Source organism: Sphingomonas sp. 22R3R2A-7 (assembly GCF_036856055.1).
Taxonomy (GTDB): domain Bacteria; phylum Pseudomonadota; class Alphaproteobacteria; order Sphingomonadales; family Sphingomonadaceae; genus Sphingomonas.
On the sequence record NZ_JASPFR010000001.1, the window covers coordinates 2,430,753 to 2,486,884 of the forward strand.

Below are 56,132 nucleotides of genomic sequence, written 5' to 3' on the forward strand. Positions count from 1 at the left end.
AGGAAATGGGAGTCGCCAAGTGAAGACGCTCGTCTGGGTCGAACATGACGGTCAGGCCGTCAAGGATGCCACGCTGTCGGCGGTTACTGCCGCATCGCAGCTTGGCGAAGTCCATCTGCTGGTCGCAGGCCAGGGCGTCGACGGCGTCGCGGCCGAGGCTGCCAAGATCGCCGGTGTCGGCAAGGTCCACGTCGCCGACGACGCCGCGTTCGCGCATGCGCTCGCCGAGAACGTCGCGCCGCTGATCGTCGAGCTGATGGGGCATCACGATGCGTTCGTCGCGCCGTCGACCACGCACGGCAAGAACATCGCGCCGCGCGTCGCCGCGCTGCTCGACGTGATGCAGATCAGCGACATCCTGTCGGTCGAGAGCGAGGACACGTTCACGCGGCCGATCTACGCGGGGAACGCGATCGCTACCGTCCAGTCGTCGGACGCGAAGAAGGTCATCACGGTGCGCGGCACGGCGTTCGCCAAGGCCGCGACCGAGGGAGGTTCGGGCGAGATCGAAGCGGTTGCGTCGACCGGCGACAAGGGTCTGTCGACCTTTGCCGGCTCGGAGATCGCCAAGAACGAGCGTCCCGAGCTGACCAGCGCGAAGATCATCGTCTCGGGCGGCCGGGCGCTGGCCTCGAGCGACCAGTTCCACGCGCTGATCGATCCGCTCGCCGACAAGATGGGCGCTGGCGTCGGTGCCTCGCGCGCCGCGGTCGATGCGGGCTATGCCCCGAACGACTATCAGGTCGGCCAGACCGGCAAGATCGTCGCGCCGGAAGTCTATGTCGCGGTCGGCATCTCGGGCGCGATCCAGCATCTCGCGGGGATGAAGGACTCGAAGGTCATCATCGCGATCAACAAGGACGAGGACGCGCCGATCTTCCAGGTCGCGGACATCGGCCTGGTCGGCGATCTGTTCAAGATCGTCCCCGAACTGACTGAGAAGCTCTGACCCCGCTCCACCTCCCCCGCCAGGGGGAGGCGGCAGGCGCGGCCTGACGGAGGGGAGGACAGGCAGGCCCATGGCCGCGGTCCTCCTCCCCCATAGAACCCTGACAGCGATGACCACGGCAGGCCCGAGCTTGCCGCTCCCCGCGATCCTCCCCAGATATCAACCATGTACGGCGTCCAACCCCATCCCCGCGACCGGATCCTCTCCGCCGCGGGTGCCGCCGGCCTGTGCGCGGCGCTGGGCTATGCCCTGATCATGGGTCTTGGCGTCAGCCTCCCGTCGGCGATCCCCGACGCGCTCAAGACGTTCGCGGTCGGCCCGCCGCCACCGCCGCCGCCGCCCGAAAAGGTCCTGCCGCGCCCGACCAGGAGCCATCGCCCCGAAGGCGCGGCATCGCCCGCGAACCTGCGGTCAAAGGCAACCGAACTGGTCGCGCCCATTCCGATCGTCCCCCCGATCATCCCGCCTCCGGTCGTCGCCGCGCTCAAGCCGGGGGTCGGCAGCGAGGCGACCACCGGGGCTGCGCCGGTTCCGGGGCCGGGCACCGGCGCGGGGGTGAGGGCGATGGGACCGGCAGCGGCCGCTATGGCAACGGCGACGGCGATGGGGGGGACGAAAGCCCGCCCCGGCTGCTGAAAGGGCGCTTCCGGAACAAGGACTTCCCGAATGCGGAGGCGATCATCGGCGCGGGCGGGATCGTCGGCGTACGCTATACGGTCGAGACGAACGGGCGGGTCACCGGCTGTTCGGTGACGCGATCGAGCGGCAATGGCGTGCTCGACGCGACGACGTGCCGGCTGATCGAATTGCGCTTCCGCTACCGGCCATGGCTCGATGCGGCGGGCCGTCCGGTCCGGTCGACCGTCGTCCACAATCAGGAATGGGTCAACGAACTCGGGTCCCCCGAAGGCGACGACTGATCCCTTGCCGCCGTGCGATGCGGCGGGCACGATGGTGCGGCATGATCACCGCCCTGCTCCTGATCGCCGCGCAGGCAAGCGCGGCGCCGGTCGCCCCCGATCCCCGCATAGCCGCGCGCGTCGACCGGGTGCTCAGGCAAACGCCGGTGATCGACGGCCATAACGACCTCGCCTGGGAAATCCGCGACACGCACGGCGCAAAGGTCGAATCACTCGATCTCGCTGCGGACACGCGCCCGCTCCAGACCGACATTCCCCGCCTGCGCAAGGGCCGCGTCGGCGCGCAATTCTGGTCGGTGTGGATCCCCGCCGATACGACCGGGCCGCGCGCGGTCGAGATGACGCTCGAACAGATCGACATCGTCCGCCGCTTCGTCGCGGCCAATCCCGCAGCGCTCGAGCAGGCAACCAGCGCGGCCGATATCCGTCGGATCGAACGCGCCGGGCGAGATCGCGTCGCTGATCGGCGTCGAGGGCGGGCATCAGATCGACGGGCGCCTCTCCGTGCTGCGCCAATATCACGCGCTCGGCGTCGGCTACATGACGCTGACGCATAGCAAGAGCCTGAACTGGGCGGACAGCTCGACCGATGCGCCGCGCGCGAACGGGCTCACCGATTTCGGCCGCGCGGTCGTCGCGGAGATGAACCGCATCGGCATGATCGTCGACGTCAGCCACGTCTCCGATGCGACGATGCGCGCGGTCCTCGCGGTCGCAAGGGCGCCGGTGATGGCCTCGCACTCGAGCGCGCGGGCGCTGACCGATGCGCCACGCGACATCCCCGACGACCTGCTCGCCGCGATCAGTGCGCGCGGCGGGATCGTCATGGTCAATTTCTATCCCGCCTTCGTCTCGACCGCGTGGCGCGCCTGGGATGCGGACCGGACCGCCTTCGCCAGGACCGCAGGCGTGCCCGCCAACGTCTATGCTGCGCGTTCGCCTGCGCCGCTGGCCGCGTGGGACCGGGACCATCCCGAACCCAGCGTCACGGCGGCGACCGTTGCGGATCATGTCGAGCATATCGCGCGCGTCGCGGGCCGCGACCATGTCGGCCTCGGCGGCGATTATGACGGCATCAACGGCACTGGGCCGCAGGGGATGACGGGCGTCGACGGCTATCCTTTGCTGTTCGCCGAACTCGCGCGGCGCGGCTGGAGCGACGCGGACATGGCGAAGCTCGCCGGTGGCAACATGCTGCGCGTCATGGATGCCGCGGCGACGGTCGCGCGGTCGCTGTCCGCCCTGCCGCCCGGCGACGCGATCGACGTCGCGTCGCGCTGAGGGTCAGGGCACCGGCATCCGCGGTGCCGCCGGCGGCTCGACCATCAGCGGCGGGACCGCGCGCAGCATCAGACCGACCGCCAGCGCCGCACCGCCGATGACGAGGCAAAAGCCGGTAACGCCCGGCCAGCCGGCATGCGTCCACGCGAACCCGCCCGCGGAGCCCAGCACGCTCGACCCCATATAATAGAAGAACAGGTAGAACGCCGCCGCTTGGCCGCGCGCGCCACCGCCGGCGACGCCCTGCGCGCGTCGCCCGACCCACGCGCTCGCGATCGAATGCGCGCCGAAAAAGCCGATCGTCACCACCGCGATGCCGGCGATCACGAGCGCCAGCGGCTGCATCGCGGTCAGCGCGACGCCCGCGATCAGCACGACCACCGGCACCCAGAAGATCGTCCGCCGCCCCAGCCGGCCGGCAAGCGTCCCGAACTTGGCCGAGCTGATCGACCCGAGCACATAGAGCAGGAACACCGCGCCGACCGCGGACTGGCTGAGCCCGTAGGGCGGCCCCATCAGCCGGAAGCCGGCATAATTATAGATGGTGACGAACACCCCCATCAGCAGGAACGCCTCGAGATACAGCAGCGGCATCGCCCGGTCGGCGAACAGCGCGCGCGCATCGCGGACCAGCGCCGCCGGCCGCCCGGCGCTGGGGCGGAAGTTGCGTGACGGCGGGGCGAGCCGGCGAAACGCCTCCGCCATCGCCAGCCCCGCGACGCCGACCGCGGCGATCGCGAACCGCCACCCGCCGAAATCGGCGACGAGGCTCGCGACCAGCCGTCCGCCCATCCCGCCGATCGCGCTGCCCGCGATATACAGCCCCATCGCCCCCCCGACCGACGCCGAATCGACCTCCTCGGCGACATAGGCCATCGCCACCGCCGGCACCCCCGCCAGTGCCACCCCGGTGAGGAAGCGCAGCACGAGCAACCCGCTCCACCCGGCCACCAGCGCGGTCGCGAGCGTCAGCGCACCCGCCGCGAACATCGCCGCAATCATCAGCGGCCGCCGCCCGAGACGGTCGGACACCAGCCCTGCAAACACGATTCCGATCGCGAGCGGCCCCGTCGCCAGCGAGATCGCGAGCGACGCCGCCTCCGCGCTCAGCGCGAACTGCGCGGCGAACGACGGCAGCAACGGCTGCACCGAATAGAGCAGCGAGAAGGTCGAGAACCCCGCGAACAGCATCGCGAGCGTCAGCCCGCGATAGGCCGGCGTCCCCGCCGCGATACCCGTTTCTGAAATGTCAGAATCCCCGCAGGAAGCTGTCGACATTGTCGCCGAGCGCATCGACCGCATAGCCGCCTTCCATTACGATCGCAGTCGGCCAGCCGCGCGCGGCGATATCGGCCGCCAGCACCGCATAATCGGGCGTGGTCAGCGCGAAATGCGAGATCGGATCCCCCTCCCACGTATCCGCGCCGAAGCTGACGACGAGCAGCCCGGGATCGAACGCCGCGATCGCATCGAGCGCAGTCGTCTGCAGTGCGCGAAACGCGTCGATCGTCGTGCCGTGCGGCAAAGGCAGGTTGAGCGTGGTGCCGAGACCGTCGCCTGCGCCCGTTTCGTCCGCATGCCCCCAGAAGAAGGGATAGTCGGTCTTGGGATCGGCATGGACCGAGGCGTAGAACACATCGCCGCGGTCGTAGAAGATGTCCTGCGTGCCGTTGCCGTGATGATAGTCGATGTCGAGGATCGCGACGCGCGCGACACCCGCGTCGCGCGCAGCCTGTGCCGCGATCGCCGCGGTGTTGAGATGGCAATAGCCGCCGCAATAATCCGCGCCCGCGTGATGGCCGGGCGGCCGGCACAGCGCGAACGCCGCGCGGTCGCCGTCCAGTACCGCCTGCGTTGCCGCGAGCGCCGACTGCGCGCTGCCATAGGAGGCCGCCCAGCTGTCGGGCGTGATCGGCGTCGTCGCGTCGAAGCTGTGCGCCCCGATCAGCGCGTCGATCCGCGTCAGGTCGAGCGGTCGCCGCCCGCGGATCGGAAACGCATAGGGGATCGCATCGCCCGTCCGCCCGGCCTCGCGCCACAGCCGCGCCGCGTTCTTGAGAAACGCGACATAGGCGGGCGAATGCACCGCGAGGATCGCCGCCTCGCCGCGATCCGCCGGCGTCTCGACCGGACCTAGCGCGGCCAGGATCGCATCGACGCGCGCGGGCATCTCCGCATAGGTCGTGAAGCCGCCATTGTGCAGCTCCTGCGTCGGCGCATGCGCGCGCTGCCGGTCGTCGAAGAACATGCGCATCGGGGTATAACCTTGTGAGCGGTTTCAGGCAGCGGGGCGGGCGAGCGCCTCCGCGATCAGCTTGCGCGAATTGTCGATCCCGTACAGCGCGATGAAGCTGCCCATCCGCGGCCCCTGTTCGGACCCGAGCAACGTCTCGTACAGCGCCTTGAACCAGTCGCGCAGGTTTTCGAACCCGCCGGTCTTGCCGATCTCGTAGACGATGTTCTGGATGTCCTCCGCGCTCGCCTCGGTCGGCAGCGCGGCGAGTTCGGCGTCGAGCCGCTCCAGCGCCGCAACCTCATGCTCCACAGGTGCACGCCGCTTGAGCGTCGGCGCAACGAAATCGCGGCCGTACGCCAGCGCATGATCGATCAGCTTGTCGAGCTCGGGATAGCTCTCCGCCGACGCATCGGGGACATAGTTCGCGAGATACCCCCAGACCTGCGCCTTGCTCGCCTCGCCCATCACCCCGACGAGGTTGAGCAGCAGCCCGAACGTCACCGGCAGCTCGCCCTCGGGCAGCTTGCCGTCATGAATGTGATGCACGGGGTTGCCGAGCTTCTGCTTCAGGTCCTGGGCTGCATAATTGCCGCGGAACTGCCAATATTCGTCCACCGCGCGCGGGATCACGCCCATGTGCAGCGACTTCGCCTTCTTGGGCTCTCGATACGCGTAGAAGGCGAGCGATTCCTGCGGGCCATAGGTCAGCCACTGGTCGAGGCTGAGGCCATTGCCTTTGGACTTCGAGATCTTCTCGCCATTCTCGTCGAGGAACATCTCGTAGTTGAAGCCCTCGGGCGGGCGGCCGCCAAGCACGCGCGCGATCTTCGACGACTGCGTCACCGAATCGATCAGGTCCTTGCCCGCCATCTCGTAATCGACGCCGAGCGCGACCCAGCGCATCGCCCAGTCGACCTTCCACTGGAGTTTCGCCTTGCCGCCGAGCACCGACTGCTCGATCCGCTGCCCCTCATCCTCGAACGCGATCAGCCCGGCCTCGGCGTCGATCACCTCGATCGGCACCTGCAGGACGATGCCGCTGGTCGGCGAGATCGGCAGGACGGGCGAATAGGTCGCGCGGCGCTCGGCGCGCAGCGTCGGCAGCATCACGTCCTGGATGCCCTGGAAATGCCGCAGCACGCCCTTCAGCGCCTCGTCGAAACGCCCGCTCGTGTAATAGTCGGTCGACGACGCGAACTCGTAATCGAAGCCGTAGCGGTCGAGAAATTCGCGCAAAATGGCGTTGTTGTGCGCGGCAAAGCTCGAATGCGTCCCGAACGGATCGGGGATCTGCGTCAGCGGCTTGCCGAGATGTTCGCGCAGCATGTCGCCATTGGGGACGTTGTCCGGCACCTTGCGCAGACCGTCCATGTCGTCCGAGAACGCGATCAGCCGCGTCGGTGTATCGCTCAGCGCGTGGAAGGCGTTGCGCACCATCGTCGTGCGCAGCACCTCGTTGAACGTGCCGATATGCGGCAGCCCCGACGGGCCATAGCCGGTCTCGAACAGGATCGGCGCGCCCTGCTTGCCCTGCGGATAGCGCTTGAGGAGTTTGCGCGCCTCCTCATACGGCCAGGCTTTGGATTCCAGGGCGGCGGTGCGGAGCTCGTCGGTCATCGCCGCGCCCTAGCGCGAAGGCGCAGGTCTGCAAAGTCCGCGACGCGGTTGCGCCCTTACGGCCGCGTGCGGCCCGTCCCCGTATTGGCGCCACCGCCGCCGCCCGTCCCCGGTGCGCCGACCGAGCCGATATTGCCAAACAGATCCTGGAAGAAGCCGCGCTGGCGACCCAGCGTCGGCGTCGTCTTGCCATCGGGGTTGATCGAGGCGACCTGGTCGAGCCCGCCGCGACGGATCGCGGAGACGGTACCCTGCTGGTCGAAGCTGATCTGCAACGTGATCTGCGCGTTCGGGCGCGGGTTGCGGAAGGCGAGATTGCGGCTGTCGCGCGCCAGATAATACCAGTCGCCCTGGTCGAACTGGCCCGCAAGCGTCGGCTTGCCGAGCGTCTGGAGCACCGACTGGCGGTTGTCGACGCCGGGCTGGACCGAGTTGACGAGGTCGACGTCGACCACATAGCCCTGGTGCGAGCGAAGCTGGGTGCAACCCGCGCTCGTCAGGCCGGCGAGCGCGAGCGCCGCGACGCTGGCCGTGCGGCGTGTCAGGCGAAATGAAAGGACGCTCATATACTCTCCCGGGGCGGGGTCACACGTTACTGGCGGCAGCACGATTGCATCGGCCGCGGTTCGCCTCGATATGCGAGGTTGCGCGGGCAAACAAGCCGCAGTGCATTGGCGATGAGAAGGCGACACGGATTGGGGTGGTTCGGCAGACTATTGGGCGAGCGACAGGACGCGGCGTTGCCGTTGTACAACGCGGTCGTGCTCCGCGCGCGCGAGGAACACTGGTATGCCGAGGGGCAGGTCCCCGACACCGTCGATGGCCGCTTCGACATGATCGCCGCGGTGCTGTCGTTCGTCATGCTGCGGATGGAATCCGAGCCGTCGGGTGGTGACCCCGCCGCGCGGCTCGCGGAACGCTTCGTCGATGACATGGACGGGCAACTGCGCGAGCTCGGGATCGGCGACATCATCGTCGGCAAGCATATCGGCAAGATGATGAGCATGCTCGGCGGCCGGCTCGGCGCGTATCGCGAGGGGCTGGCGACGGGCGACCTCGGTCCTGCGCTCGTGCGAAACCTCTATCGCGGCGATCCGCCTGCGCCCGCGGCCTTGGCGCATGTCCGCGATTCGCTGAGCGCGCTGCATGGTGCGCTTGCCGGCGTACCCGTTTCGACCCTTCTGGCGGGAGAGCTGCCATGATCCCCGAATTCAGCCGCCCGGAACGTCTCGACACGATCGGCGAACGCGATCGCACGGTCGAGATCGCGGCGAGCGCGGAGGAGCGCGGCAAGCTTGCGGCCCGGTTCGACGTCGTCTCGGTCGAATCGCTCGAGGCGCGCTTCACGATACGGCGCGAGGCCGGCGGCTTCGTCGCGAAGGGGAACGTCACGGCCAGCGTGATCCAGGCCTGCTCGGTCACCGACGAGCCGCTCACCGCGACGCTCGACGAGCCCGTCGCGCTCCGCTTCGTCGCCGATTTCGGCGCCGCGGAGGGAGAAATCGAACTGTCGGACGATGCGCTCGATACCGTACCGATCGACGGCGGCGCGATCGATCTGGGCGAAGCCGCAGCGGAGACGCTCGCGCTCGCGCTCGATCCGTTTCCGCGCGGTCCCAACGCCGCCGCCGCGCTGCGCGCCGCCGGGGTGATCAGCGAAGACGAATATCAGCCGGTCAACGCGTTCTCGGGTCTGAAGGCCAAGCTGGAAGGCCGGGGCTGACATCTGCGGCGCGGCGTCCCAGTTCGCGTAGGGCCGGCCCGCATTGGGTCAGTCCGCGTCGGGCCCCAGCGTCGGATCCAGATCCCGCGGGCGTATGAAGCGCGTGAACCGGGCCGATCCGCTCACGAGATCTTCCCAGTCGTCGATCTCGATCGTCATCTCGGCAAGGCTCGCGGTCGGATATTTGGCCTCGACCGCATCGCGCAAGGGGTGGGTGACGTCGGGCACCATCATCAGCACCAGATCCTCGAGCCCCGGGTTGTGCCCGACGATCAGGACGCGGTCGATCTCGCGGGGCAGGTCGCGAACGACGTCGAGAATGGTGCCCGCCGACGCGAGGTACAGGCGCCGGTCCCATTCCGGGGCCAGAGTCTGGCCATAGCCCGTGACGATCTCGTCGAGCGTTTCGACCACGCGCACCGCAGGCGATGCGACGACATGGTCGAACGCAAGGCCAAGCGTGCGCATGTGCCGTCCGATCATCGCGGCGGCGCGCTTGCCCTTGGCATTGAGCGGGCGGTCGAAGTCGCGCGAAACCGGATCGTCCCATCCCGACTTGGCGTGGCGCAGCAGCGTCAGCGTCTTCATGGCTCGGGCGTCATGGCAGGGGTCCTCGGGCCGGTTCGCCCGCCTCATGCCTCAACGCAGGCCGCGAGGAAAGCCGTGCCGCGACTCGGGTCACCGCTTCGTCGAGCGTGACGCGTGTCACCGGAACGCCCGGCGGGAACGCGGTCAGCAGCCGCGACGGCATCGCCGCGGACAGCATCACGAACGCGCCCGAATCGTCTGCGCGCCGGATCAGTCGTCCGAACGCCTGCGCCAGCCGCGAACGGATCAGCCGGTCGTCATACACCGCGCCGCCCCCCGCCAGTCGTCGCGCGGCGTGCAGCACGGTCGGCTTCGGCCAGGGTACGCCCTCCATCACCACCAGCCGCAGCGACTCGCCCGGCACATCGACCCCGTCGCGCAGCGCATCGGTGCCGAGCAGCGACGCGCCCGGATCGTCGCGAAAGATATCGACCAGCGTGCCGGTGTCGATCGGATCGACATGCTGCGCAAGCAGCGGCAGCCCCTCGCGCGCCAGCCGGTCGGCGATCCGCCCATGCACGCCGCGCAACCGCCGGATCGCGGTGAACAGCCCGAGCGTCCCGCCACGCGAGGCGACGATCAACCGCGCATAGGCATTCGCCAGCGCGCCGACGTCGCCGCGCTTGACGTCGGTGACGATCAGCACCTCGGCCTGCGCCGCATAGTCGAACGGGCTGACCGCCTCGAACCGGGCCGCGGGGCGCAGCAGGTGCGGCGCGCCGCTCCGCGACTCGGCGACCTGCCACCCTTCCTCGGCCGTACCGCCGCCGGTAAGCGTCGCCGACGTCACCAGCGCGCCGTGGGCGGGTTTGAGCACGACCTCGGCAAATGGCCGCGTCGGGTCGAGCCAGCGGCGATGCAGCCCGATGTCGAACTCGCGGCCTTCGACGCGGTCGACCGCGAGCCAGTCGACGAAATCGGCATCCGCGGGCCCGCCGACGCGCGCGAGCAGCGAAAGCCACGCCGCGACCGTCTCGGCGCGCCAGCCGATCGATGCGATCGCGCCTTCGACGCGCGCGCGCGCCGGGCCGTCGAGCCAGTCGGGCGCTTCGCTCAGCACCGCCTCGAGACGGCGGCCGAGCGTGACCAGCGGGCGCACCAGCGCGTCGAGCGCGGCCGCAGCGGGTGCGGCGGCGTCGATGAGCGTCGGATCGGGCTCGGCCAGCTCGGTCTCCAGCCCATAGCCCGCATCGCCGGGCTGTTCGGCGCGCGCATAGGTCAGCCCGCGCACCGCGGCGAGCAGCGCCTCGATCGGCCCGAACGGCGCACCCTCGCCGATCCGCTGCAGCCAGCCCTCGCTCGCCAGCGCGCCGGCGGCGGCCACCGCCTCGCCGATCGCGCGATTGCCCGCCTCGTCATAGCTTGCCAGATCGGACAGCCGTGCCGCGAGTCCGCGCCGGCGTCCGCGGCTGTTCGCTTCGGGGCCGATGATCCACCGCCGGAGCTCGATCGTCTCGCCCCCCGTCAGCGCGGTCGCGAACATCGAATCGGCGGCGTCGAAGATGTGATGCCCCTCGTCGAAGACATAGCGCGTCGGTCGCGTCGCCAACTCGCGTCCACGCGCGGCGTTGACCATCACCAGCGCATGGTTGGCGATGACGATGTCGGCGTCGGTGGAGGCACGCGCGGCGCGCTCGATGAAGCATTTGCGGTAATGCGGACAGCCGGCATAGACGCACTCGCCGCGTCGGTCGGTGAGCGCGGTCGACCCGTTGCGGCGGAACAGCGTCGGCAGCCAGCCGGGCAGGTCGCCGCCGACCATGTCGCCATCCGCGCTATAGGCGGCCCAGCGTGCGACAAGCTGCGCGAGCACCGCGGCCCGCCCCGCGAACCCGCCCTGCAACGCATCCTCGAGGTTGAGCAGGCACAGATAATTCTCGCGTCCCTTGCGCGTGACCACCTTGGTCCGGCGGATCGCCGGATCGGGAAACAGCCGTTCGGTCTCGCGGCCAAGCTGACGTTGCAGCGCCTTGGTATAGGTCGAGATCCAGACCGCACCGCCCGCCTTTTCCGCCCAGATCGAGGCGGGCGCGAGATAGCCGAGCGTCTTGCCGATCCCGGTCCCCGCCTCCGCGAGCACCAGATTGGGCGAATCGCGCATCGCCCGCGGCGCGAACGCCGCCGTCGCTGCGGCAGCATAGGCGCGCTGTCCCGGCCGTTCCTCCGCGCCGTGCCCGGTCAGGTCCGCGAGCCGCTCCTCGGCGTCGCCCGGTTCGATCGCGACCGTCCGCGGTGCCGGGCGCGGCGCCTTTTCCTCCCACTCGGGCAGTTTCGAGAACAGCCAGCGCTCGTTCGTCGCGGGTTTGGCAAGCCGCTCGGACACCACCGGCGCCCACGGCCAGCGCAGGCGATAGAGCGATTGCGCGGCGGTCCACGCCCCCTCGCGCTCGGGCCATGTCGCACTGTCGGTCAGCGCGAGCATCGCCTCCGCCGCGCGCAACAGGAACGGTGCGACCGCGGCATCGTCGGTCGGCACGTCGAGCCCGGTGACGCGCGCGATCCCCTTGGGCGTCGGCACCGCGAACTGCGCCGGCCGGAGGAACGCGTAGAGCTCGAGCAGGTCGAGCCCCGACAAATCGGCATAGCCCAGCCGCTGCCCGATCAGCGCGGCATTGAGCATGATGACGGGCGTGTCGGCTGCAATCCGGATCGCTTCGCCGCGTCCGATCCCGCGCGTCTCGCCGCCTTGCGCGATCCAGATGCCGCCGTGGCTGGCGTGAAGGGCAGGGTAGGGAAGCACGCACCCGACCCTGCGCGAGACGGAACGAAATGGCAACCTCGCGCGCGCGAAAGCGCCCCAGTCGTGCGGCTATCCGGACCGTGCGGGGATTGATTCCGTCACGGGAGCCGGTCGCCCGCGCTGTACTTGAGTTCGAGATACCGGCCCTGTACCGCGATCTCGTCGAGCGGCGCACGGCCGAGCTGCTCGCCGGCCCGCGCGAGTTCGGTATCGAGCAGCCGGAGCCCGTTGACCAGATGGTCCTCGGGCGTCCGCCCATCCGCATGCGAGACGCGCCGCGCTGAGACGGGGATATTGCGCCAGCCGTCGACAAGGTCGGGAAGCTCGACCGCGATCAGTTTGCGGACCGACGCCGCGGCCGGGCTGCGCGGATCGAGCCGCGCGAGGTGCGGTGTCAGGGCGTCGAGCCGTTGGCCCATGCTCTCGGTGATCCGGAGCGCCGGCAAGGGCAAACCGCGACGTTGCGCCGCGACCCAGATCACGGCTTCCTCGCACAGGGTGGACAGCGGCGCCTCGACGAGCGCTTCGCGACCTGGCGCACGGGGCGGCGCGCGCCGGATGATCACGAGCGTCAGGAACAGCATCAACGCCGACACGACGGCAAGCGCGACGCCGGGCGCTGCGATCGCGGCGAGCGCGGCCCAGGCAAGTAGCGAAGCGATCGCCGCGATGGCCAGGCGGATCAGCACGCGTCGCTGTCGTCGCGCCTTCGCCTCGCGCTCGCGCCGCGCCTGCTCGCGGCCCTCGGGCGACAGGCGGCGAAGCAGCTCCTCGGCATGCGACAGACCGACGTCGGCGAACCCCGACGCGACCGTGCGCGCGCGGTGGATCATCGGTTTGGCCGGACCCGGGTCATCGTTCATGGCGATACGATGACGCGCTTCCTCGGTCGGGTCCAGCGCTGTTGGGAGAGTCCTGACCGGCCGACCCCGGACGCGGGATTGGCGGCTTCGTCGCGTGACCAGGCGTCAGTCTCTGACCGGGCGAATGTCGGCCCGATCTTGTGATTTTATGCGGATCACCAAGTAATATTCGTCCAATCATCCAATTCGGACCAACATAAATCCGAGCTGGCGGTAAATTGCGATAGGTACCGGCCGGGGGAATGCCATGGTCGAACACCTATGGATTGTCGATATCATCGCGCGGGAGGCGTTCCTGTTTGCGGGAGTCGGTCTTCTCATTGGTGGACTAGACGATCTGCTGGTCGATCTTGTCTTCATCGGTCGATCGATATGGTGTCGTCGGACCGTCCGTCCGTGTCTGCGCGATCTTCCCGCACCCTTGGTGCGCGCGCCGCTCGCGATATTCGTGCCCGCGTGGGACGAGGTGGCGGTCATCGGGGCGATGCTCGCGACCGCGGTCGCGCGATTCGAGCACGAAGATTACCGGATCTATGTCGGTGCCTATCCGAATGACCGCGCGACGATCGATGCGGCTGCTGCTGCGGCGGCGTGCGATCCGCGGATCACGGTGGTGATCGGTGACCATGACGGGCCGACGACCAAGGCGGATTGCCTCAACACGCTCTGGCACGCGTTGCGCCGCAGCGATGCCGAGGCGGGGCGGCGGACCAAGGCGATCGTGCTGCACGATGCAGAGGACGTCGTGCATCCGCTCGAACTGCGCGTGTTCGATTCGCTGATCGATCGGTACGCCGTCGTGCAACTGCCGATCCTGCCGCTCGTCAAACGGGGCGCGCGGCTCGTCTCGGGGCATTATGCGGACGAATTTGCAGAGGCGCACATGAAGCAGCTCGTCGTCCGCACCGCGGTCGGGGCGGCGATGCCGCTCGCGGGGACCGGGTGCGCGATCTCGACCGCGGTGCTCGAAACCGTGGCGCATGCGCGCGGCGGCGATCCGTTCGACGCCACCAGCCTGACCGAAGACTATGAACTCGGGCTGCGAGATCGCCGAGCTTGGCGGTCGCGGTCGTCTTGCGTGGATCGGCGACGGGACCAGCGACGGGATCGGCGGTCAGATCACCGTCCGTGCATTCTTCCCGTCGACGCTCGACACGGCGATGCGGCAGAAGGCGCGCTGGATGACGGGGATCGCGCTGGCGGGATGGGACCGCACGGGCTGGGCGCGGCCGCTGGCCTTTACCGATCACTGGATGCGGATGCGCGACCGGCGTGCGCCCTTCGGCATACTGGTGCTCGCGACGGCGTATTTTGCGCTGCTGGCCTGGGGGCTTGCACTGCTGCTGCACTGGCAAATGCCCGAGGCGCGCAGCGCAATCCAGACGCCCGCCTCATGGCTGCTGATCGTCAACACCGCGTTGCTCGTCTGGCGGCTGGGCGGACGGATGTTCTTCACCGCGCGCGGCTATGGTCTGCGCGAGGCGTACTGGTCGATACCCCGCTTCGTCGTGGGCAATTATATCGGGCTGATCGCCGCGCCGCGCGCGCTGATCCGGTACGTTGCCATCCTTCGCGGCGCGCCTCCGATATGGGACAAGACGCGGCATGAGTTCCCCGATCCCGGGTCGCTTGCCCGCGCATGAAGGGCGGACGCCCGTTCCGGTTCCTCGTCGTCGCACTCGGAACATGGGCGGGGATACGCGCTGCGATCCTGCTGCCCGACATCGCGCCCGGCCCCGCCATCGTCCGCCTTTTCGCCCCGCAGCCCGCCAGCGCGGTGCCGCGATCGGCGCGCGATGACGGACCGGCCGGACAGCCGGCGCGCCGCACGTCTGCGGTCTCGATTCTGCGCGTCGCTGGTCTGCACCGGGAGTCTCGGCCCGAGCAGCCGCGAGTCGTGATCGAGCGCCGTCCCGCAGTCGCCGCCGCGACCCCGCCCTTATCCAGCGCGAATCGACCGGCTCCCGTGCAAACGGATCCGATGTTGCGCGTGTTTCCCGCGGTGCGGCCCGTTTCGTCCGGGCGAAGCCGGGTCGCTGCGAGCGCATGGCTGCTCGCGAGAGGCGGTCCTGCCGGGACGCTGTCGGGCGGTCAGCTCGGCGCGTCGCAAGCCGGTGTGCGAATTACCTACGCGCTGGGCGAGGCGCGCAAGGTCTCGCTCGCCGCGCGCCTCGCCGCACCGCTCGCGGGGCGTGGGCGCGAAGCGGCGGTCGGGCTGGAATGGCAACCCACGCGCTTGCCCGCCCGGTTCGTCGCCGAACAGCGCTTCGTGCTCGATGGCGGTCGTGGCGGCCCGACGCTCGGGGTGATCGCGGGCTATGGGCCGGGCGAGATCGCACCCGGCGTCCGTCTCGAAGCCTATGGCCAGGCCGGAGCGATCGCGCGCGCCGGGATCGAGGCGTATGCCGATGCGGCGGCACGCCTCACGCACCCGGTGCTGCAGCGTCGCGGCATCGCGCTCGACGGCGGCCTGGGTGTCTGGTGCAGTGCGCAGCGCGATGCCGAGCGACTCGATGTCGGCCCGACGCTGGGGGCCGCAGTCCCGCTTGGCGGGCGATCGATCCGCGTGGCCCTCGACTGGCGCGCGCGGATCGGCGGCCGTGCGCGCCCGGGCTCGGGGCCAGCCCTGTCGATCGGCAGCGATTTCTGAGCAGAACCGCAGGCGCAACGGGTGGTCCCTGCGCGCGCTTTGCGTATAAACCCGTCCGGTGGACCTGTATCTTCCCATCGCGAACCTGTCGGTCAACGCGCTTGTCATCATCCTGCTTGGCGGCGGCGTCGGGTTGCTCTCGGGCATGTTCGGCGTCGGCGGCGGCTTCCTGACGACGCCGCTGCTGATCGTCTACGGCATTCCGCCGACCGTCGCCGCCGCGTCGTCCGCGAGCCAGGTCACCGGGGCCAGCGTTTCGGGTGTCTTCGCGCATTTCCGTCGCAACGGGGTCGATACGAAGATGGGCGGCGTCCTCGTCGCGGGCGGTATCCTCGGCGCGTTCTTCGGCGCATGGCTGTTCCGGCTGCTTCAGCAAAGCGGGCAGATCGATACCGTGATCGCGATCGTCTATGTGCTGATGCTCGGGTCGATCGGCGGCATGATGGCGCGCGAATCGATCAGCACGATCGGGCGCGCCCGGACCGGTCGCCCCGCCAAGCCGCGCAAGCGGCGCCATCATCCGCTCGTGGCCGCGCTGCCGCTGCGGACGCGCTTCTATGCCTCGGGGCTGTATATCTCGCCGCTCGCGCCGTTGCTGCTCGGTTTCTTCACCGGGGTGCTGACGATCCTGCTCGGTATCGGCGGCGGGTTCATCCTCGTGCCTGCGATGATCTACCTGCTCGGCATGGCGACCTCGGTGGTGGTCGGCACGTCGCTGTTCCAGACGCTGTTCGTCACCGCGGTGGCGACGATGGTCCACGCGACCACGACCAAGGCCGTCGACATCGTCCTTGCCGGGCTGCTGCTGATCGGTTCGGTCGTCGGCGCACAGATCGGCGCGCGGTTCGCGACCAAGTTTCGTCCCGAATATCTGCGGCTCGGCCTTGCGGTGATGGTCTTGCTGGTCGGTGCGCGGATCCTGCTCGGGCTGGTGTGGCGTCCCGAGGAGATCTTCTCGGTGGCGCTTTCGTGAAACGCGTGTGGCTGACCCTGGTCGCGCCGCTCATGATGGCGCAGGCCAAACCCGTGCTCGTCCCCGACGTGTCGCAGCGCAATATCGAGATCGCCTACAGCTTCACCGGCGCCGAGCTGCTGCTGTTCGGCGCCATCCTCTATCCCGGCGGCCGCCTGCCGAGCGGCGAAAGCCCGACCGACATCGTCGTCGTCGTGAAGGGGCCGACGCAATCGGTCGTGATGCGCGAGAAGGAGAAGGTTGCAGGGATCTGGGTCAATGCGTCGCGCCTGCGCTATCGGTCGGCGCCCAGCTTCTATGCGATCGCCTCGTCGAGGCCGGTCGCACGGCTGGTCGACGATCGCACGCGCGCGATCTACGAACTCGGGCTCGACAGCCTGCAATTGTCGCCCGCGTCGAGCGCACCATCGGACACGCAGGACCGGTTCCAGCGCGGGCTGGTCGATCTCAAGCGCCGCGCCGGGCTGTATTACGAGGCGCCGCGCGCGGTCGAGATCACCGACGACGTCCTCTATCGGGCGCGGGTCAGCATCCCTGCACGCGTGCCCGTCGGGCGCTTCACTGCGGAGACCTTCCTGATCCGCGACGGCCGCGTGCTCGCCGCCGCGGTGCGCGACATCGACATCCGCAAATCCGGATTTGAACGCTTCGTCGCGCGCGCCGCGGACCGGTCGTCGATCCTCTACGGCCTTGCCGCGGTCTTCCTCTCGATCTTCCTCGGCTGGGCCGCGGGCTGGATCGCCCGCCGGATCTGATCGCCCCCAGATCGGGCCATAGGTATCTCGCGAGTCACGGTATCTTTACGCTCCTGCCCGCATGGTCGCCGCCGAATGAGGCGAAGCCCAGCGGCGAGAATGGACTGTTGATGATCGAAATGCCCGGATCCGAGATGTTCCAGCGCGCCATCGCGGCGGCGACCTTGGCGGATGCTCCCCGACCGTGCCGCCGGCCGGCGGCGCGGCGAGTGCGATCGGCGTGGTCTTCGCGATCGCCGGATCGAGCAGCCGGATCCTGCTCGACCGGTCGGCGATCGCCACGCTCGAGGATCGCGCGGATCCGATCCTCGCCGCCGCCGGACAGGTCGGCAGCCAGGTCAAGATGCGCGTCGGCAGCGTCTGGCTCGTCGCCAATGTCCGCTCGCTCAGGCTGGAGGACGATACGGGCACCTGCGTCGCGGCCGAGATCGACTTTCTCGGCGAGGGCGACGAGAACGCGCTGACCGGAACGCTGCACGGTTTCAGACGCGGCGTGACGCGCTATCCGATGCCTGGCTGCGAGGTCCATCCGATCACCACGGCGGATCTGCAGACCATCTATGCCGCCGACGACCGCGCCAATATCGACATCGGTACCGTCTACCCGACCGCCGACGTCCGCGCCGCGCTGTATGTCGACGCGATGCTCGGCAAGCATTTCGCACTGGTCGGCGCGACGGGTACGGGCAAGTCGACGGCCGCCGCGCTGATCCTCCACCGGATCTGCGACCTCGCGCCGCAGGGGCATGTCGTGATGATCGACCCCCATGGCGAATATGCCTCGGCATTCCGCACCAACGGCGCGATCCACGACGTCACCAACCTGCAGATGCCCTATTGGCTGATGAACTTCGAAGAGCATTGCGAGGTCTTTCTGACCAGCAGCGGCGCCGATCGTCAGTTCGATGCCGACATCCTCGCCAAATGCCTCCTGATGGCCAAGGCGAAGAGCCGGCTCGCGCAGGAGATCGCCAAGCTCACCGTCGACGCGCCGATCCCGTATCTGCTCAGCGACCTGACCAACATCATCGGGCTTGAAATGGGCAAGATGGACCGTGCCGGCGATACGGCACCCTATCTCCGGCTCAAGACGAAGATCGACGAGATCAAGGCGGATCCGCGCTACGGCTTCATGTTCTCGGGGATGCTCGTCGCGGACACGATGGCGAGCTTCCTCGCGCGAGATCTTCCGCCTGCCGGGCGACGGCAAGCCGATCTCGATCATCGACGTGTCAGGCGTTCCGTCGGACATCACCTCGGTGGTGGTCGCGGTGCTCGCGCGGATGACGTTCGACTTCGCGATCTGGTCGCGCAACGAACCGCAGCGACCGATCCTGCTCGTCTGCGAGGAGGCGCATCGCTACATTCCCGCGGGTCGAGACAGCAAGAGTGCGGTCGGGCGTATCTTCGGCCGGATCGCCAAGGAAGGCCGCAAATACGGCGTGTCGCTGGGGCTCATCACGCAGCGTCCGTCGGATCTGGCGGAGGGCGTGCTGTCGCAGTGCGGCACGATCATCGCGATGCGTCTCAACAACGATCGCGATCAGGCGTTCGTCCGCGCGGCGATGCCCGAGGGCGCGCGCGGCTTCCTCGATTCTGATCCCCGCGCTCCGCAACCGCGAAGGCATCATCTGCGGCGAAGGCGTGACCGTCCCGATTCGCGTCGCGTTCGCCGATCTCGAGGAAGCCCGTCGCCCGGCATCGGGCGATCCGCTGTTTTCCGAGCTCTGGCGCGATGTCGGTGGCGAGGATCACATCCTCGAACGGACGATCCGCAAATGGCGGGCGCAGGGCAAATAGGGGCGGTGCGGTCGTCCGGCGCGGCGCGGCGCCGGAGCCGCGTCGCTACCCGCCGACGCGGACCGCCAGCAGTTGCGCGACGCGGGCCTTGAACGCACGCAGCGCAGATCCCGACAGCGTTGCGGCACTGGCAAACGACATCGCGCGCGGATTGACCGCTGCACCGTTCTTCCACACTTCCCAGTGAAGATGTGGTCCGGTCGAGATCCCGGTCGAGCCGACATAGCCGATGACCTGCCCCTGCCGCACGCGCGTTCCCGACGACACCGCGATCCGGCTCATATGGCCATAGCCGCTTGCCATCCCGCCGCCGTGCGCGAGCTTGACGAAATTGCCATAGCCGCCGGTTCGGCCCGCGAATGCGACCACGCCGTCGCTCATCGCATGGATCGGCGCGCCGTAAGGTGCGCCGATGTCGAGCCCCTTGTGCATGCGCATGAACCCCAGCAGCGGGTGCATGCGCAGTCCGAAGCTCGACGTGATCCGTCCTGATACCGGCATCCCCGATACCGCGCGCCGTTCGGTCTGCCCGTTGGCATCGAACCACCCGCCGCGGCCTTCGGCATCCTCGTCGCTCCGGTCGTCGCCGCTCGTGGTCGATCCGAACCGGACCAGCTGCAGCTTGCGGCGGCCCTGGTCGATTCCTGCGAACAGCAGGTCGCCGATCCGCGTCTCGCCAGTCGCGGCACGTTCACGCGCGACGATCAGGTCGAAACCGTCCGCCGCGGTGACGTCGCGGCCGATCGAGAGACGCGTCGCAACCGCCTTGATATAGGCCTCGACGACCTTGGCCGGCGCCCCCGCGGCGCGCGCCGACCGATACAGGCTTGATCCGACCAGTCCCTGGATCCGCAGCGGCGTCCGGTCGACCGCGATCGGCTTGCGCGTCATCGCCAGCCTATTGCCGACGCGGTTCAGCGACAGCGCGAGATCGAACCGCGCGCGTACCTGGAGTGTGTCGAGGGGGCGCGCGACGCGGCGATCCGCGCGGCGACCCAGCGTCAGCGCGATCCGCGTACCCGGTGCGATATCGCGCAGGTCGACGGTCTGCGCGACGAGCGCCGCGGCGTCTTCGGCATCGCGGCGGCTGACCCCGGCGCGGATCAGGACGCGGTCGAACGCGTCGCCCTGACCAAGCGTCGCGGACAGCTCGATGCTCGGACGCTCGGGCGCCTGCGCCAGCGGCGCGACGAGGTCGTTCGCCGCCATCCGCCGTCCCGTCGACGCACCCTGGCCGAGCGGTGCGATCCCCAGCGCGCGGGCCTCGTCGCGCTCGGCGCCGGCGAGCGGTGCGGGGACGTTGCCCGTCAGTGGCGTGAATCCCGGGGCGAGCATGATTGTCGCGGCGCACAAGGCGGTGCAGGTCGCAAGCCCGCGCCACCAGCTGCGGCTGCCGATCGCGACGCCCAGATCGGGGACCCAGTCGAGATGCGTGACGGCGTCACGCGCCTGCCCGAGGATCGCCGTGCCGAACGTTGCCGCGTCTGCGGCGGCGTCATGCCGGGGAAGGACGCGAGATGCAGGCGCGCGACCGAAACCGCGGCTGGCGCTGTGGCCCGGGCCGCCGGCAAGCTCCAAGTCCTGGTCCGTTCCTAGATACACGGCGGCGCCTCGAATCATGGCCAACATCGCCGTTCCCCCCGGCGTTGTCCGATTCCCTGTGCAGCAAGGGTCCTAAAGTCAAATTAACCCGCCGCGAGCGTGCCACGGCGGACGACGAGACGTGGCCGGCCGCGGACCGGCCGATCGCTACGCGCGTGTTGTGGCGAAGTTCGTGCGCCGGTCATTGCGCGGGGGGACATTAGGTCCGATGTTCAACGCTATGAGTGACGATGCGTTTGGCGGCGTGACCGCGGTCCTGGGGCCGACCAATACAGGCAAGACGCACCTCGCGATCGAGCGGATGTGCGCGCATTCCAGCGGCATGATCGGCTTTCCGCTGAGACTGCTCGCGCGCGAGGTCTATGACCGGGTGGTGGCGATCAAGGGCGCGAACCGCGTTGCTCTGGTCACCGGCGAAGAGAAGATCATGCCGCCCGATGCGCGCTGGCTGCTGTGTACCGCCGAATCGATGCCCGACCGCGATGTCGCGTTCGTCGGGCTCGACGAAGCGCAACTGGGCGCGGATCCCGAGCGGGGGCATGTCTTCACCGACCGGCTGCTCCGCGCGCGCGGGCGCGAGGAGACGATGATCCTTGGGTCCGAAGCGCTCCGCCCGATGATCAAGGCGCTCGTTCCCAAGGCGGAGATCGTCAACCGCCCGCGCTTCTCGACGCTCAGCTATGCCGGCGCCAAGAAGATCAGCCGCCTGCCCAAGCGCTCGGCGATCGTCGCCTTCTCCGCGGAGGAGGTGTACGCGGTTGCCGAGATGCTCAGGCGGCTGCGGGGCGGTGCGGCGGTGGTGATGGGCGCGCTGTCCCCGCGCACCCGCAACGCGCAGGTCGCGATGTTCCAGGCGGGCGAGGTGGACTATCTGGTCGCGACCGACGCGATCGGCATGGGCCTCAACATGGACGTCGCGCACGTCGCGTTTGCCAGCCTCAACAAGTTCGACGGCAAGCGCCAGCGCCGCCTGACGGTGGCCGAGATGGCGCAGATCGCGGGGCGTGCGGGGCGGCATCAGCGCGACGGCACGTTCGGCGCGCTGTCCGACGACGGGCCGGGCGCGTTCCTGCCCGAGGAGGTGCTCGCGATCGAGGAGCACCGCTTCCCCCGCCTCGAGAACCTCTACTGGCGACAGGGTGAGCCCGATTTCGCGAGCATCGACGCGCTCGTCGCGAGCCTCGAGGCGCGCCCGCCGGCGGGCGTGCTGCGCGCGGCCCCGCAGGCGCTCGATCTCGGCGTGCTCAAGCGGCTCGCCGAAGAGGGCTGGGTGCGCGAACGGACGCGACATCCCAGGATGGTCGCGCGGCTCTGGGCGGCGTGCGGGATTCCCGACTTCCGCAAGGTCGGGCTCGACCCGCATGCGCGTTTCGTTTCGCGCGTGTTCGGGCATCTGAGCGAGGGGCGGGGGCACATCCCGCACCAATGGTTCGCCGACGAGATCGCACGGCTCGACACGGTCGCGGGCGACGTGCCGGTGATCGCCGGCCGGATCGCGGCGACGCGGATCTGGGCCTATATCGCGCAACGTGCCGACTGGCTCGCCGAGCCCGCGCACTGGGCGGCGCGTACCGCCGCACTCGAGGAACGGCTGTCGGATGCGCTGCATGCGAGCCTGACGCAGCGCTTCGTCGACAAGCGCACGACCGCGCTGATGCGACAGATCGGTGCGGACGCCGCGTCGCTGCCGGTCGTGATCGGTCCCGAGGGCGAGGTGATGGTCGAGGACCACCCGATCGGCCGGCTCGACGGGTTCCGCTTCACGGTCGCCGCCGATGCGCGTGCCAGCGACAAGCGGCTCCTGCTGGCGGCGGCCGAAAAGCGGCTCACGGGCGAACGGACACGCCGTGCGCAGTCGCTGGTCGATGCCGGCGATGGCGACATCCTGCTCGACGATGATGCGCAGCTCGTCTGGGCGGGGCATGCCGTCGCGCGGCTGGCGTCCGGGGCCTCGTTTGCCCGGCCGCGGCTGGTGCTCGACCGCTCGCTCGACTGTCTCGACAAGAGCGCGCGCGACCGGATCGAGACGCGTCTGGCGGGCTGGCTGGCGACGATGCTCGCCCGCCGTCTTGGCGCGTTGACCAGGCTCGCCGACGCCAGCCGCGACGCAAAGGCGACGCCGGCGTTGCGGATCGTCGCCGGCGCGATCGAGGCGGCAGGAGGAATCACGCCGCGGTTGCCGCTGCGACTGTCGCTCGATGCAATCGACGCGGACGAACGCAAATGGCTGCGCAAGATCGGGATCACGATCGGTGCGCTCGACCTGTTCGATCCGCGGCTGATGAAGCCCGAGGCGGCACGCTGGCGCCGCGCGCTCGCGACCGCACGCGGCGGCGACATCGTGGCGCCGCGGGACGGCGCGACCGTGCTCGCGCGGGGCAGCGATGGTGCGACGCTCGAGGCGGGGTTCCGTCCGCTTGGGCTTCAGGCGGTTCGCGTCGATCTGGTCGAGCGCATCGCCCGCGCGGCGCATGATGCGCGTCAGGGCCGGACGCCGTTTGCACCCGACCCGGCATTGGCGACCTCGATCGGGCTCGACCCCGCATCGCTCGACCGGCTGATGGCGGAGCTGGGGTTCAAGGCGCTCGCCGGCGACACGCCGCGCTGGGTCTGGCGCGGGCGTCCGCCGGCACGGCCGGTACCGCCCGCTCCGGTCGATCCGTCGCGCGCGAACGCCTTTGCCGGTCTTGCTGCACTGGTCCGCCATGGTTGAAGGCGCGATGCGGATCGATCGGTTCCTGTGGTTCGTGCGGCTCGCCAAGACGCGCAGCGCCGCGCAGGCGATCGCCGAGCGGGGGCATCTGCGGATCGACGGTCGCGCGATCGATCGCGCGCATTGTCCGGTCCGGGTCGGCAACGTGCTGACCTTCGCGGCGCATGATCAGGTCCGGGTGATCCGCGTCGAGGCGCTGCCGGCAAGACGCGGGCCCGCCCCGGAGGCGCAGGCCTGCTACCAGGACCTGATCGCCGGCAGCACGCCGGGCGGCACCGTCCGTGATCCGGCGTCCGAGTGACTGACGCATTAGACTACGAGCGATCGTCGAAGCGGGCGACGTCGCAACGCCACGCCCGTCATCCTGACGAAAGTCAGGATCCAGGATACCAGAGGGCAGCAGGTCGTGGCTCTGGATCCTGACCTTCGTCAGGATGACGGAATGGTCTGGGCGGGGGAGGATGCGGGGGCCGCAAAACCTGATAACGTCTCGCAGAAGGCTTGCTATGATTGACGCGACCGGGAACCGCGCATAGTCGCTTTCGCGTTCGTTGCCGGAAAGGAATCCGGCCCAGGAGTTACCCAATGACCTACGTCGTCACCGATGCCTGCATCCGCTGCAAGTACATGGATTGCGTGGAAGTGTGCCCGGTCGATTGCTTCTACGAGGGCGAGAACATGCTGGTGATCAATCCCAGCGAGTGCATCGATTGCGGCGTCTGCGAGCCCGAATGCCCGGCCGAAGCGATCCTTCCCGATACCGAGAGCGGTCTCGAGCAGTGGCTCGAACTCAACACGACGTTCTCGGCACAGTGGCCAAACGTCACGCGCAACGACAACCAGACGCCGCCCGACGCGGATGCGATGAAGGGCGTCGAGGGCAAGTTCGACAAGTTTTTCTCGCCGGAGCCGGGCGCCGGCGACTGACGATGCGCTGAAATCGTACGATAATGCGGGTTTGGGGCATGGGGGCTGCCACGACCCGCTGGTAATTTTGTTGCAAAGCTGTTAATTGGGTCCGTGACGGGCGCGATATGTCATGTCGTCCGCCTGGAGTATGTTCGAACCCTATTCCTCCTCGGTGCAATCCGGCGAATGCTTCGCTGTGGCACCGCGTGGAGGCATTGATCCGGAAAGGCCCCCAATGGCTGCCAAGGCACTGTCCTTCGACGTCGGTGATTTCGTCGTTTACCCCAAGCACGGAGTCGGCCGTGTGATCGAGCTGCAACGCTCGGAAATCGCCGGCATGACGCTCGAACTCTACGTCCTCCGGTTCGAAAAGGAGCGTATGACGCTCCGCGTTCCGACCAACAAGGCCGAAAGCGTCGGCATGCGCAAGCTGTCGTCCGACAAGACCATGCGCGAGGCAATGGACACGCTCAAGGGCAAGCCCAAGGTCAAGCGCACCATGTGGTCGCGCCGTGCGCAGGAATATGAGGCGAAGATCAACTCGGGCGACCTCGTGTCGATCGCCGAAGTGGTCCGCGACCTGTTCCGCGCCGACGACCAGCCCGAGCAGAGCTATTCCGAGCGGCAGATCTTCGAAGGCGCGACCAGCCGTCTCGCGCGCGAGCTTGCCGCGATGGAAGAGATCGACGAGCCCAAGGCGCAGGAGAAGATCCTCGACATCCTCCGCGCTGCCGCGGCGATCTACAACAAGGACAAGGTGCCCGCGTAACGCGGCGTACCCTGTCCGGGCGATGAGGGCGGTCCTGCGGGGCCGCCCTTTTTCGTTGTAAGAAATTCCCTTTGTAAGCGTGTCGATCGAGTGTATTGTTTAGGCAATACACAGGAGGACTCGATGAACGTTCTTGCGCTTGGGTTGATCATTCCGCTCGCAGCCTGCTCATTCAGCTGGAACGACGACACCGAGGGTTCGGGCGCGGCGGCATCGGGTGCCGGAGCGACGCGGACGTACCAGGTCACCGGATTCAACGGGATCGACCTGCGCGGGTCCGACGATGTCGATGTCCGCGTCGGTGCCGGGTTCTCGATCCGGGCGGAGGGGCCTGTCGAACAGCTCGACCGGCTGCGGATCGATCGCGACGGCGACACGCTCGACATCGGACGCCAGAAGAACAGCAATTTCGGCTGGAGCAAGGGTGCCAAGGTCAAGATCTTCGTGACGGTCCCGCGGCTGACGGATGCAAGCGTGTCGGGATCGGGCAACATGGCGATCGATCGGATCGAGGGGAGCAGCTTCGAGGGCGGGGTCGCGGGATCGGGCAATCTCGACGTCGCCGCGCTCAGGGTCGACGACGCACGCTTCTCGGTCGCGGGGTCGGGCAACGTCCGTGCGAGCGGAACGGTACGCAGCCTGAAGGTCGAGATTGCCGGTTCGGGCGATGTCGATGCGACGCGGCTGCGGGCGCAATCGGCGTCGGTCGAAGTTGCCGGTTCGGGCAGCGTCCGTGCGGTCGTCGATGGTCCGGCGCAGGTCGACATGATGGGGTCGGGCGATGTCGATCTCGGTCCGAACGCCCGGTGCACGACATCGAAAATGGGGTCAGGGTCGGTTCGCTGCGGCGGATGATCCTCGCGCTGCGACTTGCGTAAGCCGGGGTAAGCGGCGACGGTCGTGTATGCACCATCCGCTCGCCTCGTTGCTGCTCCTGTCCGCGTCGCTGTTGCCGATGCCCGCGGCGGCCGGTCCTGCGGCGTCCGGCCGGACCGTATCGGTCGGGAGTTTCGATCAGCTGCGCGTCGAGGGGCCGTTCGAGGTCCGCGTCACGACCGGATCGCCGCGCGCGACGATTCTCGGCGATCCGCGCGTTGCCGAAGGGGTCAATATCCGCGTCGACGGCCGGACATTGTCCGTCCGCAAGGGAACGGGGGGCTGGGGCGAACAGCCGCGTGGCGGTGGGGCCGGGCCGATCGTCGTGATGCTGTCGACCCCCGCGCTCGTCGCGGCGAGCGTGGCGGCGGGGGGCCGGCTGACGATCGACCGGATGCGGGGCATGCGCGTCGATACGACCGTCGGGGGCAATGCGAGCCTCGTCCTCGCGGCGGCGGAAACCGAGCAACTGAACGCCACCGTGATCGGCACCGGCCGCATGACGCTGGCGGGCCGGGTGGCACGCGCGCGGCTGATGATGAACGGCGCCGGGGCGATCGATGCGACGGCGCTGCAGGTCAACGACCTGACCGTGCACCTCGAAGGTGTCGGCGAGGTCGCAGCGGCCGCGCGCTATACCGCGCAGGTCACGAATACGGGGCTGGGGTCGGTCACCGTCGCGGGGACTGCAAAATGCCGCGTCGAGGCGGCGGCGGGTGGCCCCGTGACGTGCGGCCGCTGACGCATCCGCCCATCGCCGCGCGGTCGATGCAGGCTCAGATCAGCGCCAGCTCGGCCAGCTTGGTCATCAACGCGGGGGGCATCACGTCGAGCCCCGTCGCGTCGCCGCCCAGATCGAGCGGCGCGTCGGCACCCTCCAGATAGCGCCACCCCTGATGCGCGCGCTTGGGGCGCGCCTGCACTAGTACCAGCCTCGGGTCGATATGGATCGCGACCCGCCCGCCCTCTGCCTCGCCAAAGCCGAGGATCGGCGACCGCGCGATCAGCTGGTGCTTCAGGATCCAGTACATCGAGCCGCCTTCGCCGACGGGTCCCGCGACCTCCTCGTGCCGCTTGGGCAGGTAGCGGGTGGTCAGGAACACGGGCCCCTCCTCACCGCGCAGCCGCAGGCGCTCCGCCAGATGGTCGACGCTGTCCGCGCCGAACGCGACTTTGGTGAGGTGAAGCGGCATCCGTCTGAAAATGGGCGCTAAACCGCGCCAGTCAACCTAAGGGTCACCCGTGCAGCCCCCACAGGCTGGCGAGGCCAAGAAACGAGAAGAACCCCATCGTGTCGGTCATCGTCGTCACGAACACCGCCGACGAGACCGCGGGATCGATCCGGAACTTGTCGAGCGTGATCGGGACCAGCACGCCGGCAAGCCCTGCGGTGATATTGTTCGTCAGCATCGCCGCGGCGATCACGATCGACAGATCGGAATTGCGGAAGATGACGTAGGTGCCCAGCCCGATCAGCGTGCCGAGCATCACGCCATTGGCGGTGGCGATCCGGAATTCGCGCCCGATCATCCGCTTCGTGTTCGAACTCGTCAGCTGGTTGGTCGCGAGCGCGCGGACCACGACCGCGAGCGTCTGCGTGCCCGCATTGCCGCCCATCCCCGACACGATCGGCATCAGCACCGCGAGCAGCGCGAAGCTCGCGATCGTCCCCTGGAACAGCCCGACGACCGACGACGCGACCATCGCGGTGCCCAGATTGACCACCAGCCAGGTGAAGCGCGTGCGCACGGTCAGCCGGATCGGCTCGTTGATGTCACCGTCGCCGGCGCCGGCGAGACGCAGCGTATCCTCGCCCGCCTCTTCCGAAATGATGTGGACGATGTCGTCGACCGTGATCATGCCCACCAGCCGGCCACCATGATCGACCACCGCCGCCGAGATCAGCGCGTATTTCTGGAAGCGCAGCGCCACCTCTTCCTGGTCCATGTCGACCGGGATCAGCGTCTGCTCGCGCTTCATCACATCGGCAATCGCGATCCCGCGCGGCGTGCGCAGCATCCACGACAGCTGGCACGTCCCGATCGGCTTGTGCGCGGGGTCGACGACGAAGATCTCCCAGAAATCGGTCGTCAGCTCCTCGTGACCGCGCAGATAATCGATCGCGTCGCCGACGGTCCAATGCTCAGGGACAGCGATCAGCTCGCGCTGCATCAGGCGGCCGGCGGACTCCTCGGCGTAGCTCAGCGCCTCCTCGATCGCGGCGCGGTCGTCGGGATCGAGTGCACGCAGCACCGCGCGCTGCTCGTCCTCGTCCATGTCCTCGATGATCGCGACCGCATCGTCGGTATCGAGTTCGGAGGCGAGATCGGCGACCTGGTGCGGCTCGAGCGCGTCGATCAGATCCTCGCGGACATAATCGTTCATTTCGGCGAACACGTCGCCGTCGAGCAGGTCGGTCACCGCCCGCGCGAGGGCCGCGCGATCCTCCTGCGGGGTCAGCTCGAACAGATCGGCGATGTCGGCGGGATGCAGCGGCTCGACCAGCGCGCGCGCGCCCTCGTCGTCGCCGTCCTCGACCGCATCGAGGACCGCACGAACGAATTCGGGCCGCAACCGGTCGTCGCGGTCGAGTTGCGTCTCGGGCTGGGTTTCGATTTCGACCTCGGGAAGCTCGAGTTCGCTCATGGCTGCCTCCCTTAAAAGCGTGCGTCCGCGCCCTAACCCGCAATGGCGGCATTTGCCAGTCGCGGGTCGGCTCCCTATCTGCGGCGCATCAATTCAGGAGAAGACTCAAATGGCTGATACCCCCGAAACGCTGACGCTGACCCTCGATGGCGGCGACGTGACGATCAAGCTGCGCCCCGATCTGGCGCCCAAGCATGTCGAGCGCATCGTCGAGCTGGCCAATGACGGCTTCTATGACGGCGTCGTGTTCCACCGCGTGATCCCGGGCTTCATGGCACAGGGCGGCGATCCCACGGGCACCGGCATGTCGGGGTCGGACAAGCCGAACCTCAAGGCGGAATTCTCGGCCGAGCCGCATGTCCGCGGCGTGTGCTCGATGGCGCGCACCAACCAGCCCGACACGGCGAACTCGCAGTTCTTCATCGTGTTCGACGACGCGCGTTTCCTCGACAAGCAGTACACCGTCTGGGGTGAAGTCACCAACGGCATGGAGCTGATCGACGCGCTCCCAAAGGGCGAGCCGCCGCGCCAGCCCGGCAAGATCGTCAAGGCACGGGCTGCCTGAGCTGAAGGCTGCCTCCGGCGTAGCGAAGCTGCGCCGGAGGCGGCCGAAGCCGGCCGGCGGATTGAAACTCCGTCCGACGGCGCGGCTTTGCCGCGACGCGCTTCGAGAGGGAAACGCGTCACGGTTGCCGCCTGAATCCCGTACCAAGCTCATACCGTCATCCCAGCGAAAGCTGGGATATTCCGGTTCGAGCCTTGCCGCTTCTCGACTGGGAGACCCCAGCTTTCGCTGGGGTGACGTGGAGGGGGCTGAGGACGAACTGGTGGTCAGACTTCCGCCAACGTGCGGATCAGCCAGTCGTGGAACAGCCGCACCGGCTTCGTCTGCAGCGCTCGCGGGCGGCAGACGAACCAGTAGCTGTACGGGCTCTCGACCTCGATATCGAAAAGCCGGACCAGGCGCGGGTCGTTCGCATCGGCGAAATGACTCGCATGCATGAACGCGACGCCCAGCCCCTGTGCCGCCGCCTCGAGCATCAGCGCCCCCGAATCGAAATGATCGATCGCGAGCGGCTCGATGTCGTCGAGCCCGGCCGCCGACCGCCACGCCGTGAACGTATCTGTCATGTCGCGGTGCACCAGCGCAGTCAGCGTGGCGAGCTGTTCGGGTCGCGTGACCGGGTCCGCGCGCTCGATCAGGCTCCTCGCACCGATGACGTACACCGAATTCCGGTCGAGCCGCCGCGCGTACAGCGACGGGTCGATCTCCCGTGACAACGCGATCACCGCATCGAGCCCGTCGCCCAGCCGCGATACGAGATGCGCGGCCGTATCGATGTCGAGATGCAGTTCGGGGTGGGCGGTACGCAGCTCGCCCAGCCGCGGAAACAGCTTTTGCGAGGCATAGAGCGGAAGGATCCCGAGTCGCAGTCGCAGCACCTCGGTCGTGCTGGTCATCGATTCGACCGCATCGGACAGCGAGATCGAGCACGGGCGCGATCTGCGCCAACAGCCGCTCGCCATCGGCATTGAGCACCATCGCCTGGTGGCGACGCGCGAACAACGGCTTGGCGATGAACCGCTCGAGGCTCTGGACCCGCCGGCTCAGCGCGGGCGCGGACAGCGCCAGATCCTCGGCCGCGGCCTTGATCGACCCCAGCCGCGCCACCTGCACGAACGCCTCGATAGCCCCCAATGGCGGCAACCTGCGCATGATCCCTCTTTCGACTCGACGATTGTGACAATGACTGCGGACTGCATTCATGCACGCGATTGCAGTTAGCGCAATCGTAGCGGATCCATTCGCACTTGCAACATGAACCGCCTCGACGCAAAAAGACCTCGCCTTTCAGGCATCCTCTCCTAAAAACTTTCACGGGCTGGCCTTCATTGGCCGGCCCTTTTTTTGTCGCTTCGGGTCCTCGCAAGCATGGGGCGGGGGCCCCATCTCCGACACTTCGAGTGTGAAGGAGTGACGATGCCCGATAGCGAAACCCCGACGCGGAAGATCCAGGTCGCCAATGCGCGGCCCGAGGACAGCGGTCGCGGCCTGGCGCATCTGCCGCGCGCGCTGATGGCGACGCTGGGAATCGGCGAGGGCGACGTGATCGAAATCCTCGGCAAACAGAATACGCCCGCCCGCGCCGTCGGCCCTTACCCCGAGGACGAGGGCCTCGACATCCTGCGCATCGACGGGCTGCAGCGCGCGAATGCGGGCGTCGGGTCGGGCGATTTCGTCGAAGTCCGCAAGGCCGAATCGAAGCCGGCGACGCGTATCGTCTTTGCCCCGGCGCAGCAGAACCTGCGCCTGCAGGGATCGACGAATGCGCTCAAGCGCACGTTCCTGGGCCGGCCGATCTGCCAGGGCGATATCGTCGCGACCGCGGGCCACCAGCGCGTCGGCAACATGCCGCCGGGCGTCCAGCAGTTCATGAATGCCCCGGCGTACGCGTTGCAGGAGATACGCCTCGCGGTGATCGCCGCGAGCCCCAAGGGCGTGGTCCATATCGACGAGAATACCGAGATCGAGCTGCGGTCCGAATATGAGGAACCGCAGGCCGCGCGTCGCGCCGACGTCACCTATGACGATATCGGCGGTATGGCACAGACGATCGATCAGCTGCGCGAGATGGTCGAACTGCCGCTGCGCTACCCCGAACTGTTCCAGCGTCTGGGTGTCGATCCGCCCAAGGGCGTGCTGCTGCACGGCCCCCGGAACGGGCAAGACGCGCCTCGCGCGCGCGGTCGCGAACGAATCGGACGCGCAGTTCTTCCTGATCAACGGCCCTGAGATCATGGGGTCGGCCTATGGCGAATCCGAAGGCAAGCTGCGCCAGGTATTCGAGGAAGCCGCCAAGGCCGCGCCGTCGATCGTCTTCATCGACGAGATCGACTCGATCGCGCCCAAGCGTGGCCAGGTCGCGGGCGAAGCGGAAAAGCGGCTGGTTGCGCAGTTGCTGACGCTGATGGACGGGCTTGAGGCGCGCGCGAACCTCGTCGTGATCGCCGCCACCAATCGCCCCGAGGCGATCGACGAGGCGCTGCGGCGTCCCGGCCGGTTCGACCGCGAGATCGTCGTCGGCGTCCCCGACGAGCGCGGTCGTCGCGAGATCCTCGGCATCCATGCACGCGGCATGCCGCTCGGCGACCGCGTCGATCTCGATGAGCTCGCGCGTACGACCTACGGCTTTGTCGGCGCCGATCTCGCCGCGCTCGCGCGCGAGGCGGCGATCGAGGCGGTGCGGCGGATCATGCCCAAGCTCAACCTCGAGGAGCGGACGATCCCGCCCGAGGTGCTCGACGAGCTGTCGGTGACGCGCGAGGATTTTCTGGGTGCGCTCAAACGCGTCCAGCCATCGGCGATGCGCGAGGTCATGGTGCAGGCGCCGACCGTGCGCTGGGCCGATGTCGGCGGGCTCGACGATGCGCAGATGCGGCTGAAGGAGGGCGTCGAACTCCCGTTGAAGAATCCCGACGCGTTCCGCAGGCTCGGCATTCGCCCCGCCAAGGGCTTCCTGCTCTACGGCCCGCCCGGCACCGGCAAGACGCTGCTGGCAAAGGCGGTCGCGCGCGAGGCGGAGGCGAACTTCATTGCCACCAAGTCGTCCGACCTGCTCAGCAAATGGTATGGCGAGAGCGAGCAGCAGATCACGCGGCTGTTCCAGCGCGCGCGCCAGGTCGCGCCGTGCGTGATCTTCATCGATGAGCTCGATTCGCTTGTCCCCGCACGCGGCAGCGGCGCGGGCGAGCCGCAGGTGACCGAGCGCGTCGTCAACACGATCCTTGCGGAGATGGACGGGCTGGAGGAACTCCAGTCGGTCGTCGTGATCGGTGCGACCAACCGCCCCAATCTGATCGACCCGGCATTGCTGCGGCCGGGGCGGTTCGACGAGCTCGTCTATGTCGGCGTGCCCGACAAGGCAGGGCGGCGGCGGATCCTCGGCATCCAGACGCAGAAGATGCCGCTCGCCGGCGACGTCGATCTCGATCGTCTGGCCGAGCGGACGGATCGCTTCAGCGGCGCGGATCTCGAGGATGTCGTGCGCCGCGCAGGCCTCGTCGCGTTGCGCCGCGAGATCGACTCGACGCACGTGACGATGGCGGACTTCGACAAGGCGCTGACCGAGTCACGTGCCAGCGTCACGCCCGAAACCGAGCGTGAATATGAGCAGATGGCCGCGCGCCTCAAACAGGATGCGACCGCGATCCAGCCGATCGGCTTCGCCTTTCCCGGGCGAAAGGATCAGGGCGCCTGACGACACGGAGCCGCCGGTGTCTCAGCCGGCGGGTCCCGCCCTACGCGATCCGCTCGGTCGGGTCGCGTAGGCTTGCCCAGGCATAGCCGATCATCACCACGCACGCCGCGCCCGCGATCAGATAGGGCAGCGAATGCTGCATCTCGTACAGCCCGACGCCGATCGACGGCCCGAGCACGAAGCTGGCGCCGTTGATACTCGTGACCTTGCCCGCCACCGAGCCCTGCGCGTTGGCGCCGACCGCCAGCGACGACCCCGCCGTGAAGCCCGGCCGGGTAAAGCCGAATCCCAGGCTCGCCAGCGCATAGGCGGTCGCGATTCCGTAGAGCGACGTCGCGATCCCCGTCAGTGCGCTGCCGGCCGCCGCGAGCACGAGCCCCGTCAGCACGAGCTGGCGCGGGGTCATGTTCAGCCGCGGAATGATCCCCCATTGCGCAAGCAGCGCAGCGCCGGCACCCATCATCAGGACGATGCCGGTCGGCTCGAGCGCCAGGGCCGGCGCGAGGTGAAGCCGGTCGATCACGAGAAAGCCGATCGCCTGGCCCGTCATCGCCTGGGCATGCCCCATCACGAGCCCCGCGATCATCCATGCGCGGATTCGCGGGTCGGTATAGCCGACATGCTCGATGTGCGATCCCGTCGCGGCTGCGACCGACGCGCCGCTGGGGGCGCCGCCGATCGAGGGATAGGCGGAACTTGCCCCATGCGTGTCGTGCGCAGCGACGATGCGGTCGTCGGGGAGCATCCGCCGTACGGTGATCCACACCGCGATGCCGAACGCTGCGAACAGGAAGGCAGGGCCTGACAACCCGACGTCCAGACCGGCGATAGAACCCAGGATGAGATAGGGGGCGATCGCAGGACCGAGAATCGTCCCCAGCCCGAACGCCGATGCCAGCAGCGTCAGCGCCTTGGTGCGTTCCTCGCGCGTGGTCTCGCCCGCGACGAGCGCCTGCACCGCGGGCGGCGCTGCCGATCCGAAGAGTCCGTAGATCAGCCGTCCGCCGATGAACGACAGGAACGCGGCGGTCCCGCCGATCCAGCCATTGATCCCGGCCATCAGGAAGACCCCGCACACCGTCAGCGACACGCTGAAGCCGCCGACGCCGAGCAGGATCATCGCGCGGCGGCCATGCCGGTCCGATCGATTTGCCCAGAACGGCGCGGCGATGACCCACAACAGCGCGGACACCGAAAACGCCGCTGCGACCGCGCTGTCCGCGACTCGCAGCGATCGCCCGAGCGCCGGCAGCACCGATTGCAGCGCGGTGTTGCCCGCGGCGATGGTCAGCATCACGAGAAACATCAGCGCGAAACGCCGATCGATCCTCGGCCCATCCGCGGGGCCTGCAGCGGCGGGTGGGGTCATGGTCTCGTCCATCCATAGCCGCGCGTGACGTGTGCGACCGTCACCGAATAGCGGTCGTACCAGATCGCACGCCCGCGCTCGCGGATCGCGCTGTGATCGGGGTGGTCGCGCCAGGCGATTGCCGCGGTGTCGTCGGACCAGTAGCTTATCGTGATTCCCATGCCGTCGGCCCCGCGCGTGCTTTCGACACCGCGATACCCCGGCTGCACCATCGCCAGCGCATCCATTTCCGCCGCCGCTGACTCATAGCCGTCCGCGTCCGCACCGCTACGGAACGAGGTGAAAATGACCGCGGTCTGGCCGGTTCGATCGACGTGCATGACCGGTGCTTAAACGCTGCCACGGGGTTGGCAAGGATGGCGGAACCGCTTGGTCCACCACGACTTCCGATGCAGTTCGTCGCGTGATGCAACCTGCGGGCCTTGAAACGCGTTCGGAAATCGTGCGACGGGAGTGTCAAAGCCTCGCCAGCGCGCGGGACCCCTGATCGTAAGGAACACGATGCCCAGTCCGACCACAGCCGCCCGGCGCGCGCGCACCCGCCCCGCCGGCGTGCCCTCCCCGTGGCAGATGTTCTTCACCGAATTCCTGAAACACCCCGTCATGGTCGGCTCGATCGTGCCATCGTCGGACAAGCTCATCCGCAAGATGCTGGGCCGGGTCGACTGGGACAACACCAAGGTGTTCGTCGAATATGGTCCCGGAGTAGGCACCTTCTGCCGCCCGATCCTCGACCGGATGGCACCCGACGCGACGCTGATCGTGATCGACACCAACCCGGATTTCATCCGCTATCTGCGGCACACGATCACCGACCCGCGCTTCTCCGCGGTGCTCGGCTCGGCGGCTGACGTCGAGAAGATCGTCGCGGATCACGGCTTCGAATCGGCGGACTACGTCCTGTCCGGCCTGCCCTTCTCGACGCTGCCCCCGGGTGTCGGCCCGGCGATCGCGGCCGGGACGCATTCCGTGCTGCGGACCGGCGGCGCGTTTCTCGTCTATCAGTTCAGCCCGAAGGTGAAGGACTTCCTGACCCCGCATTTCACGTCGATCGATCACGACATGGAATGGTGGAACGTGCCGCCTGCCCAGCTTTACTGGGCCTGGAAGAGCTGAGCGACCGCTGCGCTGAACAGTTTACCGCCCCGGCTGCGGCCCGAGCAGCGCGCGCCAGGTGGCGAGCGTCGCGGGATCGACATCGGGGCGTGATGCGGCGGGCTTTCCCTTGCGAAGCCGCGCACTGTCGCGTTCGCTCGGATCGACGCGGCGCACATGCACGGGGATAGTGCCCGAGGCCTCGACGCCCAGGAGTCGCGCGGCGCCGCGCGACAGGTCGATCACACGCGGGGTCGGTCGGGTCTGGGTGAACGGGCCACGGTCGTTGAGACGCACCAGGATCGTCTTGCCGGTATCGAGCGCAGTCACCTCGACATAGCTCGGCAGCGGCAGCACGGTATGCGCACCCGAAATACCGCGCGGTCTGAACTTCTCGCCATTCGCGGTCTGGTTGCCCGACTCCCCGCCATACCAGCTGGCATAGCCGACAACGTCATAGGGACGCAGGTCCGCAGGCGTATAGCGCGTCCCGCGGACCGTGTAGGGGCGGCCGATCCTGACCGTGTCATCACTGACCGGGCGATAGCGTGTCGTGCCACACCCCGCCAATGCGAGCGCGACGAGCAGTATTACCGGGGGAAGCGGTCGATCGCGGCGAAGCGAAGCGATGGGGTCGAACGACGGGGTCATGTCGCCTGCTAGACCAACGGCGCCCCGACCCGAACTCTAAACCGGACCGGATGCGACCGGCCGGGGATCCATAGCGTTTGATTAACACCTTTCCCCTACGGCAATCGATAACTCAAAGGTGTCATGACGCGTTTAATCTCCCGACTGCGCCAGCTACGGCACTCCGACCAGGCGGTTGACGCGAATGTCCGCGCCGTCCTGGTCACGTCGCTCTACGCGTCCCCCAAATCGCTCGTCATCGGTGCGCTGACCAGCAGCTCGATCGCCGCCGTCGTCGCGGTGACGAGCAAGGACGCCTGGCTCGTCGTCTTCGCGATCCTCATCGCAGCGGTCGCCGCGATCCGGATCGTCGGGGTGATCCGCCCATCCGCCTTCTCTCCGCTCAGCCGCACGCCAGTCGATCGCGGTGCGGAGGGCGTTGCCGGGCGCAGCGTGTGGGAGCGGTATTACCGGCTCGGCGCCTATGCATTCTCGACGTTGCTCGGCCTGTTCGGGATGCTGACGCTGATCCGCACCGAGGACGGCGTGCTCCACCTGCTCGCGGTCACCACCGCGATCGGCTATGCCGCGGGGATCGCCGGGCGCAATGCGGGCCGACCCTGGATCGCGCTGGCGCAGCTCTGTCTCGCGTCGCTGCCGCTGCCGCTGGGCCTCATCCTGTCGGGAAACTGGCTGAATGCGGTTCTCGCGATCGTGATCCTGCTGTTCGTGTTCGCGATGATGGACATCACGCTTCAGACGTATGACGCGATCCTGAAGGCGACGCTCGCCGCAAGCGAAAAGACCGCGCTCGCCGAGCATCATGCGGCGTTTGCGCGCCGCGACGATTTGACGGGCGTCGCCAACCGCACCGCGTTCCGCGAGCGTTTCGAGCAGATCCTGCGACTGCGCGACGACACGGGCGGGCTCGTGTCGATTCACTGGATCGATCTCGACCGGTTCAAGGAGATCAACGATTCTGCTCGGCCATCTGGCTGGCAATGCGCTGCTGGTCGGGATCGCGCACCGGCTCGAAACCGCCTTCGCCGTGACGGGGGGATCGTCGCGCGGCTCGGCGGCGACGAGTTCGCGGTCGTCAGCCGCATCGATGCGCAGGACGAGGCGGCGGCGATCGGTGATCGCATCCTCGACCTCATCGCCAAGCCGGTCGCCTATCACGGGCAACATCTTGCCGTCGGCGCGTCGTTGGGCGTCGCGATCGCTCCGACCGACGGTGTCGATGCGGACACGTTGCTCAAGAACGCCGATCTCGCACTGTACCGTGCCAAGGAAGGTGGTCGAGGCACGCTGTGCTTCTACGAACCGGTGATGGACGAAAAGATCGAATATGTCCGTTCGCTCGCGGCCGAGCTCCAGGGGGCACTCGCGCGGGGCGAGTTCCACCTCGCGTTCCAGCCGATCTTCGATCTCGCAACGCATCGCATCCGGTCGTGCGAGACGCTGCTCCGCTGGAACAGCCGGGTGCACGGCAATGTCTCCCCCGCCGAGTTCATCCCCATCGCCGAGCAGAGCGGGCTGATCGTCGAGATCGGCGGCTGGGTGCTGCGCGAAGCCTGTCGCCAGGCGCGGGAATGGCCGTCGTCGGTCCGTGTCGCAGTCAACCTGTCGCCGATCCAGTTGTTGTCGCCGGGCCTGCCGGGGGTGATCATGGGGTCGCTCGGCGCGAGCGGTCTGGCGGCCGACCGGCTCGATCTCGAGGTCACAGAATCGGTCCTGCTCGCGGACATCGATGCGTCGCTCGAGGCCTTGAAGGCGATCAACCGGATGGGCGTCGCGACGACGCTGGATGATTTCGGCACGGGCTATTCGTCGCTGAGCTACCTCACCAAATTCCCGTTCCAGACGCTGAAGATCGACCGCTCGTTCATTGCCGCGCTCGACGACAATCCCGCGTCGATGGCGATCGTGCAGACCGTCGTCGATCTTGCCGCGACCTTGGGGATGCGCACGGTCGCGGAGGGGATCGAGACGCCCGCGCAGCTCGCACAGCTTCGCCGGACGCGGTGCACCGCAGTGCAGGGCTTCCTGCTGGCGCGGCCGATGTCGGCGAGCATGGTCGCAACCCTGCTCGCCGACGACGTACCCAGGATGCGGGCGGTACCCTGATCCCGTGGCGGGCGGTCCGGCTTATTCGGCCGCAGCGGCCAGCAGCCGCGTTTGAGCGGCAACCAGTCGGCGCATCAGCTTCAGGTCGACGTCGCGCAGCCGCAGCGCGGCATCGGCCCATAGATCGACGACCGCCTCAAGTTCGTCGAGCGTCAGCGGATTGACCGCACGCGACGCCTCGTAGATCGCGCAATGGCCGCTATGCCGACGGCGGTTCTGCCGGATATAGTCCTCGACCACCCGGCGACCCTCGCCGGGATCGGCCAGCGCGTGGACGAGGCCGAGATCGTAGAGCTCCTCGGCGCTGTAGCTGCGGCCGCTGAGGATCATCTGCTCCGCGCGCGCGGACCCCAGCCGGCGCGACAGGAAGCAATGCGCCCCCATGCCGGGAAACAGGCCGAACGCCGTCTCGGGAAGCCCGAAATTCGTCCCGCGCTCGGCAACGACGACGTTGAACGAGAGCAGCGCCTCGAACCCGCCGCCCAGCGCGTCGCCCTCGACCAGACCGATGGTGATGATCGGCAGGTCGAGCCCGCGCATGTTCCGGTGCAGGATCTCGCACGCAGGCGCGGCCATACTGCACCAGCGCCTCTCGGTGGCCGCTGCGGATATGCTGCGCGAACAGGTCGAGGTCGCCACCGAAAGAGAAGACGCCGGGGAATGTCGAGCCCAGCACGAGATATTTGATCGGCAGCGCCTTCGACCTGCAGGCGTGGTCGATACCCGCCTGCCACTGCGCAAAATCGGCGAGCAGGCCGGGATTGAAGCTCGGCCGCGCGGTTGGCCGCATATAGGTCCACAGCGTGTCGAGCACCGGGTCGAAGCTGACCTCGAGCTGGTCAAGCGCGAACAGGCCATGGTCGGCGGCGGCGGGCGTGATGTCCTGCGCGACGTCGGGGCTGATGAAATAGCGGGTGGGAAGGACGAGGGTCACAATGGCTTTCCTTTTTACAATCGCAGCAACAGGCTGCGATTCGAGGCTAGGCCAGGACCGGGATATTGTTGCCTGTTATGCGATTTCCCGCGGCGTTGCTTTCGCGCGCAAAGATGTGCTCGCCTCCCGCGGTCGGGTTGGGCTAGGCGATGCGGCGGCCCGACTTCGGTGCTATTTCAATACCGTCGCTGAAGTTGGACCGCGAATGACTCGACTGCGCAAGAGGGCGATCCAGATCGCCACGTTGATCGTCGCCGCGGTCGTCACGCCCGCCCAGGCCGCCGGACCCGGCGTCCATCTGCAATTGCCGGTCGAGGCTGCGATGCAGGATGCGGGCGAATATGCACGCCTGTTCTCCGTCTCGCTCGATGAGGCGATGCACCGGTTGCGCGCGCAGGCCGCGACGATCCCGGCGACGGACGCGCTGCGCACCGAGTTCGCAGACCGGTTTGCCGGGATCGCGGTCGAGCATAGTCCCGGATACCGGATCACCGTGCTGCTGACGGGCAGCGACCCGGTCGCCGACCGATCGGTGATCGCGGGCGGGCTCGTCGTCCCGATCCTGTTCCGCACCGGTGCGGTGGTCACGCGAGACGTGCTGCTCGACCGGATACGCACCCATCAGGCGGATATCCGCGCTGCGCTGCCGCACCCGCCGGGGATCGGCGTCGATCAGCGGACGGGCGAGATGGTGATCATGGTGGCGACGGCGGATCTCGCGCTCGATCGCGACGGCGCGCTGACGACGCGGTTTGCGACGATGACGGGCGTTCCGGTGCGGATCGTCGCAGTCGATGCGTCCGCTGCCGAGATGGCGATGCCCGCGCCTGCGCAGGACGAGGTCACAGCCCCGGTCGCCGCGCCGCTCGATGTGCTGGGCGGGGGCCGCGTGGTCGGGACCGATCCACGCGACGGCAAGCGCTATGTCTGCACCACCGGGTTCGTCGTCAGCAACGGCGGACAGGATGCCGTCGCGACCGCAGCGCATTGCCCCGACGACCTGCGGTACGTCGACCGCGGCCGCGGCGACCGCGCGCTCGGCTATGTCGGTCAATGGGGCTGGGGCTATCAGGACGTCCAGATCAACCGCGTGCCCGACGCGGCCGATCGCGTGCCGCCACTCCCGGCCTTTTATGCCGATACGGCGAAACGCCAGGCGCGGACCGTCGCGACCTGGCGCAACCGGACAAGCACGCGTGCAGGCGACTTCGTCTGTCACCGCGGCGAGCGCACCGGCTATAGCTGTGCGCCGGTGGCGATGGTCGATTTCGCGCCCGCGGGTGATCTGTGCGGGGGCGCCTGCCTGCCGACCTGGGTCGCGGTCGAGGGGCCGACCTGCAAATCGGGCGATAGCGGCGCACCGGTGTTCGAGGGGCAGGTCGCGCTCGGCCTCGTCAAGGGCGGCACCTACCGTCCCGATGGCAGCTGCCTCTTTTATTATTACATGTCGACCGACTACCTGCCGCCGGGCTGGACGCTCGCCTATCGATGAGCCGGGCCGCTCCGGTCAGGCGCGCAGCACGAACGCCGCCCCGGGAACCGCGACCCGCGCGACGCTTCGCCCGAGCATCCCGTTCGGCGCGATCGGCAACACCGTGACGCATTCGTCCTTCTCGTTCGCGACGATCAGGCAGGCCTCGTCCTCGAGCAGCAGGAAGTGGCGGGGATAGGCCGCGCCGGTGGGCGCATGCTGGATCAGGCGCGGCGTCCCTGCGTCGTCGAGCGCGAATACCGCGATACTGTCATGCCCGCGATTCGAGACATAGAGCCGGTCGCCCGCGGCGTTGATCGCAAGGTGCGCGACGATGCTCGGACCGCCAAACCCCGCGGGCAACGTTGACAGCGTCTCGATCGCGGTGAATGCGCCGTCCCCGCCCGAGAGCAGCATCAGCGTGTTCGCCAGTTCGCATGCGAGATAGGCGATATCGCGCCTGCGCGGATGCAGAAGAAGGTGACGTGGTCCCGAACCGGGTGGTGCCTTGAACGCCGTTCTCAAGACCTCTCCGCCCGTTGCGGTCATCGCGACGGCATGGATCGCATCGCCGCCCAGATCGACCGCGTACAGCCAGCGATCGGCGGCGTCGAACCCGACCCAATGGGCGTGCGGGCCGGTCTGCCGTGTCCGGTCGGGACCCGACCCCGTCGCGGCGAAGACCTGCCCGGGGGCGACTGGAATGCCATCGTGATCGAGCAGGAACAGCGTGACGCTGCCACTCGCATAATTGGCGACGGCGAGGCGCGTCTGGTCGCTGCTCAGGGCGAGGTGGCAGGGGGCATCGCCACGCACCGCAACCCGCGCCAACCGGGTCCAGCCACTGCTAGCTTTGCGGTAGATGCCGACCGCGCCATCGTCGCGTTCGTCGACGAGATACTGAAGATCGTGCAACGGCGAATAGACGCCGAACGAGGCGCTGAGCGCCTGGGTATAGGGTTCGCCGGAGGACCATTGCCCACCGTCATGCCGCAGCGGATACAGTCCACCGCGATGGGTACCGATCCAGAAGTCGGCAGGTCGTCCCTCAGAAACAGACACTAGCGCGGGAACAGCGGGGCCGCGCGGACGCGGCCCCGGTCGATCACTTCGCCGCGCAGCGTGTTGAGCAGCGCGATCCCGACGACGCCGACCAGTGCGGCGGTCGCGAACGGACGATCCTTGGCGAACGCGCGTGCCTTGTCGGCGAGCGGTGCGACCGTATCGGTCGCGGTGCCGATCGCCTTGTTGGCGGTCCCTGCGATCTGGTCGGCGACGCCGCCGGCCTGCAGCGAGCTGTCGCCCGTCGCGTTGCCCGCAGCCTGCTTCACCGAACCGAGCAGATCCTGGCCTTCACCCTTCAACGTCGTCGTGTTCATGCTGATCTCCTATGAATGACGGCATCCGGAACGGACGCACTCGGGTCGCAGAACGGTCGACGCGGCAAAGGGTGCCGTGGAATCGCGCATTAAAACGATCGCGACGCGGCGATCACCAGCGATAGCCGATCGTTGCCTGCACCGTGCGGCGGTTGCCGTACCAGCACCACGCGTAGTTGGTGAAACAGCTCGTCAGATATTTCTTGTCGAACAGGTTGGTCGCGTTGACGCCGAGATCGACATTGGCGAGCCGCGGGCTGAGCTTGCCCAGATCATAGCGGATGAGCGCGTCGAACACCGTATAGGCGGGGGTATAGCGTGCGACGCCGTCCGCGTAGAAGTCCGCATAGGTCTTGTCGACGTGCCGGACCGCGCCGCCGATCGCAAAGCCCGAGGCGGGGCCTTCGGTCGGCGCCCATTCGAGGTTTGCCGAGATCCCGCCGCGCCCGACGGTTGCCAGCGGCAGGCCGATATTGGCGGCGACGACGTCCTCGACCTTCTTCACGCGCTGGCGGCTATAGGCGAGCTTGGCGTTGAAGCCGTAGGGCAGGGGCGCGCTCGCCTCGACCTCGATGCCCTGCGACCGCACCTTGCCGACCTGGTCGGAGGTGAAATCGGGATAGGACACGACGACGTTGGTCTGCTCGATCCGGAACCACGCCGCGGTGACGAGGATCGGCGTGCCCGCGGGCTGGTATTTGGCGCCGACCTCGACCTGCTTGCCGAGCGACGGCTGGGCGAGGCCGCCGTCGCGCAACCGTGCATTCTGCGGCTCGAACGACGTCGAATAGCTCGCATAGGGCGCAAGACCGAACGGCAGCAGGTACAGCGCGCCCGCACGCCAGGTGAACTTGTCGTCCTTCTGCACCTGGCCATTGCGTGCCTGGCGTGCCCAGTCCTGCCGCCCGCTGAGCGTCACGCGCAAGCCGCCGACCGCAATCTGGTCCTGCGCATAGACGCCCTGCTGCCGCTGGCGGACATTGGCGGAGTTGATGCCGAAGGACGCCGGAACCTCGAAGGGCGTCTGGGGCGTCGGCATCGTCCCATAGACGGGGTTGAACACGTCGATCGGCGTCGCACCGCCAAACGCCGACAGTCCCGCCGAATGCGCGACCTGCCGATCGACCCCGAACAGCAGCTGATGCGTCAGCGGCCCCGTCACGAGCTTGCCCGTCAGCTGATTGTCGAACGTCCAGTTGTTGAGCTGTTCGCGCGTCGAATAGGATGATCGGCTGTAGACGGTCGGTGCCGCGGCGGTCGGATCGAGCGCGGGCCCACTGGTATAGACCAGCCCCATCCGGCTCTTCACATATTGATAGCGCCCCGACGAGCGCAGCGCCCAGCCGCTGCCGAAATCATGGTTGAAGATATAGGTCAGCGCCGCCTGTTCGCGCCGGAAGAAGTCGCCCGGCTCGCCGCCATAGAATTTGGTCGAGATCTTGCCCGCCGGATTGTCGATCAGCGTGCCGAGCGTCGGGAACACGCCGTAATTGCCGTTGAACGGATCGTGCGAATAGGCGCCGAGCAGCGTGAAGCTCGTGCTGCTGCCAGCACCCGCGGTGACGGCGGCGGACACCGTCTGGCGCTCGCGCTTGCCCTGGCCCTGCGTCTGCTGGTCGTCCGCGCCGTTTGCGCTGCCATAGATGCGCCACAGCACGCCGTCGCCCGCACGCCCGCCGATATCGGCGTCGACGCGGTAGAGGTCGTAGCTGCCATAGGTCCCGCTGACCGCACCATAGGAGGCACGGTCGAGCGGCAGCTTGCTGACCTCTGCGACCAGCCCGCCCGGGCTCGACTGGCCATAGAGCACGGAGGCGGGGCCCTTGATGATCTCGACGCGGTCGAGCCGCGAGACGTCGACCTGCGGCACCGCATAGCCGGTCGCGCTACCGAACTGGCGCAGTCCGTCGAGATAGATCGGTGCGTCGAACCCGCGCAGCTTGAACTGGTCGTAGACCTCGGCCGATGCGCCGCGCGTCTCGGGCGTGACACCCGCCACGAACCGCAGCGCCTGGTTGAGATTTTGCAGGCCGAGCCCGGCAATGTCGGCGGCGCTGATGACGCTGATCGACTGCGGTGTCTCGACGATCGACGTCGCGCTCTTGGTACCCGACGACGCGACGGTGTTGGGCTTTTCACCCGTGACGACGATCACGCCCGAATCCTCGGTGCCGTTCCGCGCCTGCGTGTCGTCGGGCACGGGATCCGCTGCAAACGCCGGAGTTGCGGACAGAATGGACCCCGCGAGAAGAGCACGGAAAAGACGACGATCGAGCATGGTGAACCCCTTTGGCCGCCCGCTACGACTATCGCGACTGACTTGCAATAGCGATCAGGCACGTCGTGTTTGTGCGGCACAAGACCCTCGCTTCCGGCGGCGGCGCTGATAGACTGGCCCGATGGACTTCTTCCCCGAGCTTTCCGCCGATCACCGCGCGTTTGTCGAGCGCCAGCCCGTCTTCTTCGTCGCGACCGCCGCAGAGGGCGCGCGGATCAATCTCAGTCCGAAGGGGATGGACAGCTTTCGCGTGCTCGACGCGACCACGGTCGCGTATCTCGACGTCGGCGGGTCGGGGAACGAGACCAACGCGCATCTCGCGGCGGACGGGCGGATCACCATCATGTTCTGCGCGTTCGACCGGCCAGCCCTGATCTTTCGGATCTATGGTCATGGGCGCGCCGTCCTGCCGCAGGATCCCGACTGGGACGAGCTGTACGCCCGGTTCGCACCGCTTCCCGGCACGCGCCAGATCTTCGTCATCGCGGTCGATCAGGTGCAGACGAGCTGTGGCTGGGGCGTGCCGTTCATGGCGCTCGAACGGGAGCGGCCGACACTGTCCAAATACCACGCGGGCCAAAGCGATGCGGAGCGCCTCGCCGAATGGGCCGAGCATCCGGTCAGCATCGACGGGTTGCCGACCCGCGTTCCGACGGTCGCTCCGGCGATGACGCGCGCCGACACCGCCGGTTCCGCGTCATGAGCACGTCTGCTTGAGCCTCGTCGAGCTTGGCCGCTACAGCCGCAACGAGGCGCTGATCATCGTCGGTCGCCTCGAGAGCGAAGGCATACCCGCCATCGCGTTCGACGGTGACATGTCGATCGGCGACGGCAGCTATCTGCTGATCCCCGTCCGCGTGATGATCGACGAGGATGACCTGCCGGAGGCGCGCGCGATCATTCCGGACTAGCCAGGCTGCTGCGTAAATTTCGGGCAGCGCGATCGTAGTGCACAATTTCTGTCATGAATTCGCCCCGTCCCCGACGCGGGCCGCGTCATGCCCCCTGATGTTTTCATTTGGCACGATCGTTGCGGAAGCAATTTCGTAACAAGGGGAAGGGGCGCGATGAAACTCGTCATTGCCATCATCAAGCCGTTCAAGCTCGACGAGGTGCGCGAAGCGCTCACCACGCTCGGCGTGGCGGGCATGACGGTCACCGAGGTCAAGGGGTTCGGCCGTCAGAAGGGCCAGACCGAGATTTACCGGGGGCCGAATACAGCACCAACATGGTGCCCAAGATCAAGATCGAGGTCGTCTGCGCGACCAGCTTGGCCGATCGCGTCGTCGAGGCGATCCAGGCATCCGCCAACACGGGGGCGATCGGTGACGGCAAGATCTTCGTGCTCGACGTCGGGCAGGCGGTGCGCATCCGCACCGGCGAAACCGACGATTCGGCGCTCTGAGGGGGTAGATGATGAAGCATGCACATAAGACTGCCGCCGCGGCGGTACTCGGGTTCGGAGCGACGCTGGTCGCCGCCGTCCCCGCCTGGGCACAAGAGGTCGCCGCACCCGTAGCAGCGCCCGTCGTCGCCACCGTCAACAAGGGCGATACCGCCTGGATGATGACGTCGACCGTGCTCGTCCTGATGATGATCCTACCGGGGCTCGCGCTGTTCTATGGCGGCCTGACCCGGTCGAAGAACATGCTGTCGACGATGACGCAGATCGGCGCCGTCGCGGCGCTCGCGATGCTGATCTGGGTGATGTGGGGCTATACGCTCGCATTCGGTCCCGACGTCACGGACCCCTTCCTCAGCAACTTCATCGGCAGCCTCGACAAGGCGTTCCTGAAGGGCATCACGCCCGCGTCGCAGTCGGCGACGTTCACCGCGGGCGTCGAGATCCCCGAATATGTCTTTGTCTGCTTCCAGATGACGTTCGCGGCGATTACCGTCGCGCTCGTGCTGGGCTCGGTCGTCGAGCGGATGAAGTTCTCGGCGGTGATGGTGTTCGGCCTCGTCTGGCTGACGATCGTCTATTTCCCGATCGCGCACATGGTATGGGCGGCGTCGGGCTATTTCTTCAAGGCCGGCGCGCTGGACTTTGCGGGCGGCACCGTCGTGCACATCAATGCCGGTGTCTCGGCGCTGGTCGCCGCGCTGATCCTCGGCAAGCGGATCGGCTATCCCAAGGAGCCGATGGCGCCGCATTCGCTCGTGATGACGGGTATCGGCACCGGGCTGCTGTGGGTCGGCTGGTTCGGCTTCAACGCGGGTTCGGCACTCGAGGCGAACGGGTCGGCGGCGCTGGCGATGATCAACACGTTCGTCGCGACCGCGTCGGCGGCACTGTTCTGGATGCTCGCCGAGAAGCTCTCGGGTCACAAGGGATCCGCGCTCGGCTTCTGCTCGGGCATCGTCGCCGGCCTCGTCGCGGTGACCCCGGCGGCGGGCAATTCCGGTCCGTTCGGTGCGATCATCCTCGGCGCGGTCGCGTCGCTGATCTGCTTCATGGCGGTCTCGAAGCTCAAGCCGCTGCTCGGCTATGACGACTCGCTCGACGCGTTCGGCATTCACGGCATCGGCGGCATGATCGGCGCAATCGGCACCGCGGTGGTCTATGCGCCGTCGCTCGGTGGCCCGGGCGCTGCGGATTACGTCATCGGCGCCAAGCTGCTGGTCCAGCTCCAGGCCGTTCTCGTGACGATCATCTGGGCGTCGATCGGCACGGCGATCGCGATCTACATCGCCAAGGCGGTCACCGGACTGCGCGTCTCGCCCGAAGTCGAGGTCGAAGGTCTCGACATCGGCGAACATGGCGAGCGCGCCTACAACTGACATCAGATCGGTAGCGGGCCGGTCGAGCCTGCACCCACGACGTTCCTCCTGCGGACAACCTTGGCCCGGTGCGTATCACGCACCGGGTCTTTTATGCAGGCGTGTCGAAATGCAGTGCGGCCCTGTCCACGCGCATCAAGCTGCTAGACGCGCACGCTCGGTGCGAGCCGGCGGATGTCGAGAACGTCCACCCGCGCCAGCATGACCGCGCCGATCGCGCGGTCCCCCGTCTCGACCAGGATGCCTTCCTGCGTCGCGCGGACCGTGCGCCAGGTGACTTCGCGCACCGCGATCCGCTTGCCGATCCGCTTGACCGCCGCGACACGTCCGTCATCGGCGATCGCGAGCGCGCCCAGCCCGTCGGCGCCGACGACCGCCCCCGCGACCGCAAAGTCGCGCAGCTGCGCGTGCGCCGCATCGGCGGCTTCCTCGGCGGTCTCGATCCGGTTCACGCGTCGCCGTCGTGCGATCGCCCAGCCGCCGCCGGCGGCGATGACCAGCGCCGCGCTCACCGCGCCCCCGATCAGATAGGGGGCGATCGCGATCGGGATCATCGCGGCCCTGCGAGCGCGTCCAGCGTGGGGCGGATGCCGCGCAGGTCATAGCCCGCGTCCTCGGCCTGCGCGAGCAGCAGATTGGGGTTGCGCCCCGCCTTCGCGGCCGCGAGCGCCCATAGATTGCAGCTGCGCGTGCCCGACCGGCAATAGGCGAGCACGGGGCCGTCCGCCTCGGTCAGCGCCTGCGTCATCGCGTCGATCTGCGGGTGCGAGAACCCCGCATGCGTCACTGGAATCGCGACGTATTTCAGCCCCGCCGCCTCGGCCGCGACGCGGATCGCGTCGCCCGAAGGCTGACCCGCATCCTCGTCGTCGGGGCGGTTGTTGACGATCGTCTTGAAGCCCGCGGCGGCGATGTCCGCGACCTGTTCGACCGCGATCTGCGGTGCGACCGAAATGCTCTCGTTGATATGCCGGATCATGCGGACTCGCGGATAACTGCCAGAAAGGCATCTCCATAGGCGTCGAGTTTGCGCGCGCCAATGCCCGACAGCACGGCAAGCGCCGCACGCGATGCGGGCCGCTGCGCCGCCATGTCACGCAGCACCGAATCGTGGAAGATCACATACGGCGGAACGCCCGCCTCCTTCGCCAGATCGCGGCGGCGGATGCGCAAGGCCTCGAAGAGCGGATCGTCGACAGGGTTGGGCACCGCGCCCGCCGCCGCCTTGCGCCGCCGCTCGCGCTTGGGCGGCACGATCACCGACAATGCGGCCTCGCCCTTCAGTATAGCCTTCGCCGCCGGTCCGAATTCGAGACCGCCATGCGGATTGGTGCGCAGCGCATCCTTCAGCATCAGCGCACGCGACACGGGCTTCAGCAACGCCACCTCGTCGCCGTCGACGATCCCGTACACCGACAGCGCCTCATGCCCGTTCATCAGGCTGCGCTCGCTCGAAACACCCGTCAGGATGCCCTCGATATAGCCGACGCCGAACATCTGCCCCGTGCGGAACACCGCCGAGAGGAATTTCCGCGCGGTCTCGGTCGCATCCACCGCATCGACATTGCCGAGGCAATTGTCGCAATTGCCGCAATCCTCGAGCCGCTCCTCGCCAAAATGCTTGAGCAGGATGCGGCGCCGGCACCCCGCGGTCTCGACCAGCCCGCCCATCGCGGTCAGCCGCTGGCGTTCGCCCGCCTGCCGCTCGGGCTCGACCTCGCCGATCCGCTGGCGTGCGCGCGCGAAATCTTCCGCGCCCCAGAACAGGTGCGCGATCGCCGGGTCGCCGTCACGGCCTGCGCGCCCCGTCTCCTGGTAATAGGCCTCGATCGATTTCGGCAGCCCGGCATGCGCGACGAACCGGACGTCGGGCTTGTCGATCCCCATCCCGAACGCGACGGTCGCACAGATCACCATGTCCTCGCTCGCGACGAAATCCGCCTGGTTCTTCGCGCGCACCTGCGGATCGAGCCCGGCATGATAGGCGCGCGTCGGGCGGCCGCTGCGCCCGAGCGCCTCCGCGAGCTTCTCGGTCGCCGCACGCGTCTGCGCATAGACGATCCCCGGCCCCGGGATCTTCTCGAGGATATCCGCGATCTGCCGGTTGACGTTGTCGCGCGCCGAAATCGCATAGCGGATGTTCGGCCGGTCGAACCCCGACACGATCAGTCCTTCGCGCGAGATCCCGAGCTGTTCGAGGATATCCGCGCGCGTGTGCGCGTCGGCGGTCGCGGTCAGCGCGAGCCGCGGCACGTCCGGAAAACTGTCGAGCAGCGGCTGCAGCAACCGGTAGTCGGGCCGGAAGTCATGCCCCCATTCGCTGACGCAGTGTGCCTCGTCGATCGCGAACAGCGACAGCTTCGCCTGGCCGAGCAGGTTGCGGAAACTCTCGTTCGAGGCCCGCTCCGGCGCGACGTACAGCAGGTCGAGATCGCCCGCGCGGAACCGCGCGATCGTCTCCTCGCGATTGGTGTCGACCGAGGTCAACGTCGCCGCCTTGATCCCCACCGCGGTCGCGGCGCGCAACTGGTCGTGCATCAGCGCGATCAGCGGCGACACGACGACGCACGTCCCCTCGAGCATCGTCGCCGGCAGCTGGTAGCAGAGCGACTTGCCCGCACCCGTCGGCATCACCGCCAGCGTCCGCTGCCCCGCAAGCACGCGGTCGACGACATCGCGCTGCACGCCACGAAAATCAGGAAAGCCGAAGATGCGCTGGAGATCGGGGAGGGGGTCGAGTGCCATTGCCGTCTAGGTAGCGATCCCCGCAGCGATGTCGAGGAGAGCGCGGGTCTTATCGCGACGTAGCATCGGGGCTTGGCATCTCGATCATATGGAATGGCCTCTGCCGTGGAGGCGCAAACCCAGTCGAGGCACTCAGCATATTTAGCCACATTGCTAATTAGAAGACTTGCGAATAAACAGTCTTATGGACTCGGTCTTCGACGCCCTCGCGCACCCTACGCGCCGCCGCATTCTCGAGCTGCTGAAAGGCGGCGCGATGACCGCGGGGGCGCTGGCCGATGCGTTCGCGGTGTCGAAACCGACCATGTCCAACCACTTCGCCAAGCTGAAGGCTGCCGGGCTGATCCAGGCCGAAAGCCGGGGCACGTCGATCGTCTACACGCTCGATCTGTCGGTGATGGAGGAGGTGGTGATGGGCTTCATGGGGCGGCTTCGCGTCGGGGCTGCGGATGACGACAAGGGGGACGAGACATGCGCTACCGAAACCTCATCATAGCCTCTGCGGTGACCGCGGGCGGGCTCGCGATCGTCGCCGCGGTCGCGCTCGGGCGGTTGCCGGCGGGGACGCAGCTGCCGACGCATTGGGGTCCCGACGGGCTGCCCGACCGCTTCGCCGATGCGGGGACCGCGTTGTTCATGCCGGTCGCGCTGACGGTCGTGGCGTCGCTGACCATGGCGGCGCTGCCCTCGCTCGAACCGATGCAGCACAAGCTCGAACAATCCGCGCCGCTCTATCGCACCGCATGGGTCGGTCTGCTGGGGATCATGGTCCTCGTCGAGGCGATGGTCGCTGCCCCGGCGTTCGGGCTCGCGCTGCCCGCGACGACGATGCTGATCGGGATCGGCGTGCTGTTCGTGGCGCTCGGCAACGTCCTGCCAAAGTCGCGCCCCGGCTTCTTCGTCGGGATCCGCACGCCCTGGGCGATCATGGATCCCGACAACTGGATCGCCACGCACCGTTATGGCGGCCGCATCATGGTGGGGGCGGGGTTCGGGTTGATCCTCGTCGCGCTGTTGCCGATGCAAAACGCAACGCGCACGTCGTTCGTCATCGCACTGCTGCTGGTGATGATCGCGACGCCGATCCTATACTCGTTCTTCTACTGGCGGCGGACGCACAGGGCGGGGTAAGCCCGGTCCGAGGAGTGCAGCGCCGGGGCGTCGCTACTCGGCCGCCAGCGCCCCGTCATCCTGCCCCGCACGCTCCTGCGCCTGGCGGTTCCACATCTCGGCATAGACGCCCTCGCGCCGCAGCAACTCGGCATGCGTGCCCTTCTCGACGATCCGTCCCGCCTCGAGCACGACGATCTGGTCGGCATGCACCACGGTCGACAGCCGGTGCGCGATCACGATCGTGGTGCGGCCGCGCTCGATCGCCTCGAGCGTGTCGAGGATCTCCGCCTCGGTGCGGCTGTCGAGCGCGGACGTCGCCTCGTCGAGGATCAGGATCGGCGGGTTCTTAAGCAGCGTGCGTGCGATCGCCACGCGCTGTTTCTCGCCGCCCGACAGCTTCAGCCCGCGCTCGCCGACGCGCGTCGCATAGCCTTGCGGCTGGCGCTCGATGAAGCCCGCGATCGCGGCGCCCTTGGCCGCCATCTCGACGTCGGGCATCTCGGCGCCTTCGCGGCCGTACGCGATGTTGTAGCCGATCGTGTCGTTGAACAGCACGGTGTCCTGCGGAACGATGCCGATCGCCGCGCGCAGTGATGCCTGGCGTACCTGCGCGATGTCCTGCCCGTCGACGGTGATCCGCCCGCCCGTCAGGTCGTAGAACCGGTACAGCAGCCGCGCGAGCGTCGACTTGCCCGCGCCCGACGGCCCGACCACCGCGAGCGTCGATCCCGCGGGCACGTCGAGCTCGAGGTCGCGCAGGATCGGCCGGCCCGCGTCATAGCCGAACGAGACATTCTCGAACCGGACATGCCCCGCACTCACCGCGAGCGCAGGCGCGGCGGGCACGTCGACGACGGAAGCGGGCGTGTCGATCAGGTCGAACATCGCCGCCATGTCGAGCGCGCCCTGGCGGATCGTGCGATACACCATCCCCAGCAGGTCGAGCGGCCGGAACAGCTGCGCGAGCAACGTCGACACGAACACCACGTCACCCGCCGACGCCTCGCCCCGGCTCCATCGCCACACGACGAACCCCATCCCGCCCGCGAGCATCAGGTTGGTGATCAGCGCCTGGCCGAGGTTGAGCCATGCGAGAGAATTCTCGCTCTTCACCGCGGCCTCGGAATAGGCGGTGATCGCGCTGTCGTAACGCTTGGCCTCGCGTTCCTCCGCGCCGAAATACTTGACCGTCTCGAAGTTCAGCAGCGAGATCGACCGCGTGCGCGACCGCACCGGTATCGAGGTCGTTCATGCGTGCCCGGAGGGCATTGCGCCAGTCGGTGACCATCCGCGTGAACGCGATATAGCCGACCACCATTACGACCGTCGCGACGACGAGCGGCCAGCCGAACTTGGTCCAGAACAGCCCCAGCACCAGCACGAGTTCGAACAGCGTCGGCGCGATGTTGAACAGCAGGAAGTACAGCATCGTGTCGATGCTCTTGGTGCCGCGCTCGACGACCTTGGTCACCGCACCCGTCCGCCTGGACAGATGGAAATCGAGGCTCAGCGCATGGAGGTGGCGAAACACCTGCGCGGCAAGGCGCCGCGACGCGTCCTGCCCGACACGCTCGAACACCGCATTGCGCAGATTGTCGAACAGCGTCGTGCCGAACCGCGACGCAGCGTACCCGACCACGAGCAGCACGACGAGCGTCAGCGCGCCGCGGTCGTTCCCCGCCATCCGGTCGACCGCATATTTGAGCGTGAACGCCGCACCGAAGACCTGCACCAGCTTCGATGCGATCACGAGCAGCATCGCTACGACGATCCGCGCCTTGAGCCTGGGCTGCCCCGCCGGCCACAGGAATGGCAGGAAGCGGCGGAGCGTCGGCAGCAGAGGCTGGTCCGCGCGGGTGGAGGTGTAGGTATCAGGGGGCATTGCTGGTGGGGATGTAGGCGCGGTCAAGCCCCGGTGAAAGCGGTTGGGGGAACAATCCTGCCACTTCGTCGCTTTTCTATTTCGACTGGAGAATGAAATGGAACCGCTGTTCTACGTCATGGCCATCATGGGTTGCGGTGACGGCAACATCAATTGCACCGAAGCCCGGGTGATCCCGGCACGCTATGAGACGATGGCACAGTGCCGCGCGGCGCTGCCCGACCAGCTGGCGCAGAACACCGACGTTCCCTATCCGATGATCGGCGCAAATTGCCGCGCGCAAGGCCAGTATATCGCCAAGGCCGGCAAGGCGAAGGCGCAGGGCTGAGCCTTCGCCTAACGGTTCGCGCTAGCCTTTGGGCCGTGTCCATAGCCGCGTGTCACGCGGCCGCCTTGGATAGAGCTTCTCCCGACCGGCCGCCTCTCGCGCGGCCGTCACGATAAAACCCAGCTTCTGCATCCCCGACGTCGTGACGCGGTGGTCCCATGCGTGCTCGCCGCGCGACGCAACGGTCCGCCCGATCGCGCCATAGATCCCCGCCGCCGCGAGTACCGCCCAGGCCGAGCGGAACGACAGCGCCGGCGTCCCCTCGCGGGCGCTGGCTTCGAACGCAGCGGCGCGGTCCGCCATCCGCTTCGACAGAACGGCGAGCCGTGACCGGAACGGCGGCTTCATGTGCTGACCGGGGGGAAAGTCCATCTCGACCAGCCATTCGATCGGCAGGTAGCAGCGCCCGACCCGGTCATCCTCCTCGATATCGCGCGCGATATTGGCGAGCTGGAACGCCATGCCGAGGTCGCAGGCGCGGTCGAGCGTATCCTCGTCGTCGGGATCGACGCCCATCACGACCGCCATCATGCAGCCGACGACGCCCGCGACATGGTAGCAATAGCGGTACAGGTCGTTTTCGGAACGCGGGCGCCAATCCTCCGCATCGAGCGCGAAGCCGGCGACGAGATCGCGCGCGAACCGCCTGGGCATCCGCGTTTCCGCCGCGACGATCCTGAGCGCATCGAAGGCGGGTTCGCCGACGACCTCGCCCGCGAGCGCCTGCTCGGTCATCGCCGACAGCGCCGCGAGCCGTTCGGGCGCGTCGTGGACCACGGTCATGCCGTGGCCATGGTCCTGCCCGTCCGCGATATCGTCGCACCGCCGGCACCAGGCGTAGAGCAGCCATGCGCGCTCGCGCGTCGGCTTGTCGAACAACAGGCTCGCGGCGGCGAAACTCTTCGAACCGCGCGCGATCGATTCATGCGCGGTCGCGACGATCGCCTCACGCGAGGGAAGGGGTGGCTCATGCGCGCACGCGCGCCACGATTGCGACGACCATCCCGGCGAAGGCCGGGGCCCGGCTGGAAAACAAGACTTGGCTCACGCCGCGCGTCGCTACTTTGGCCGTTCCAACTGGGCCGCAGCCTTCGCCGGGGTGGCGGCGAGTAATGGAGTGGGCCGTCAACCTCACAGGTCCGACGCGTTCATCCGCACGATCGGCTGGGTCGGGACGTGGTTCGCCATCCGGTCGAGCAGCACGTCGAGCGTGTCCGCGACGATCAGCAGGTCGCGGTGCTGCGGTCGCAGGAAGCCGACCTCGCCCATCTTGTCCCAGAACGCGATCAGATGGTCATAATAGCCGGCGCTGTTGAGCAGCCCGACCGGATCCGCATGATAGCCGAGCTGCGCCCAACTGAGCGCCTCCCACAGTTCGTCCATCGTCCCCGTGCCGCCGGGGATCGTGACGAACCCGTCCGACAGATCGGTGAACAGTTGCTTGCGCTGGTGCATGCCCTGCACGACGTGCAGCGCGGTCAGCCCGCGATGCGCGACCTCGGCATCGACGAGCGCCTGCGGGATCACGCCGATCACCTCGCCACCGCGCTCGAGCGCGCCATCGGCGATCGCGCCCATCAACCCGGTCCGGCCACCGCCATAGACGAGCCCGATTCCGCGCTCGGCAAAGGTTCGCCCCAGCGCGCGGGCGCCCTCGATATAGATCGGGTCCGCCGGCGTGGCCGACCCGCAATAGACTGCAAGACGTTTCATAGCGCACCGCTAAGGGATGCACGCCCGCGCCACAAGTCGCTGTGATACCTGCCTGGCGAAGTGACGGGCGCGGTGGCCAGCGCGGTGTTCGAACCGGCCGGTCGTGGCCGGTTCGAACGGTCAGTCGCTCAGCATTTCGACCGGCACAGATCGCCGGCCGATTGCGCGGCCATAAGGCACACCTGTTTGGCGGTGGGGTTCGTCAATCGGCTGCACAATGCGGTCGCGGCGGCTTCGGCTGCGTTGCAGATCATCGTGCAGAAGCTGCCGACGTCGGCGATCGCGGCGCCGTCGTCCGTCGCTTCGATCGTCTCGCCGGTAAAATGCGCGCCGATAATGCTCGAAATCTCGTTTTGCTCCGTTGCGCTCAGTGCGTTCCAGTCCTGCTTGTTTACCTTGATGGTCATGTCGTCATCCTTCCTATGTGGTCAGAGCGGCCGCTCGACAGGAAGGGTAGGGGATCGTCAGCGCTGCACCATCGACGATCCATCCGTTTCGGCGGCGTGGAGAACACGCAGGTCGCAGTTGGAAGGTAAGTGATAAACGCGGAAGCGGCGGTTGCCAAAATTGCCACCATTCCGGACCATGTCATTCCGGCAAGCCAAGCAGAGATCGCGCCTGCAACGACGTGAAATCTTCGACCGGGGCGGTGCAATGGGTGGGACAGCCTGTGCCATCACCATCCATCGCATCACGCGCCGCGGTATTACGTCTCGCTTTCGAGCATCAACCGCGCCGTCGCCTTGGCGCTGCCGACGACGCCGGGAATGCCGGCGCCAGGATGCGTTCCCGCACCGACGAAGTACAGGTTCGGAATATGATCGTCGCGGTTGTGCACGCGGAAATACGCGCTTTGCGTCAGTACCGGCTCGAGCGAGAACGCCGAGCCCAGATGCGCGTTGAGATCCTGCGCGAAGTCCTTCGGCGCATAGCTGAACTTGGTCACGATCCGCTCATGGATATCGGGGATCAGCCGCCGGCCGATCTCGTCGAGAATGCGCTTTTCGAGGATCGGGCCGATCTCGTCCCAGTCGACCGGGAACTTGCCCATGTGCGGCACCGGCGCGAGCGCATAGAAGGTCGAGTGCCCCTCGGGGGCGAGCGAGGGATCGGTGACTGTCGGATGGTGCAGGTAGAGCGAGAAATCCTCCGACAGCACGCCGTGATCGTAGATGTCCGACAGCAGCCCCTTATAGCGCGGTCCGAACAGGATCATGTGGTGCGGGATGCCCGGCCACGTGCCCTTGATCCCGAAATGCACGACGAACAGCGACGGGCTGTACTTCTTGCGCTCGAGCGACGCCTTCTTGCGCTGTCCGCTGCGCGAGGTCGCGAGCAGGTCGCGATAGGTGTGCATGATGTCGCTGTTCGCGGCCACCGCATCCGCCTGCGCCGACCAGCCGCTTGCGCAGACCACG

52 protein-coding genes and 6 pseudogenes (2 of these 58 cut by a window edge) are annotated in these 56,132 nt (G+C 67.8%); 32 read left to right on the forward strand and 26 right to left on the reverse strand.

Translation table 11 applies throughout. The features are described 5' to 3' along the window. From QP165_RS11605 to QP165_RS11630, 6 genes are all read left to right on the forward strand, one after another. Positions 1-23, forward strand: the 3' portion of a protein-coding gene (locus QP165_RS11605; protein WP_056018387.1) for an electron transfer flavoprotein subunit beta/FixA family protein. It extends 724 nt beyond the left edge of the window; the window shows 23 of its 747 coding nt (coding positions 725-747); its start codon lies beyond the left edge, outside the window; the stop codon is at positions 21-23. Then, the gene (locus QP165_RS11610) at positions 20-949 is read left to right on the forward strand and encodes an electron transfer flavoprotein subunit alpha/FixB family protein (RefSeq protein WP_056018389.1); all 930 of its coding nucleotides are present in this window, start codon (positions 20-22) and stop codon (positions 947-949) included. The genes QP165_RS11605 and QP165_RS11610 overlap by 4 nt, the downstream gene beginning before the upstream one ends. Positions 950-1,114: 165 nt before the next feature. Continuing rightward, complete coding sequence (locus tag QP165_RS11615) at positions 1,115-1,585, forward strand: hypothetical protein (RefSeq protein WP_333997078.1); 471 nt, start codon at positions 1,115-1,117, stop codon at positions 1,583-1,585. A gap of 59 nt (positions 1,586-1,644) precedes the next feature. Next, positions 1,645-1,869, forward strand: coding sequence for an energy transducer TonB (locus QP165_RS11620; protein ID WP_333997014.1), 225 nt, complete (start codon positions 1,645-1,647; stop codon positions 1,867-1,869). Positions 1,870-1,910: 41 nt separating this feature from the next. Then, complete coding sequence (locus QP165_RS11625; RefSeq protein WP_333995794.1) at positions 1,911-2,426, forward strand: membrane dipeptidase; 516 nt, start codon at positions 1,911-1,913, stop codon at positions 2,424-2,426. Continuing rightward, the gene (locus QP165_RS11630) at positions 2,356-3,150 is read left to right on the forward strand and encodes a dipeptidase (RefSeq protein ID WP_333997015.1); all 795 of its coding nucleotides are present in this window, start codon (positions 2,356-2,358) and stop codon (positions 3,148-3,150) included. The genes QP165_RS11625 and QP165_RS11630 overlap by 71 nt, the downstream gene beginning before the upstream one ends. 3 nt (positions 3,151-3,153) lie before the next feature. On the opposite strand, the gene QP165_RS11635 is transcribed toward QP165_RS11630, so the two are convergent. From QP165_RS11635 to QP165_RS11650, 4 genes are read right to left on the reverse strand one after another with little or no spacing between them, the layout of a single operon-like run. Further along, complete coding sequence (locus tag QP165_RS11635) at positions 3,154-4,428, reverse strand: MFS transporter (protein WP_333995795.1); 1,275 nt, start codon at positions 4,426-4,428, stop codon at positions 3,154-3,156. After that, the gene (locus tag QP165_RS11640; protein ID WP_333995796.1) at positions 4,400-5,404 is read right to left on the reverse strand and encodes a histone deacetylase family protein; all 1,005 of its coding nucleotides are present in this window, start codon (positions 5,402-5,404) and stop codon (positions 4,400-4,402) included. Before QP165_RS11640 ends, QP165_RS11635 begins: the two co-directional genes overlap by 29 nt. Positions 5,405-5,428: 24 nt before the next feature. Next, positions 5,429-7,003, reverse strand: coding sequence for a lysine--tRNA ligase (locus QP165_RS11645; protein WP_333995797.1), 1,575 nt, complete (start codon positions 7,001-7,003; stop codon positions 5,429-5,431). Between the two features lie 56 nt (positions 7,004-7,059). Then, a complete protein-coding gene (locus tag QP165_RS11650) occupies positions 7,060-7,569 on the reverse strand; it encodes an outer membrane protein assembly factor BamE (protein ID WP_333995798.1) in 510 nt (169 codons plus the stop codon). Positions 7,570-7,680: 111 nt separating this feature from the next. Between QP165_RS11650 and QP165_RS11655 the strand changes: the two genes are divergently transcribed. Together QP165_RS11655 and QP165_RS11660 are read left to right on the forward strand one after the other, a co-directional pair. Beyond that, the gene (locus QP165_RS11655; RefSeq protein WP_333995799.1) at positions 7,681-8,205 is read left to right on the forward strand and encodes a ubiquinol-cytochrome C chaperone family protein; all 525 of its coding nucleotides are present in this window, start codon (positions 7,681-7,683) and stop codon (positions 8,203-8,205) included. Beyond that, positions 8,202-8,726: a YceD family protein gene (locus tag QP165_RS11660; RefSeq protein ID WP_056018413.1), complete on the forward strand. Its 525-nt coding sequence runs from the start codon at positions 8,202-8,204 to the stop codon at positions 8,724-8,726. The genes QP165_RS11655 and QP165_RS11660 overlap by 4 nt, the downstream gene beginning before the upstream one ends. 48 nt (positions 8,727-8,774) lie before the next feature. Here the strand turns inward: QP165_RS11660 and QP165_RS11665 are convergent, their stop codons facing one another. From QP165_RS11665 to QP165_RS11675, 3 genes are all read right to left on the reverse strand, one after another. Continuing rightward, complete coding sequence (locus QP165_RS11665) at positions 8,775-9,314, reverse strand: SixA phosphatase family protein (protein WP_056018416.1); 540 nt, start codon at positions 9,312-9,314, stop codon at positions 8,775-8,777. 10 nt (positions 9,315-9,324) lie between these two features. Continuing rightward, positions 9,325-12,054: an ATP-dependent DNA helicase gene (locus QP165_RS11670; RefSeq protein ID WP_056018419.1), complete on the reverse strand. Its 2,730-nt coding sequence runs from the start codon at positions 12,052-12,054 to the stop codon at positions 9,325-9,327. Positions 12,055-12,152: 98 nt separating this feature from the next. After that, entirely contained in the window at positions 12,153-12,917 is a 765-nt protein-coding gene (locus QP165_RS11675) for a hypothetical protein (protein ID WP_333995800.1), read from the reverse strand. Positions 12,918-13,401: 484 nt separating this feature from the next. On the opposite strand from QP165_RS11675, the pseudogene QP165_RS11680 reads away from it, so the two are divergent. The 6 genes and pseudogenes from QP165_RS11680 to QP165_RS11705 all read left to right on the forward strand — a co-directional run. Continuing rightward, a pseudogene (locus tag QP165_RS11680) lies at positions 13,402-13,914 on the forward strand (glycosyltransferase); the annotation flags it as partial. A 31-nt stretch (positions 13,915-13,945) separates the two neighbouring features. After that, positions 13,946-14,560: a hypothetical protein gene (locus QP165_RS11685; protein WP_333997079.1), complete on the forward strand. Its 615-nt coding sequence runs from the start codon at positions 13,946-13,948 to the stop codon at positions 14,558-14,560. Further along, entirely contained in the window at positions 14,557-15,567 is a 1,011-nt protein-coding gene (locus QP165_RS11690) for a hypothetical protein (RefSeq protein ID WP_333995801.1), read from the forward strand. The genes QP165_RS11685 and QP165_RS11690 overlap by 4 nt, the downstream gene beginning before the upstream one ends. Before the next feature lie 58 nt (positions 15,568-15,625). Beyond that, positions 15,626-16,540, forward strand: a complete 915-nt coding sequence (locus QP165_RS11695; protein ID WP_056018425.1) for a sulfite exporter TauE/SafE family protein — start codon at positions 15,626-15,628, stop codon at positions 16,538-16,540. A 35-nt stretch (positions 16,541-16,575) separates the two neighbouring features. Beyond that, the gene (locus tag QP165_RS11700) at positions 16,576-17,295 is read left to right on the forward strand and encodes a TIGR02186 family protein (protein WP_200916208.1); all 720 of its coding nucleotides are present in this window, start codon (positions 16,576-16,578) and stop codon (positions 17,293-17,295) included. A 184-nt stretch (positions 17,296-17,479) separates the two neighbouring features. Beyond that, positions 17,480-19,095 (forward strand): annotated as a pseudogene (locus tag QP165_RS11705) (ATP-binding protein). A gap of 45 nt (positions 19,096-19,140) precedes the next feature. Here the strand turns inward: QP165_RS11705 and QP165_RS11710 are convergent. Beyond that, positions 19,141-20,724, reverse strand: a complete 1,584-nt coding sequence (locus tag QP165_RS11710; RefSeq protein ID WP_333995802.1) for a M23 family metallopeptidase — start codon at positions 20,722-20,724, stop codon at positions 19,141-19,143. Between the two features lie 193 nt (positions 20,725-20,917). On the opposite strand from QP165_RS11710, the gene QP165_RS11715 reads away from it, so the two are divergent. From QP165_RS11715 to QP165_RS11740, 6 genes are all read left to right on the forward strand, one after another. Continuing rightward, a complete protein-coding gene (locus tag QP165_RS11715; protein ID WP_333995803.1) occupies positions 20,918-23,410 on the forward strand; it encodes a helicase-related protein in 2,493 nt (830 codons plus the stop codon). Between the two features lie 7 nt (positions 23,411-23,417). Further along, complete coding sequence (locus tag QP165_RS11720) at positions 23,418-23,711, forward strand: RNA-binding S4 domain-containing protein (RefSeq protein WP_082445884.1); 294 nt, start codon at positions 23,418-23,420, stop codon at positions 23,709-23,711. Positions 23,712-23,995: 284 nt separating this feature from the next. Next, a complete protein-coding gene (gene fdxA / locus QP165_RS11725; protein ID WP_056018438.1) occupies positions 23,996-24,337 on the forward strand; it encodes a ferredoxin FdxA in 342 nt (113 codons plus the stop codon). A gap of 217 nt (positions 24,338-24,554) precedes the next feature. Further along, positions 24,555-25,088 (forward strand): CarD family transcriptional regulator, encoded by a 534-nt coding sequence (locus tag QP165_RS11730; protein WP_056018441.1) that lies wholly within the window; start codon positions 24,555-24,557, stop codon positions 25,086-25,088. Between the two features lie 123 nt (positions 25,089-25,211). Then, the gene (locus tag QP165_RS11735; protein WP_333995804.1) at positions 25,212-25,943 is read left to right on the forward strand and encodes a head GIN domain-containing protein; all 732 of its coding nucleotides are present in this window, start codon (positions 25,212-25,214) and stop codon (positions 25,941-25,943) included. A gap of 49 nt (positions 25,944-25,992) precedes the next feature. Continuing rightward, complete coding sequence (locus QP165_RS11740; protein WP_333995805.1) at positions 25,993-26,706, forward strand: GIN domain-containing protein; 714 nt, start codon at positions 25,993-25,995, stop codon at positions 26,704-26,706. 34 nt (positions 26,707-26,740) lie between these two features. Here the strand turns inward: QP165_RS11740 and QP165_RS11745 are convergent, their stop codons facing one another. Together QP165_RS11745 and mgtE are read right to left on the reverse strand one after the other, a co-directional pair. Beyond that, positions 26,741-27,157: a DUF1489 family protein gene (locus tag QP165_RS11745; RefSeq protein WP_333995806.1), complete on the reverse strand. Its 417-nt coding sequence runs from the start codon at positions 27,155-27,157 to the stop codon at positions 26,741-26,743. 43 nt (positions 27,158-27,200) lie between these two features. Then, positions 27,201-28,610 (reverse strand): magnesium transporter, encoded by a 1,410-nt coding sequence (gene mgtE / locus QP165_RS11750; RefSeq protein ID WP_056018453.1) that lies wholly within the window; start codon positions 28,608-28,610, stop codon positions 27,201-27,203. 109 nt (positions 28,611-28,719) lie between these two features. On the opposite strand from mgtE, the gene QP165_RS11755 reads away from it, so the two are divergent. After that, the gene (locus QP165_RS11755) at positions 28,720-29,175 is read left to right on the forward strand and encodes a peptidylprolyl isomerase (protein WP_031440995.1); all 456 of its coding nucleotides are present in this window, start codon (positions 28,720-28,722) and stop codon (positions 29,173-29,175) included. Positions 29,176-29,441: 266 nt separating this feature from the next. On the opposite strand, the pseudogene QP165_RS11760 reads toward QP165_RS11755, so the two are convergent. Then, positions 29,442-30,327, reverse strand: a pseudogene (locus QP165_RS11760) (LysR substrate-binding domain-containing protein). A 264-nt stretch (positions 30,328-30,591) separates the two neighbouring features. On the opposite strand from QP165_RS11760, the pseudogene QP165_RS11765 reads away from it, so the two are divergent. Next, positions 30,592-32,869, forward strand: a pseudogene (locus QP165_RS11765) (CDC48 family AAA ATPase). Positions 32,870-32,909: 40 nt separating this feature from the next. Here the strand turns inward: QP165_RS11765 and QP165_RS11770 are convergent. Then, on the reverse strand, positions 32,910-34,238 hold the full coding sequence (locus tag QP165_RS11770; protein ID WP_333995807.1) for an MFS transporter: 1,329 nt from the start codon (positions 34,236-34,238) through the stop codon (positions 32,910-32,912). Continuing rightward, positions 34,235-34,558: an antibiotic biosynthesis monooxygenase family protein gene (locus QP165_RS11775; protein WP_333995808.1), complete on the reverse strand. Its 324-nt coding sequence runs from the start codon at positions 34,556-34,558 to the stop codon at positions 34,235-34,237. The genes QP165_RS11770 and QP165_RS11775 overlap by 4 nt, the downstream gene beginning before the upstream one ends. A 181-nt stretch (positions 34,559-34,739) precedes the next feature. Here QP165_RS11775 and QP165_RS11780 point away from each other — a divergent pair, with 181 nt between their 5' ends. Further along, positions 34,740-35,354 (forward strand): class I SAM-dependent methyltransferase, encoded by a 615-nt coding sequence (locus tag QP165_RS11780; protein WP_056018462.1) that lies wholly within the window; start codon positions 34,740-34,742, stop codon positions 35,352-35,354. Positions 35,355-35,375: 21 nt separating this feature from the next. Here the strand turns inward: QP165_RS11780 and QP165_RS11785 are convergent, their stop codons facing one another. Continuing rightward, positions 35,376-35,984, reverse strand: coding sequence for a septal ring lytic transglycosylase RlpA family protein (locus QP165_RS11785; RefSeq protein WP_056018465.1), 609 nt, complete (start codon positions 35,982-35,984; stop codon positions 35,376-35,378). A gap of 123 nt (positions 35,985-36,107) precedes the next feature. Here QP165_RS11785 and QP165_RS11790 point away from each other — a divergent pair, with 123 nt between their 5' ends. Further along, on the forward strand, positions 36,108-38,090 hold the full coding sequence (locus QP165_RS11790) for a putative bifunctional diguanylate cyclase/phosphodiesterase (RefSeq protein WP_333995809.1): 1,983 nt from the start codon (positions 36,108-36,110) through the stop codon (positions 38,088-38,090). A gap of 21 nt (positions 38,091-38,111) precedes the next feature. Here the strand turns inward: QP165_RS11790 and QP165_RS11795 are convergent, their stop codons facing one another. Beyond that, a complete protein-coding gene (locus tag QP165_RS11795; protein ID WP_333995810.1) occupies positions 38,112-38,666 on the reverse strand; it encodes a crotonase/enoyl-CoA hydratase family protein in 555 nt (184 codons plus the stop codon). Positions 38,667-39,229: 563 nt separating this feature from the next. Between QP165_RS11795 and QP165_RS11800 the strand changes: the two genes are divergently transcribed. Continuing rightward, positions 39,230-40,516: a hypothetical protein gene (locus QP165_RS11800; RefSeq protein ID WP_333995811.1), complete on the forward strand. Its 1,287-nt coding sequence runs from the start codon at positions 39,230-39,232 to the stop codon at positions 40,514-40,516. A gap of 15 nt (positions 40,517-40,531) precedes the next feature. On the opposite strand, the gene QP165_RS11805 is transcribed toward QP165_RS11800, so the two are convergent. The 3 genes from QP165_RS11805 to QP165_RS11815 all read right to left on the reverse strand — a co-directional run bounded on the left by QP165_RS11805 (position 40,532) and on the right by QP165_RS11815 (position 44,152). Next, a complete protein-coding gene (locus tag QP165_RS11805) occupies positions 40,532-41,557 on the reverse strand; it encodes a lactonase family protein (RefSeq protein WP_333995812.1) in 1,026 nt (341 codons plus the stop codon). Next, on the reverse strand, positions 41,557-41,874 hold the full coding sequence (locus tag QP165_RS11810; RefSeq protein ID WP_333995813.1) for a CsbD family protein: 318 nt from the start codon (positions 41,872-41,874) through the stop codon (positions 41,557-41,559). Before QP165_RS11810 ends, QP165_RS11805 begins: the two co-directional genes overlap by 1 nt. Positions 41,875-41,986: 112 nt before the next feature. Further along, a complete protein-coding gene (locus tag QP165_RS11815) occupies positions 41,987-44,152 on the reverse strand; it encodes a TonB-dependent siderophore receptor (RefSeq protein ID WP_333995814.1) in 2,166 nt (721 codons plus the stop codon). 121 nt (positions 44,153-44,273) lie between these two features. On the opposite strand from QP165_RS11815, the gene QP165_RS11820 reads away from it, so the two are divergent. The 4 genes and pseudogenes from QP165_RS11820 to QP165_RS11835 all read left to right on the forward strand — a co-directional run bounded on the left by QP165_RS11820 (position 44,274) and on the right by QP165_RS11835 (position 46,933). Beyond that, the gene (locus tag QP165_RS11820; RefSeq protein WP_333995815.1) at positions 44,274-44,855 is read left to right on the forward strand and encodes a pyridoxamine 5'-phosphate oxidase family protein; all 582 of its coding nucleotides are present in this window, start codon (positions 44,274-44,276) and stop codon (positions 44,853-44,855) included. A 10-nt stretch (positions 44,856-44,865) separates the two neighbouring features. Further along, a complete protein-coding gene (locus tag QP165_RS11825) occupies positions 44,866-45,063 on the forward strand; it encodes a putative signal transducing protein (RefSeq protein WP_056018481.1) in 198 nt (65 codons plus the stop codon). A 156-nt stretch (positions 45,064-45,219) separates the two neighbouring features. Further along, positions 45,220-45,557 (forward strand): annotated as a pseudogene (locus QP165_RS11830) (P-II family nitrogen regulator). An 11-nt stretch (positions 45,558-45,568) separates the two neighbouring features. After that, positions 45,569-46,933 carry an ammonium transporter gene (locus tag QP165_RS11835; protein ID WP_056019246.1) on the forward strand — a complete coding sequence of 455 codons (1,365 nt, stop codon included), beginning with the start codon at positions 45,569-45,571 and terminating at the stop codon, positions 46,931-46,933. Between the two features lie 143 nt (positions 46,934-47,076). Here the strand turns inward: QP165_RS11835 and QP165_RS11840 are convergent, their stop codons facing one another. From QP165_RS11840 to recQ, 3 genes are read right to left on the reverse strand one after another with little or no spacing between them, the layout of a single operon-like run. Next, entirely contained in the window at positions 47,077-47,487 is a 411-nt protein-coding gene (locus tag QP165_RS11840; protein WP_333995816.1) for a hypothetical protein, read from the reverse strand. Further along, positions 47,484-47,912, reverse strand: coding sequence for a TIGR01244 family sulfur transferase (locus tag QP165_RS11845; protein WP_056018489.1), 429 nt, complete (start codon positions 47,910-47,912; stop codon positions 47,484-47,486). The genes QP165_RS11840 and QP165_RS11845 overlap by 4 nt, the downstream gene beginning before the upstream one ends. Further along, entirely contained in the window at positions 47,909-49,678 is a 1,770-nt protein-coding gene (gene recQ / locus QP165_RS11850; protein WP_333995817.1) for a DNA helicase RecQ, read from the reverse strand. Before recQ ends, QP165_RS11845 begins: the two co-directional genes overlap by 4 nt. Positions 49,679-49,862: 184 nt before the next feature. Here recQ and QP165_RS11855 point away from each other — a divergent pair, with 184 nt between their 5' ends. Together QP165_RS11855 and QP165_RS11860 are read left to right on the forward strand one after the other, a co-directional pair. Further along, positions 49,863-50,174 (forward strand): metalloregulator ArsR/SmtB family transcription factor, encoded by a 312-nt coding sequence (locus QP165_RS11855; RefSeq protein WP_056406728.1) that lies wholly within the window; start codon positions 49,863-49,865, stop codon positions 50,172-50,174. Further along, the gene (locus QP165_RS11860; protein ID WP_333995818.1) at positions 50,150-50,809 is read left to right on the forward strand and encodes an SdpI family protein; all 660 of its coding nucleotides are present in this window, start codon (positions 50,150-50,152) and stop codon (positions 50,807-50,809) included. Before QP165_RS11855 ends, QP165_RS11860 begins: the two co-directional genes overlap by 25 nt. A 33-nt stretch (positions 50,810-50,842) precedes the next feature. Here QP165_RS11860 and QP165_RS11865 read toward each other — a convergent pair. Next, positions 50,843-52,673 (reverse strand): annotated as a pseudogene (locus tag QP165_RS11865) (ABCB family ABC transporter ATP-binding protein/permease). 97 nt (positions 52,674-52,770) lie between these two features. Here QP165_RS11865 and QP165_RS11870 point away from each other — a divergent pair. Then, positions 52,771-53,001, forward strand: coding sequence for a hypothetical protein (locus tag QP165_RS11870; protein ID WP_056018508.1), 231 nt, complete (start codon positions 52,771-52,773; stop codon positions 52,999-53,001). Positions 53,002-53,022: 21 nt separating this feature from the next. Here QP165_RS11870 and QP165_RS11875 read toward each other — a convergent pair whose 3' ends face one another. The 4 genes from QP165_RS11875 to QP165_RS11890 form a co-directional block, all read right to left on the reverse strand. Beyond that, on the reverse strand, positions 53,023-53,943 hold the full coding sequence (locus QP165_RS11875) for a phytoene/squalene synthase family protein (RefSeq protein WP_333997016.1): 921 nt from the start codon (positions 53,941-53,943) through the stop codon (positions 53,023-53,025). Positions 53,944-54,132: 189 nt separating this feature from the next. Next, a complete protein-coding gene (locus QP165_RS11880) occupies positions 54,133-54,714 on the reverse strand; it encodes a TIGR00730 family Rossman fold protein (RefSeq protein ID WP_056018512.1) in 582 nt (193 codons plus the stop codon). A 128-nt stretch (positions 54,715-54,842) separates the two neighbouring features. Then, positions 54,843-55,121 (reverse strand): hypothetical protein, encoded by a 279-nt coding sequence (locus QP165_RS11885; protein ID WP_333995819.1) that lies wholly within the window; start codon positions 55,119-55,121, stop codon positions 54,843-54,845. A 299-nt stretch (positions 55,122-55,420) separates the two neighbouring features. Next, positions 55,421-56,132, reverse strand: partial view of a phytoene desaturase gene (locus QP165_RS11890; RefSeq protein ID WP_333995820.1) — the end only. 767 nt of this gene lie beyond the right edge of the window; the window shows 712 of its 1,479 coding nt (coding positions 768-1,479); its start codon lies beyond the right edge, outside the window; its stop codon occupies positions 55,421-55,423.

Coding starts and splice junctions, on each gene's coding strand:
- QP165_RS11615 (WP_333997078.1), top strand. CDS start 1,115: ATGTACGGCGTCCAACCCCATCCCCGCGACCGGATCCTCTCCGCCGCG.
- QP165_RS11625 (WP_333995794.1), top strand. CDS start 1,911: ATGATCACCGCCCTGCTCCTGATCGCCGCGCAGGCAAGCGCGGCGCCG.
- QP165_RS11635 (WP_333995795.1), bottom strand. CDS start 4,428: ATGTCGACAGCTTCCTGCGGGGATTCTGACATTTCAGAAACGGGTATC.
- QP165_RS11640 (WP_333995796.1), bottom strand. CDS start 5,404: ATGCGCATGTTCTTCGACGACCGGCAGCGCGCGCATGCGCCGACGCAG.
- QP165_RS11645 (WP_333995797.1), bottom strand. CDS start 7,003: ATGACCGACGAGCTCCGCACCGCCGCCCTGGAATCCAAAGCCTGGCCG.
- QP165_RS11650 (WP_333995798.1), bottom strand. CDS start 7,569: ATGAGCGTCCTTTCATTTCGCCTGACACGCCGCACGGCCAGCGTCGCG.
- QP165_RS11655 (WP_333995799.1), top strand. CDS start 7,681: ATGAGAAGGCGACACGGATTGGGGTGGTTCGGCAGACTATTGGGCGAG.
- QP165_RS11660 (WP_056018413.1), top strand. CDS start 8,202: ATGATCCCCGAATTCAGCCGCCCGGAACGTCTCGACACGATCGGCGAA.
- QP165_RS11665 (WP_056018416.1), bottom strand. CDS start 9,314: ATGAAGACGCTGACGCTGCTGCGCCACGCCAAGTCGGGATGGGACGAT.
- QP165_RS11675 (WP_333995800.1), bottom strand. CDS start 12,917: ATGAACGATGACCCGGGTCCGGCCAAACCGATGATCCACCGCGCGCGC.
- QP165_RS11685 (WP_333997079.1), top strand. CDS start 13,946: ATGAACTCGGGCTGCGAGATCGCCGAGCTTGGCGGTCGCGGTCGTCTT.
- QP165_RS11690 (WP_333995801.1), top strand. CDS start 14,557: ATGAAGGGCGGACGCCCGTTCCGGTTCCTCGTCGTCGCACTCGGAACA.
- QP165_RS11700 (WP_200916208.1), top strand. CDS start 16,576: ATGGCGCAGGCCAAACCCGTGCTCGTCCCCGACGTGTCGCAGCGCAAT.
- QP165_RS11710 (WP_333995802.1), bottom strand. CDS start 20,724: ATGTTGGCCATGATTCGAGGCGCCGCCGTGTATCTAGGAACGGACCAG.
- QP165_RS11715 (WP_333995803.1), top strand. CDS start 20,918: ATGAGTGACGATGCGTTTGGCGGCGTGACCGCGGTCCTGGGGCCGACC.
- QP165_RS11720 (WP_082445884.1), top strand. CDS start 23,418: ATGCGGATCGATCGGTTCCTGTGGTTCGTGCGGCTCGCCAAGACGCGC.
- fdxA (WP_056018438.1), top strand. CDS start 23,996: ATGACCTACGTCGTCACCGATGCCTGCATCCGCTGCAAGTACATGGAT.
- QP165_RS11730 (WP_056018441.1), top strand. CDS start 24,555: ATGGCTGCCAAGGCACTGTCCTTCGACGTCGGTGATTTCGTCGTTTAC.
- QP165_RS11735 (WP_333995804.1), top strand. CDS start 25,212: ATGAACGTTCTTGCGCTTGGGTTGATCATTCCGCTCGCAGCCTGCTCA.
- QP165_RS11740 (WP_333995805.1), top strand. CDS start 25,993: ATGCACCATCCGCTCGCCTCGTTGCTGCTCCTGTCCGCGTCGCTGTTG.
- QP165_RS11745 (WP_333995806.1), bottom strand. CDS start 27,157: ATGCCGCTTCACCTCACCAAAGTCGCGTTCGGCGCGGACAGCGTCGAC.
- mgtE (WP_056018453.1), bottom strand. CDS start 28,610: ATGAGCGAACTCGAGCTTCCCGAGGTCGAAATCGAAACCCAGCCCGAG.
- QP165_RS11755 (WP_031440995.1), top strand. CDS start 28,720: ATGGCTGATACCCCCGAAACGCTGACGCTGACCCTCGATGGCGGCGAC.
- QP165_RS11770 (WP_333995807.1), bottom strand. CDS start 34,238: ATGACCCCACCCGCCGCTGCAGGCCCCGCGGATGGGCCGAGGATCGAT.
- QP165_RS11775 (WP_333995808.1), bottom strand. CDS start 34,558: ATGCACGTCGATCGAACCGGCCAGACCGCGGTCATTTTCACCTCGTTC.
- QP165_RS11780 (WP_056018462.1), top strand. CDS start 34,740: ATGCCCAGTCCGACCACAGCCGCCCGGCGCGCGCGCACCCGCCCCGCC.
- QP165_RS11785 (WP_056018465.1), bottom strand. CDS start 35,984: ATGACCCCGTCGTTCGACCCCATCGCTTCGCTTCGCCGCGATCGACCG.
- QP165_RS11790 (WP_333995809.1), top strand. CDS start 36,108: ATGACGCGTTTAATCTCCCGACTGCGCCAGCTACGGCACTCCGACCAG.
- QP165_RS11795 (WP_333995810.1), bottom strand. CDS start 38,666: ATGGCCGCGCCTGCGTGCGAGATCCTGCACCGGAACATGCGCGGGCTC.
- QP165_RS11800 (WP_333995811.1), top strand. CDS start 39,230: ATGACTCGACTGCGCAAGAGGGCGATCCAGATCGCCACGTTGATCGTC.
- QP165_RS11810 (WP_333995813.1), bottom strand. CDS start 41,874: ATGAACACGACGACGTTGAAGGGTGAAGGCCAGGATCTGCTCGGTTCG.
- QP165_RS11815 (WP_333995814.1), bottom strand. CDS start 44,152: ATGCTCGATCGTCGTCTTTTCCGTGCTCTTCTCGCGGGGTCCATTCTG.
- QP165_RS11820 (WP_333995815.1), top strand. CDS start 44,274: ATGGACTTCTTCCCCGAGCTTTCCGCCGATCACCGCGCGTTTGTCGAG.
- QP165_RS11835 (WP_056019246.1), top strand. CDS start 45,569: ATGAAGCATGCACATAAGACTGCCGCCGCGGCGGTACTCGGGTTCGGA.
- QP165_RS11840 (WP_333995816.1), bottom strand. CDS start 47,487: ATGATCCCGATCGCGATCGCCCCCTATCTGATCGGGGGCGCGGTGAGC.
- QP165_RS11845 (WP_056018489.1), bottom strand. CDS start 47,912: ATGATCCGGCATATCAACGAGAGCATTTCGGTCGCACCGCAGATCGCG.
- recQ (WP_333995817.1), bottom strand. CDS start 49,678: ATGGCACTCGACCCCCTCCCCGATCTCCAGCGCATCTTCGGCTTTCCT.
- QP165_RS11855 (WP_056406728.1), top strand. CDS start 49,863: ATGGACTCGGTCTTCGACGCCCTCGCGCACCCTACGCGCCGCCGCATT.
- QP165_RS11860 (WP_333995818.1), top strand. CDS start 50,150: ATGCGCTACCGAAACCTCATCATAGCCTCTGCGGTGACCGCGGGCGGG.
- QP165_RS11870 (WP_056018508.1), top strand. CDS start 52,771: ATGGAACCGCTGTTCTACGTCATGGCCATCATGGGTTGCGGTGACGGC.
- QP165_RS11880 (WP_056018512.1), bottom strand. CDS start 54,714: ATGAAACGTCTTGCAGTCTATTGCGGGTCGGCCACGCCGGCGGACCCG.
- QP165_RS11885 (WP_333995819.1), bottom strand. CDS start 55,121: ATGACCATCAAGGTAAACAAGCAGGACTGGAACGCACTGAGCGCAACG.